The sequence below is a fragment of the Sagittula sp. NFXS13 genome, assembly GCF_040148795.1.
Taxonomy (GTDB): domain Bacteria; phylum Pseudomonadota; class Alphaproteobacteria; order Rhodobacterales; family Rhodobacteraceae; genus Sagittula; species Sagittula marina.
The window spans coordinates 1-55,620 of the sequence record NZ_JAGEMH010000006.1 but is presented as its reverse complement, the minus strand read 5'-3'; the positions used below and the strand labels follow the sequence as shown (position 1 = coordinate 55,620).

The following is a 55,620-nucleotide window of genomic DNA, read 5'->3' as shown; positions in this document are numbered from 1 at the left end:
GAATAGCTGGCGTTGGAGCCGAAGTGCGGCATCCCCACCATCACCACCTTGCCCCGGTTGGCGAGGTAGCGCGGCGCGAGATCGTAGACCGAGGCGACACCCACCGTGACCAGCACCGCATCCGCGCCGCGACCGCCAAGGAGCTTCTTCACCTCCCTGAAGGGTTTTCCCTCGCCAAGCACGCCGTGGGTGGCGCCGAACTGCTTGGCGGCTTCGAGCTTGTCGGCGTTGGTGTCGATGGCAACGATGCGGCGGGCCCCGGCGATGCGTGCGCCCTGGATCGCGTTAAGCCCTACGCCACCCGCGCCGATCACCACCACGTCCTGACCGGGGCGAATATCGGCGGTGTTGATCGCCGCGCCAAGGCCGGTGATGACCCCGCAGGAGATCAGCGCGGCGGCATCCTTGGGAATATCGTCGGGGATCTTTACCGCCTGGGATTGATCCACGACGACGCGTTCCGCGAAGGCCCCGGTAAAGAGCGCCTGCCAGATCTTTTCGCCGCTGGCGGTGGTGAGCGGGCCGTCAAAGGCATCGCCGGGGCTTTCGCACACGGTCGGGTGGCCCGCGCCACACGAGGGGCACTGGCCGCAGGCGCGGATCAGTGTGACCGCCACGGAATCGCCCTCGGCAAAGCCTTTGACACCGGGGCCGACCGCGACGACGGTGCCTGCGGCCTCGTGGCCAAAGACCGCCGGGACAGGCCCACCAAAGCCCCCCTGCCAGAGCGACACATCCGAATGGCACACCGCGACGGCGTCGATGCGGACATCGAGTTCACCCAGCTCCGGAGACCGCATGTCGATCTCTTCGATGATGAGCGGTTCACCATGGGCGTGGCAGACGGCGGCTTTGACCTTGGCCATGTGGGGTTCCTTTTGTGGCGCGGCGCAGGGGCGCATTCTATGGGGACAGTAGGGTTGGGTCGGTATCGGCGCAAACGCATTTCATGGCGGTCACGGGCTGCACGCCTGTTGCAATAAAAACATTTTACAAAGAAACAATATGCGGACATAGTTTTCGCAAAGACGTTGAGGGGGAGGATCGCACGATGGCCGATGCGCCGATCGTCAGCGATGCGGAGGCCGTGGCGCTTGGTGAGTTGGAGGACTCGCTGGGCTTTTTGTTGCGGGTGGCGCAGGTGCGCAGCTTCGAGCGGTTTTACGCGGCTTTTGACGAGTTGAAGCTGCGACCGGGCGAGTATTCGTTGCTGTGGCTGGTCAAGCTCAACCCCGGTGTCCGACAGGGGCATCTGGGCGATACGCTGCGGGTCAAACCTGCGCAAATGAGCAAGATGATCCGCCGTCTGGAGCAACAGGGGCGGCTGCGGCGTGTCATCCCGGATGGCAACCGTCGATCCGTGTTGTTGCATCTGACCGACGCGGGCGAGGCCTTTATCACGGCGCATCATGCGGCGTTCTTTGGCCACGACGATTATCACCAGCACGACCTGACCCGGGAGGAAGAGCAGCAGCTTGCGGCGCTGCTTCGAAAATACAGCGGCATTCGCAAAAGCGGGCAGGGGCCTGCGGCCTGACGCTGTGGCGGTCCGTGGGCGTAAGGCCAGGGACGGCTGAACCGCAATCGGCGCGGGCTTTGTGCCGTGACATGTAAGGAGACAGCCCCGACGAGCCCGGCTCGCGGTGGCCTGAGAGGGGGAAACGACCAGTGCCTCAAGCACCTATTGATACAGACATCACCATTCATCAGCTGACCGACGATCCATATCCGATCTACAAACGGCTGCGCGCGGAAAGCCCGGTCATCAGGGTGGAGGCGGTCAAGCGGACCTTTTTGACCAAGGCCGAGGATTGCCGCGCGGTGAAGGACAACCCGGAGCTGTTCAGCTCCAACGATCCATCCACGCCGATGGAGAAGGCCTTCGAGGCGCACACGCTGATGCGCAAGGACGGTGAAGAGCATATGCGCGAGCGCATGGCGATGACGCCGACGTTTTCGGCGCGCAATCTGAAGGGCATCTGGTCGCTCGCCTACGAGACGCACGCGCATGCCTATCTCGACAGGCTGCCGCGCGACGAGGCGGTGGACCTGTTTCCGACGCTGGCGGGGCCTTTGTCGGCGCGTATCCTGGCCGATGTTCTGGGCATTCCGGACGCCACCGACGATCAGATGCAGCACTGGTCGCAGGCGCTGATCGACGGGGCCGGGAATTTTGGCTGGTTCGACGAGCCGTTCGATCGTGTGGCCAAGGCCAACGTCGAAATGAACGAATGCATCGCGCGCAATGCCGAGCGGCTGCGCGCCGATCCCGATCAGTCTGCGCTGTCTGTCATGGTGAATGCCGACGACCCGATTGCCTGGAGTCAGATCGTGTCGAACCTGAAGATCGCCATCGGTGGCGGCATCAACGAGCCGCGCGATGCCATGCTGACGATTCTCTATGGGTTGTTGCAGAACCCCGACCAGCTGGACGCTCTCAAGGAGAGTGGAAAATGGACCGACGCGTTCGAGGAAGGGGTGCGTTGGGTCGCGCCGATCCAGGCGAGTTCTCGGCTTGTGATGGAGGATACGGAAATTCGCGGTCTTTCCATTCCGAAGGGCGAGGTGGTCATGACCATCCAGGCCTCTGCCAACCATGACGAGGATCGGTTCGAGGCCCCGGAGCAGTTCAACGCCTTCCGTGAGCGCAACATCCACCAGAGCTTTGGCAGCGGGCCGCATCACTGCATGGGCACCCATATGGCGCGCCTGATGGTCGGCAAGATCCTGCTGCCGCTGATCTTTGAACGCTTCCCCGACATGAAGCTGGTGGCGCCGGAAACCGTGGTCTGGAAGGGCTTTGGGTTCCGCGGGCCGCTGAATCTGCCGGTGCAATTGAACTGACGCCGCTCACGTGCGCGTGGGACGGTAAAGAAAGTGTTTGAGTTGTGGATATTGTTTGATATCCATCAAATAGAAGTCGGCGGGGAGGCCGGCTCACAGGGAGGAATCATGAAAAATCTTGTTGCGCTTGGCGCATTGCTTTCGGTTGTCACCGCGATCCCCGCTCAGGCGCAGGAGGTGACGTTGCGCCTGTCCCATTGGGTGCCGCCAACCATCGCCCCGGCGTCGCGTGGGATCAACCCGTGGGCTGAATCCGTGCAGGAGGCCTCTGACGGGCGGATCGCCATCCAGATCTTTCCGGCACAGCAAATGGGCAAGGCGCCCGACCACTACGATATGGCCGCGCAGGGCATCGTGGACATCGCCTATGTGAACCCCGGCTACACCGCAGGGCGCTTTCCGATCTTTTCGCTGACCGAAATCCCCTTCATGACGGACGACAGCGTCGGTGCGTCGAAGGCCATCCACAACTGGTACAGCGAGAATGGTGGACTGGAGGAGATGAGCGACGTCAAACTTTGCTTCGTTCATCCCCACGCCCCCGGTGCCTTGCACAGCAAGGAGACGATCACCAAACCCGAGGACATCGCGGGTAAGAACATTCGCCCGGCGCACGCCACGATGGCGCGGTTCGTGTCGATGCTCGGCGGTGGTCCGGTGCAGGTGCCCGCACCCGAAGCACGCGAGGCGCTGTCCAAGGGCACGGCAGAGGCCGTGACCTTTCCGTGGGGCGCGATGTATGACTTCAACCTGACGGAAGAGGTGCCCGTTCACCTGGATATGCCGTTCTACCTGTCCTCTCAGGTCATGGTGATGAACAAGAACAGCTATGACCGCCTGTCCGACGAGAACAAGGTGGTGATCGACGAGCATTGCAGCCCCGAATGGTCGGGGAAAGTGGCTCAGGGCTGGGCCGATGCGGATATGGAAGCGCGCGATCAACTGATGGCGGACGGCCAGACCTTCAACACGCCCACCGAGGAAGAGGTTGCCGCATGGCGTGAGGCGGCGATGCCGCTGATCGACGAGTGGAAAGAGACGGTCACGGCTAGAGGCGGTGACGCGGATGCCATTCTGGACGCCTACAAGGCTGCGCTCGAAGCGAACGACGCCGCCTATTGAGACTGACACAGAAGGCGTGCGGCCCTCCGTCGCGCGCCTTTTTTCTGCGGAGTCCCCATGACGATTGAATCCCCGAATTTGCGCCCGATTGATCGGGTGGTCCAGTTTGTCGAGCGTATCGCGGGCATCACGCTGGGCCTTGTGACGCTGCTGGTGGTGGCCTCTGCCATCGGGCGGTATGGTTTTGCACGGCCCTTGCCGGATGCCTTCGATTTGTCGCGCCTGATCCTTGGCGTGGCGATTGCCTGGGGGCTGGCCTCTGTCGGATGGCACGGCACCCACATCAAGGTCGACCTTCTGGCACAGGCCGTTGGCCCCAAGGCGCGCCGCTGGATCAACGTGTTTGCCTGGCTGGTGCTGCTGGCCTTCACCATCGCGCTGACGTGGAAGATCGGCAACCGGGTCGAGGCGGCCATGGGCGGCGGCGACACCACGATGGATCTGCGCCTGCCGCATTGGCCGTTCTTTGCGGCGATCTGGCTGGGGCTGGTGGCGGCGGTGTTCACCACGGCGCTGCGCCTGTGGCGCGTGCTGCGCGACGGTGTGGATCTGGGGGAATTTGACGGCATCGACGAAAGCCTGCTTGAGGATCAAAAATAATGACCAACGGATTTATCGCCTCTGGCGGGTTCGTCGTGCTGTTTGCGCTGATGGCCCTGAGGGTGCCCATCGGCATCGCCATGGGGATCGTCGGCGTGGGCGGCTTTGCCATGGTGGTGCACCCGGTGCCCGCGATGAACCTGCTGTCGCAATCGCCGATCTCGTCGATCACCGACTTTAACCTGACGCTGATCCCGTTCTTTATCCTGATGGGGGTGCTGGCGACGAATTCGGGGATGTCGGCAGAGCTGTTTCGTGCCGGGCGCGCGTGGCTTGGCGGGTTCAAAGGCGGGCTTGGCCTTGCCTCTGTCGGGGCCTGCGGCGGCTTTGCGGCGATCTGCGGGTCGTCCGTGGCCACCGCTGCCACCATGACCAAGATCGCCTATCCGGAAATGAAGAAAGCCGGCTACCCCGACGCCGCCGCCACGGGCATCATTGCGGCGGGCGGCACGCTGGGCATCCTGATCCCGCCCTCTGTGGTGCTGGCGATCTATGGCTTCATCACCGAGACGGACATCGGCATGTTGTTCATCGCCGGTGTGGTGCCGGGCATCCTTGCGGTGCTGATGTACATGCTGACCGTGCGCGTCTGGTACGGGCGGCATCTGCCCCCGGCGGACAAGTTCAGCCTGTCCGAAGGGTTGGCCGCGCTGCGCGGGGTCTGGGCCGTGGGCCTGCTGTTCATCGCCGTGATCCTGTCGATCTACTTTGGCGTCGTCACCGCGACCGAGGCCGCAGCCGTTGGGGCGCTGCTGACGGCGGTGATCGGAATGCTGCGCGGACGGCTGACGTGGTCCACCCTGCTTGACAGTCTGGTGGAGGCGCTGCGGACATCGGTTGCGATTTACACCGTACTGATCGGCGCGACGCTGTTTGGCTATTTCCTGGCCGTGACGCAGGTCCCGCAGGAGATCACCACCTTCTTGACCGAACTGGGGGCCGGACGCTACGGCACGCTGGCGCTGATCTTGCTGTTGTTCTTTGTCATGGGCTGTTTCCTCGACGCGATGGCGATGATCATCCTCATGGTGCCCATCGTGTTCCCGGTCATCACGGCACTGGGATTCGATCCGGTGTGGTTCGGAATCATCGTTGTCATGACGGTTGAGCTGGGGCTGATTACGCCACCCGTGGGCATGAACGTCTATGTCATCAACTCCATCGCGCATCGCGTGTCGCTGGTCACCATCTTCCGGGGGGTGCTGCCCTTCGTGACCATCGACGTGCTGCGGTTGATCCTGTTGATCGCCTTTCCGGCGCTCGTTCTGGCCCTGCCGGGAAGCATGGAATGACGTCAGACGACCACATCATGCGAGATGTGGCTGACATGCAGGAGCCTGACGCGCTGTCAGGCTCCGTTTCCTATCGAATCCGTCTGTTGCAGATTGCCGCGTACAAATCCTTTGAGCAGAAGGTCAGCGGTTTTGGCGCCGCGCCGCGCTACTTTGGCCTGCTGAAGCTGGTGCAGGCCAATCCCGGCATCCCGCAGACCCGGCTGGCGGAGGCGATCTTTCTCGATCGGTCCAGCCTTGTGCCGATCATCGAGACGCTCACCCGCGAAGGCTGGGTGGAGCGCAAGCGATCTGCGCAGGACAAGCGCGTGCGGCGGGTCTTTCTGACCGACGACGGGGCGGAGCGTCTGGTCGCGCTGGAGCATTGTGTTGCGGAGCATGAGGCCACGATCACCGCTGGTCTGACCAAGCGGCAAAAGGCCAGCCTTTTGAGCCTGCTCGACCATGTGGCGGGCAACCTGCGGCGGACGCATGACGAGGGCGCCTGAGCGCCCCCTTGATCACAGATCCATCGTGATCCCAAAGGGTTGCAGCGCATCGCGGGTCAGATCCGGCCACGCCTCTGCGATGCTGTCCGGGGTCCAGCCGCCGGAGCGGGTCTGTACGCGATGCTCCGACGGATGCGACCAAAGCGCCAGACGGTCGCCGCCGATCCCGATGCATTGTCCGGTGGTGGCGCGCCCGGCCTGCGAGGCGAGGTAGACCACGAGCGGCGCGATGTCCTCCGGCAGGCCGATGCCCAGATCGGCACGCAGCTTTTCGGGCAGCGGCTCGCCCCGTTCCATCGCCTGCACATAAGGGGCCAGCGGCGGGATGGTTTCGGTCATGCGGGTCAGCGCGGTGGGGATGATGGCGTTCACGGCGACCTCTGCGCGCTGCAGCTCGGCGGCCCAGGTGCGGGTCATCCCCGCGATGCCGGCCTTTGCAGCGGCATAAGCGGTCTGGCCGAAGTTGCCCAATTGCCCGGCGGGAGAGCCGACAAGCACCAAGGCGCCCCCGTGCCCTGCCTCGCGGAAGTGGCGGGCGGCGGCGCGACCACATTGGAACGTGCCGCGCAGGTGCGTGCGGATCACCAGGTCAAAGGCGTCGTCCTCGGTCTTCCACAAGACACTGTCTCGCAGCACGCCGGCGTTGGCCACCAGAACGTCGAGGCGACCGAAGTTGTCCAGCGCTGCCGCGATGCAGGTTTCTGCCGCCCCCTCGGTGCCGATTTCGGCGGCGACGGCGACGGCCTTTCCCCCGGCTTGGGTGATCTCATCCACCACGTCCTGCGCGGGTGCGGCATCAAGGTCGTTCACCACGACGCTGGCCCCGGCCTGTGCCAGATGTTGTGCGATGCTGCGGCCAATGCCGCGCCCCGCGCCTGTGACCAATGCCACCTGTCCGTTGAGGTCCATTTACTGTCCTTTGTACTGCGGGGCGCGCTTTTCCATGAAGGCGCGCGGCCCTTCGCGGGCGTCCTCGGTGGCCATGACACGGGCCTTGGCCGCGTCTTCGAGGGCAAAGCCGTCCTCAAGCGGGCGGCCCATGGCGGCCTGTACCGTGGCCTTGATCTGCTGGACGGAAACGGGGGCATGGCTGGCGATGCGGTCGGCCAGCTCGCGGGCGCTTGTCATCAGATCCTCGGCGGCGACGATGCGGTTGATCAGCCCGTGCCGCAGGGCAGTGTCCGCATCCATCGGCACGTTGGCCAGCATGATTTCCATCGCCGCCGTATAGGGGATCTGGCGCGGAAGGCGGGCGAGCGCCCCGGCAAAGGGGATCACGCCGCGCGCTGCTTCGGGCAGGGCAAAGACTGCGTCCGGCACGGCAAGGCGAATGTCGGTGGACAACAGCACCTCCATCCCGCCGGCCATGCACGGGCCGTTGACTGCGGCAATGATCGGCTTGTTCATGGCGGTGCCGCGCGCCGCGATGCAGTCATTGATGCGCGGGTCATCCAGAAAGCGGTGGTCGAATTCGGTCTGAGGCGCGCGGTCGCCAGACAGGAGCGGCAGGGTCAGCGCCAGATCCCCACCGGAGCAGAACGCCTTGTCCCCGGCACCGGTCAGGATCGCGACGCGGATGGCGTCATCGCTTGCGATTTCGTCCAGCGCATCGGCAAAGCGGCAGACGGTTTCCGGGCACATCGCGTTGCGCCGCTCTGGCCGGTTGAAGGTCAGGATGGCGGTGGCGCCGTCGCGCTCGAACAGGAAGGGCGCGCTCATCGTGGCACCGGCTGCACGTCACCGGAGGCGATGCCCTTGGTGGCCTGATCGCGGAGGGCGAATTTCTGCACCTTGCCGTTGGCGGTCAGCGGCAAAGCGTCGATCCCGATGATATATTTCGGCATCTTGTGGCGGGCCATGTGCTCTTTGCAATGGGTCTGAAGCTCTTTCGGGTCCACCGACGCGCCGGGGGCGGGCACCACGTAGGCGCAGATTTCCTCGCCCAGATCGGGGTCTGGAACGGCGATCACCTGTGCTTCGGACACGGTGTCGTGCTTGAGCAGGCAGTCCTCGATCTCCACCGGAAAGACGTTTTCGCCGCCGCGGATGATCATGTCCTTCAGGCGGCCCACGATGCGCAGGTGCCCGCTGGCGGACAGTTCGGCAAGGTCGCCCGAATGCAGCCAGCCGTCGGCATCAATGGTTTCTGCCGTCTTGTCGTCCATGTCGAAATAGCCCGCCATGGTGAGATAGCCGCGAATACAAAGCTCGCCGCTGTCCCCCCAGGCGCAGACCTCCCCCGTTTCGGGCGAGACGATGCGGATTTCGGTGTGGGGCAGGGGGGTGCCGGCGGTGGTCAGCCGGGTTTCCAGATCGTCGGCATTGCTGGTCTGGGTGATGATCGGGCTGCATTCGGTCATGCCCATGATGATCATCGGTGCGCCGCCGGTGAGGTCCTGCATCATGCGCATCAGGCTGGGTGGAATGCTGGTGCCGCCGGTGAAGGTCGTGCGCAATGTCCGGATGTCGAATTGATCGATGTCCGGATGTTCGATCATCCGCGTCATCATGGTGGGCACGGCGTTGATGATCGTGGGGCGATGGTGGTGCCAAAGTTCCAGCATCCGGCGCGGATCAAAGCTGTCCATCGTCACGAGTTTCCCGCCACTGACCAGCACGGACATGACGTTGCAGACGCAGCCCGCCGTGTGGAAAAACGGCATCGCCGAGATCAGCGTGTCGTCCGGGCCAAAGCCGCCGCGATCCGCCATCAGCCGCGCGTTGTTCAGCGTGGACCGGTGGGTCAGCATGGCGCCCTTGGGCTTTCCGGTGGTGCCGGAGGTGTATTGGATTTGCGAGATGTCGTTTGGGGCCACCTGTGCCTGACGCGCGGCAAGGTCGGCGTCGGAGGTGTCGCCGGCGGCGCTGTCCAATGCGTCGAACGGCAGGGCAAAGCCGGGGGCGTCCTCGCCCACGCCGATCAGCAGGCGCAGGTCCGGCAAGTCCTTGGGCGCTGTTCGCTTGCCCCCTTTGAGGTCGGCCAGATCCGGCATCAGCTCTTGCAGGCTGGCGGTGATGTCGTTGGAGCGCATCCGGGGGACGAAGATCATTGCCGCCACGCGCCCTTGCGTCAGGATATAGGCGACTTCATCGCGCAAAAGCGCCGGGTTCACCGTGACCAGAACCGCGCCGATCTTGGCCAGGGCATATTCCAGCAGGACCCATTCGGCGCAGTTGTAGGCCATGACGGCCACACGGTCGCCGGCGCGGATGCCATGGGTCATCAGGCCGCGCGCCACGCGGTCGGCGTGGTGCTTCAACTCGGCGTAGGTCCAGCTGGTGGAGCGCGTGCCCGCGCCTTCGTCCACCACGATCGCCGGGCTGTCCGGCATGGCTTTGGCCTGTTGGTCGAGCATGTCGCCCAGCGTTATGTCGAGCAGCGCGGGGCCGGAGCCATCCGGCCGCCACCACGCCATGCGGGTGTCGTCAATCGTCATGCCTGTCTCCTCCTCCGGGCGCGGCGTCGATCAGACGGCCCCCTCTCCTGGGTGCAGTATCGGCGGCAATAATGTTTGACGTCAATCATTATTTTCCGGTGTGAGTCGTGGTCGGATCAGCGGGGTCGGCGCTGTTTGTCGGGCGCTGATCCGGCGACGGAGCGCGGCGGAAGATGGGCTCCGAGGCTTTGAACAGTGTCGGTGCTTGCGGGGCGACAGGTGATGAGCCTTTCATTTGTGCATAGCCTTCTCCAAGTGCGAATTCACTTCGGTCATTGCAGCGGAGGGATTGTTTCCTTGGCCGTTGAACATATTGACTGGGCATTGTGGATGGTCATCGAGATTGGTCGGGGGCGCTGGTGACGACGCATGGACCTGATCCGGTCCATCAATTGCAAGGGTCATGTGGTCTTTACTTGGGGTGCATATGGCCTATATTGATGGATACGCAGGAGAGCCGTCATGCAAGTTGTCGCAAAAAAACGAGAGCCTCGACAGATCAATGCCGTTGCGCTGAAGGCCTATGCACGGGTTGTCGACGCTTGGGCCTTGAGCCTGAAGGATGCGGCTGGACTTGCGGATATGTCCGAAAGCACCTGGAAACGTGCCAAGAAGCCTGACTTTGCCGGCGAACTGACCAAGGATCAGCTGCTGCGTCTCAGCGCGGTGATCGGCATTTACAAATCTCTTGAGCTTTATTTCTCCGACACACTGGCACGGACCTGGGTCACGCGGCCAAACGAGGGGCCGTTGTTCGGCGGGCAGCGTCCGGTCGAGACCGCGATCGAAGGGGGGCTGCCCCAGATACTGGCGATACGGACCTATCTTGATGCGCTGCGTGGTGGCGCGTGAAACAAACCGAGATTTCGGACCGTGGTTTGACGCGATTGCTGCCTGCGACATATCACAAGCCGCCGACGCTGCGCGGCCTCGTCGACAGCGACGACGAACTGGACATTCTCGCCGAGATCGAGGGCATGACCAGCGGGCGTCTTTTGGCGGAACGCGGCCGCAATCCACATATCGATCCGCGTGAATTGTCCTGGCAGCGTCGCAGTCGGGATCTGCGGATCTATGGGGAAAGCCATGTGAATGCTGCGTTTAGCTACACGCGGACGGGCGGAAATCGGTTCAATGGTGACGAGCGTGGCGCCTGGTATTGCGCCTGGGACGTCATGGTTTCCGTCAGCGAGGTCGCATTCCACCGGACGCGAGAGCTGGGCTACACGGGCTGCTTCGTGGATCGCGTCCGCTATGTGGAGCTGCTGGCCGATTTCATCGGGATGTTTGACGACATCACCGATGAACCGGCGCATCCGGCGCTCAACGAGGTTCCCGAAATCGGGTATCCGGAGGGGCAGAGCCTCGCCCAGCATCTTCGGCGGGGCGGCTCGCGTGGGCTGATCTACCCATCGGTCAGGGCGCCTGCGCCCGGCGGGAATTGTTTGGTGTGCTTCGAGCCGCGCGCCATCCAGAACGTGCGCCCCGGCGCGTCCTGGGATCTCGTTTGGGACGGAACGCCTGAATACTCGATCACGGCAGTTGGCTGAGGTCTGGTGTCTGCGCTATCCGTCGAGGTGTGACGGTCAGGAGGCCGCCTGTTCATTCGGGAGCGTCCGTGCGCGGTCGTTGGGCGGTCAGGCTGATCGGTTTCAATCGTCTGGGTGCGGGGTGGGGTCCTCTGCCGGATCGCAAAATGCCGCCGCGACAGGGCGGCGGGACGCCTTGCGCAGTAAGCCACTGTGTCGCCATGCGTTCGAGATCAGTGGCCAAAGCCGCCTTCGTGGACTGGCACTAGACACTGATCGAGGCGCACCGCGCGACTGTTCCGCAGGCAGACGCAGATAGGCTGCGTTTGCTCGTCGAGGATTGGTGCTGTTTTCGGAGGCCCGAAACCCGGTCAGCCGATGCTGAGGGACTGGAATTCCCCCAAAGGTCCGAAATCCTCAAAATGGGCGCGATGCAACATCAGCGCCGCGCCGATTTCTGGCCCGGCTTCGCCTGCTTCGGGAACGAGAAGGGCCGGAGGAGGTGTTTCCGCCATCAACCGCTGTTGCAGGCAAGTGGCGATTTGCAGCTCCGCACGTTTGGCCAGTTGGGCCACGCGCCCACCGATCACGATGCGTTCCGGGTTGAGCAGCACCGTCAGGATCGCGAGACCACGCGACAGATCATTGGCCCAGACGTCCAGCACTGTTTGCGCAAGTGGATCGCCCGCATCGAGCCGGTCGAGATAGTCGCCCAGCGTGGTGCCGATGCCGCCGAGGTTGGCAAAGTGCGCAAGGACGGCTGGGCGGGAGACGTAGTTTTCAAAGGCCCCCGCGATGCCGGTGTGACTGCAATGCCCGCCATCGCCAACGGGCATGTGGCCGATTTCGCCGGCCAGCCCATTGGTCCCTTCCAGCAGTTGTCCGCCGCTTTGCACACATCCGCCCACGCCATCTTCGAGCAGGAGAAATACGGCTTCCTGGGACCGTTCAGCATCAAGGCGTTGGATTTCTGCCATGGCAAAAGCGTTCGCGTCATTCACCAAACGATGCACGCAAATGCCCGTCAGCCGCTGTTGCAGCATCTCCCGGAACGAGGTGCGCCGCCAGTTCATGGACGGGGCGCGCAAGATATCCCCCCCAAAATCAACGATGCCGGGAACGGCCACGTTTATTCCACGTACCGTGGCTGGCATCGGGAGGGTCGCCACAAAGGTCGTCACCATGTCGGCCAGGCGCTGCGCGATGTCCTCCGGGGACGGGTAGACCTTTGGCAGGCGTTCCACGAAGCTGTGGCGCACCGTTCCGGTGAAATCGACCACACAGAGCCGCAATTCCCGCGCGCCGATGTAGGCGCCGAGGAACAGCGCATGATCGGGGATAAGCCGAAGCTGGATCGCCGGACGGCCCGTGCGAATCGGATGATTTTCGCCGGGATCCAGGCCGGGCACTGCCTTTGGATCGAACTCCTCGACCTTTCCCGCCTCGATCAGGCTGGTGACTATACTGCCTGCGGTAGAGCGGGTCACATCAAGCTCGCGCGCGAGATCTGCGCGGCTCATGGGGCCCACGTTCAAAAGGCGCGCCAAAACGCGGGCTTCGTTCATCTGGCGAACGGCCAGGGGCATCGACATGACGGTGGGTCCTCCCTCTGGTCTGATGCCCCGTATGGGGCAGGTCTGCTGCCATTTCAACGTGGTTGACAGTCGCAACTGGCTATGTTTGTTTTCCGACCAAACAAACCTTGCCATGGCGGGAGGACGTCAGGCAAGGGGCCAACGAGGAGGAAATCATGGCTTTTACAAAAACATCGAAGTTGCTGGCGACAGTGGCTTTCACATCCGCGATCGGCAGCGCTGCAATGGCGCAAGAGGTCGAGGTTCTGCACTGGTGGACCGCCGGTGGCGAAGCTGCCGCGCTCAACGTGCTGAAGGAAGATCTGGCGTCCAAGAACGTCGGCTGGCAGGACATGCCTGTTGCGGGCGGCGGTGGTGAAGCCGCCTCTACCACGCTGAAGGCCCGCGTCGCCGCCGGCAACCCGCCGACCGCTGCCCAGATGCTGGGTATGCAGCTGCGCGAGTGGGCAAACGAAGGCGCCTTGGGCGACCTGTCCTCTGTCGCCGAAGAGAACAACTGGGCGGAGGTCGTGCCGGCAGCGGTTCAGGAATTTGCCGTGAACGATGGCAAATGGGTCGGCGCGCCGGTGAACATTCACCGCCCCAACTGGCTGTGGATCAATGCGGAAATCTTTGAAGCGCAGGGCCTGACCCCGCCGACCACATGGGAAGAGTTCAATGCAGCCGCCGACAAGCTGCAGGAAGCAGGCATCACGCCGCTGGCGCATGGCGGCCAGCCCTGGCAGGACGCGACCGTCTTTGACGACGTCGTTCTGGGCATCGGTGGGCCCGACTTCTACCGCAAGGCCATCATCGAGGCGGACATGGACGCGCTCGGATCAGACACGATGGTTCAGGTCTTTGACCAGATGCGCAAGCTGTCGGGCTATGTGGACGAGAACTTCTCTGGCCGTGACTGGAACCTTGCCACCGCGATGCTGCTGAACGGCGAAGCCGGGATGCAGCTGATGGGCGACTGGGCCAAGGGCGAAATCATCCGTGCCGACATGGTGCCGGGCGAAGACATCCTGTGCGTGGCGGCTCCGGGCACCGAAGGGTCCTACCTGTTCAACACCGACTTCTTTGGTGCATTTGACGTGAGCGAAGAGTCCAAGCCCGCGCAGATGGAGCTGGCGGCGTCGATCATGTCCAAGGAGTTCCAGGAAGCGTTCAACCTTGTCAAAGGCTCGATCCCCGCGCGCACCGACGTTGCGCCGGACAACTTCGACGCCTGCGGTCAGAAAGCGATGGAAGATATCGTCGAAGCCGCTGACAACAACGCGCTTCTGGGCAGCATGGCGCACGGCCACGGCCAGACCTCTTCGGTCCAGCGCGCAATGTTTGACGTGGTGACCGAGCACTTCAACTCTGACATGTCCTCCCAGGACGCGGTTGAAGAACTGCAGATCGCCGTCGAATCCGCGATGCTCTAAGCGTCACTGACGCCAACGCGGGTCGCCCATCGTCGGGCGGCCCGTTCTCCAATTCCCCCCAATGACAAGCAGGGAGGCCACCGTGGCCCAACCCATGACCGGACGCAGCTTGCGGGACTGGCTCCCCAAGCTGGTGCTGAGCCCGACTGTCGCCATGATGGCGATCTTCGTCTACGGCTTTATCTTTTTCACGACGTATCTGTCCTTTACCGACAGCCGCATGCTTCCGAGCTACGAATGGGTGGGCTTTGACAACTATGCCACTCTATTCAAGCTGCGCACCTGGGATATCGCGGTCAACAACCTGCTGATCTTTGGCGGGCTGTACATAGGTATCTGCTGCCTGCTGGGGCTGACACTGGCGATTTTGCTGGATCAGAAGATCAGGGCCGAAGGCTTCATCCGCACGATCTATCTGTACCCGATGGCGCTGTCGTTCATCGTCACGGGTGTGGCGTGGAAATGGTTCCTGGATCCGGGCATCGGGCTGGAGGCCGTGGTGCAGGGCTGGGGCTGGGAAAGCTTCGAGTTCGACTGGATCAAGGATCGCGACATGGCGATCTATACCGTCGTGATCGCTGCCGTCTGGCAGACCTCCGGTTTTGTCATGGCGACGTTTCTGGCCGGATTGCGTGGCATCGACGGCGAGATGCTGAAAGCGGCCGAAGTGGACGGTGCGTCGACCTTTGCGCTGTACCGCCGGATCGTCATTCCGCAGCTGCGCCCGGCGTTTTTGTCGGCCTTCGTGGTGCTGGCGCACATGGCGATCAAATCCTACGACCTTGTCGTGGCGCTGACCAACGGCGGCCCCGGCACGGCGACGGAGGTGCCCGCCACCTTCATGTATTCCTACACATTCACGCGCAACCAGATGGGTGTCGGCGCGGCCTCGGCAGAGATCATGCTGCTGACCATTGCCGCCGTGATCATTCCCTACCTCTGGTCCGAACTGCGGGAGAAGAAGTGATGGCCACTGCCCCCACATCCGAAGCCGTCACCGCAGGCACGGGCACACCGCCGCCGGGTGGCAAGACACGCGCGTCGGTCAATATTCCGCGGATCGTTCTGTATGTCATCCTTGGGCTGTTTTGCATTTACTACCTGCTGCCGCTGTATGTGATGCTGTCCAACTCTCTCAAGCCGCTGGACGAGATCACGTCGGGTGGGATGATGGCGCTGCCGTCAGACTGGACGCTGGCCGCCTGGCGCAGTGCATGGTCCGAGGCGCAGGTGGGCGTCGCGGCGACAGGGCTGAAGCCCTACTTTGCCAACTCGTTCTTCATGGTGATCCCGGCGGTGGCCATTGCCACGTTGCTTGGCGCGCTGAACGGCTATGTGCTGACCAAATGGCGCTTTCGCGGCGACACCATCCTGTTTGGCCTGATCCTGTTCGGCTGTTTCATCCCGTTCCAGATCGTGCTGATCCCGATGGCGCGTGCGCTGGGGTTCCTGAACATCTCCGGCACGGTGTCCGGTCTGATCTTTGTGCACGTGATCTATGGCGTCAGCTTTTCGACGCTGTATTTCCGCAACTACTACGCTGCGTTTCCCACAGAGCTGGTGCGGGCGGCGCAGATCGACGGGGCGGGTTTCTTTACCATCTTTTATCGCATCCTTCTGCCGAACTCCGGCCCGATTGCGGTGGTCTGCGTGATCTGGCTGTTCACCAACATCTGGAACGACTTCCTGTTCGGGGCGTCGTTCAGTGACTTTGACAGCCAGCCGATGACCGTTGCGCTGAACAACCTGGTGCAATCGTCGACCGGGGTGAAGGAATACAACGTCCACTTTGCCGGGGCGATCATGGCCGCTTTGCCGACGCTCTTTGTCTACATCGTCGCCGGGCGCTTCTTTGTGCGCGGTCTGATGACCGGCTCCGTGAAAGGATAATCCCCATGGGTTTTCTCGATATTGATAACGTCACGAAGTCCTACGGGGCGGTGAAAGTCCTCAACGAAACGGAAATCTCCGTTGAAGAGGGCGAATTCCTGGTGCTGGTCGGCCCGTCGGGCTGTGGCAAGTCCACCCTGTTGAACATGATCGCAGGGCTGGAGGATGTGACCTCCGGCGACATCAGCATCAACGGACGCCGGGTGAATGACGTCAAACCGGCAGAGCGCAACATCGCCATGGTGTTCCAGAGCTACGCGCTTTACCCCAACATGACGGTGCGCGGGAACATCTCGTTCGGGATGGAAATGCACGGTGTGCCCAAGGCCGAGCGCGAGGAAAAGATCGCCAAGGTCGCAGACCTGCTGCAAATCACCAACCTGCTGGACCGCAAGCCGGGGCAGTTGTCAGGGGGCCAGCGTCAGCGTGTTGCCATGGGCCGTGCCTTGACCCGTGACCCGGACGTGTTCCTGTTCGACGAGCCGCTCTCCAACCTCGACGCCAAGCTGCGCGTGGACATGCGCACAGAGATCAAGAAGCTGCACCAAAAGCTGGGCACCACAATCGTTTACGTCACCCATGACCAGATCGAAGCGCTGACCCTGTCGACGCGCATCGCGGTCATGTTCGGCGGCAACGTGCAACAGCTTGGCACCCCGCAGGAGATCTATGACAACCCCGCCAATATGTTTGTGGCCGGCTTCATGGGCAGCCCGGCGATGAACCTGCTGCCTGCGCGCCTGGAACGGGTGAGCGGCGCCATGTGTGCGGTGTTGAAGGTTGGCGACGGCAGCACCATCACCGTGCCATTCCCCCGCGCCGAAGATCTGACCGAAGGCACCGATATCGTGCTGGGCATCCGTCCCGAGGCGATGACAGACCCTGAAGGCGCCGACCGTGACAGCAACGCGTTGACCGAAACCGAACTGCCGATCGATGTTGTCGAACCGGCGGGCAGCGACACCTATGTCACCGTTGCGCTTGGCGGCAAGGACGCCATCGGCCGTTTTCGGGCGCACAACCCGGCCAAGGCAGGACAGCCCGCGCGCTTTACCTTTGATATGGCGAAAGCGGTGGCCTTTGACCCCAAAACCGAAACGCGGCTCGCCTGAGAGCAGCGGCACTCACTACGACTTGAAAGGTTTATAATGTACGCATTCGACAAGGGCCCGATCCTCGTCACCGGCGCCAGCGGCGGCATTGGCGGCGCGACCGTGCGCCAGCTCTGCGCGGCGGGGGCGGAGGTCATCGCCAACGGCCGCAACGAAGAGGCGCTGGCCGAATTGGCCAAGGAGACCGGTTGCCGCACGCTGCCGTTCGACCTGACCTCCGAGGACAGGGTGAAGGCTGCGATGGACGGTCTGGACATCTATGGTGTCGTGAACTGTGGTGGCTGGGGTGGCGAGATCGCCACGCCGATGGAGACCGACATCGAGGTTTTCGACAAGGTCATGAACATCAACGCCCGCGGTGCGCTGCTGGTCACGAAATATGCCAGCCAGACGATGATCCGTCTGGGCAAGGGCGGCGTGATCGTCAACGTCTCCAGCCAGGCATCGCTGGTGGGATTGCGCGGCCACATCTCCTACGGGTCGTCGAAGGCGGCGCTCGACAACATCACCCGCGTGTCCGCGCTGGAGCTGGGTGAGTACGGCATCCGCGTCAACGGCGTGAATCCGACCGTGGTCATGACCCCCATGTCCGCATGGTACTGGGGCAAGCCCGAGATCGAGAAGCCGTTCCTCGACACCATGCCGTTGGGCCGCTGGGCCACCGAGGACGAGATCGCGGCGCCGATCGTGTTCCTGCTGTCGGATGCGGCGTCGATGATTTCGGGTGTGTCCTTGCCGATCGACGGTGGCTTTACCGCCGTGTGATCTGACCACAGACATCGTGCGAACAGCCGTCCTGTGTGGCGGCTGTTTGCGGTTTCAGGGCGCGCGTCACTTCCGCATGGGAAAGACTCCCTCCGGAGGGAGCGCGCTGCGGGCGCGGAAATCGCGCCGATGGGCGGAGGGCGTGCGCCCCGTGGTTTCGCGAAATTTGCGAGCCAGATGAGCCGCGTCGTGAAAGCCGCAGCGCGTGGCGATTTGCGTCATCGGCAGGTCAGTGCGCACCAGCAGCGTCGCCGCGCGCCCGATGCGCAGCCGCGTGACATAGGCGCTGATCGACAGGCCGGTGCTGCGTTTGAAAATACGTTGCAGCTGGCTTTCTGTCACATGCGCCAGCTCACATAAGGGGCCGAGACGGATCGGCGCATCGAGCGTGGCGTGCAGATGGCCGAGAACCGCCTCCATCCGGCGCTGGTCGCGGGGCATGTCGTCGGGTGTGCGGGCGGTGTTGGTCAGTGGCCGCTGGACGGGATGCTGCGCCAACGCCACAAGGATTGCGGTCAGACGCAGCGCGCGCTCTGCCGGGGGCAGGTCGCACAGCGCCATGATATCAGCGCGCACCGCATCGTCGGGTCCAAACAGAACGCCGCCGCTTGCCGCTGTCAGCAGGGGGGCAATCAGATGCAATTCGGGCAGGACCGTCGGCAGGCCGCGCACCCATTCATCGGTAAACCAGCAGATGACGGCGCGATGCTCTGCCGCACCCTCGGCCAGATCGTGCGACTGCCAGGCATGCGGCAGATTTGGTCCGACCAGCGCCAGATCGCCCTCGGCATAGGGGGCGACGTCGCTGCCGACGAAACGGGTGCCGCGACTGCCCAAAGTCAGCGTCAGCTCGTATTCCGGATGGTAGTGCCAGTTGAACCCGAATTCCGGCAAGCGCCGGTCATAGACCAGACAGCTTTGCCCCTCCGGCAGGGTGACTGCTTCGAACCAAGGCTGCATCTGTCCCTCGTGATTGTGCGGGGATCGTACAAGAATGCGCGGTGTTTGGGAATGGTATCGGAGAATGGGTGCGATAGGTTGCGGGCGGAGGAGCACAATATGACCGCACAGACCCAGTCAAATCAGCTTGCGCCACAGGTCGTTGTCATCGGAAGCGGTGTCGGCGGCGGCACTGTTGCCTTGAAATTGGCGCGCGCCGGTTTGCGCGTTCTGATGCTGGAACGCGGAGAGGCGCTGCCCAATGAGCCAGAGCTGAACGATGCGGAGGCTGTCTTTGTGCAAAATCGTTATCGCACGCAGGAGCAGTGGCAGGATGATACCGGGCGGCGCTACAGGCCCGGGCAGTATTATTTCCTCGGCGGGCACACGAAGTTCTACGGCACCGCCATGTTCCGCTTTCGCGAAAGCGACTTTGCCGAAACCCGGCACGAGGACGCGGCGTCCCCCGCTTGGCCGGTCAGCTACGCGGAGCTTGAACCGCATTATGCCGAGGCCGAAGCGCTGTTTGGCGTGCGCGGTCAGGCAGGCGTGGACCCGACAGAGCCGCCGCGCCAAGCCGGTTACGACCATGCGCCCGTGCCCCATGCGCCGGTGATCAAGCGGATGGCGGAGCGCCTGACAGCGGCCGGTCTGCACCCGTTTCACATGCCCGCAGCGGTCGATTTCGGGCCTGGCGGGTCCTGTAGGTTGTGTGGCACCTGTGACGCCTTTGGCTGTCGGTTCGGTGCGAAGGGAGACGCGGAAACGCGCATCATTCGCCAGCTTCAGACGATGCCCAACGTGGAAATCCGAACCGGGGTGGAGGTCAGACGCCTGATCCCTGACGCCCAGGGGCAGCGCATCATCGCCGCCGAGATCCATTGCAATGGACGCCTGGAGCGCATTAACGCGCCGCATTTCGTGCTGAGTGCGGGGGCCGTGAATTCTGCGCTGATCTTGCTGCGCTCCGCCACGGAGGCGTGTCCAGATGGTCTTGCCAACCGGTCCGGCGTGGTCGGTCGCTACCTGATGAACCATCACCTGACGGGCTTGATGGGAGTGTTGCCTTTCGAAGTCAACGATACGGCCTTTCCCAAAACCTTGTCGCTGAACGATTTTTACCACGGCCTTCCGGGCGATGCGATGGCGCGCGGCAATATCCAGATGCTCGGCAACATCAAGGGGCCGATGATCCGCGCGACCTATCTGATGATGCCAAAGCCGCTGGCCAATTGGTTGGGGCGGCACAGCGTCGACTGGCTGGTGATGTCCGAGGACCCGCCGTTGGTTGAAAACGGGGTGCGTCTTTTGCCCGACGGCACGCCGGAGGTCAGGTGGCATCCGGCGGACCTCAAGGCCCACGGCCGTTTTGTCAGTCATGCACGTAAGCTGTTGCGCCAGATCGGTTTTCCGCTTGTGCTCAGGCACAGTTTTGGCATCGACGCGCCCTCACATCAATGCGGCACTGTCCGGATGGGTGATGACCCGGCGACGTCGGCGCTGAATTCCATGTGTCGCGCGCATGATCATCCGAACCTGTCGGTGGTGGATGCGGGATGTTTCCCGTCCTCCGCCGCTGTAAACCCGGCGTTGACCGTCGCCGCCCAAGGGCTGCGGGTCGGCGCATATCTCTCTCGCACCCTCGCGGCGCAAGTCGCTGCTTGAAAGGAGCCTCCATGCCCCATGATTTTCTGCAACCGCTCACCGGGTGCTTTGCCTGCCCTGCGGGTGAAAACCCCACTGTCGCCATGATCGAGGCCGCCTACCGCCATCATGATCTGCCGTGGCGCTACATCAATTGCGAAGTCACGCCGGACAACCTCGCCGCTGCCGTGGCTGGCGCGCGGGCGATGGGCTGGCGAGGCTTCAACTGCTCGATCCCGCATAAGGTCGCGGTGGTAGAGCACCTCGATGGGTTGGGAGAGTCGGCGCAGATCATCGGTGCGGTGAACACCATCGTGGCTCGTGACGGCAAACTGATCGGGGAGAACACCGACGGTAAAGGGTTTGTCCGCGCGTTGTCCCGGACCTGTGACCCCAAGGGTATGAAAGTCGTACTGTTGGGGGCCGGTGGGGCAGCCCGCGCTGTTGCGGTAGAACTGGCCCTTGCCGGTGTGGCGCAGATCACTGTGGTGAACCGCAGCGCCACCCGGGGAGAGGCCGTGGCGCAGCTGATCAACGAAAAGACCCCCGCAACGGCAACCTATCAGCCGTGGGACAGCACCTACAGCATTCCGCCAGAGACGGGGATCGTGGTGAATGTGACCTCGATCGGGCTTTATCCCGATGTGGACAGCACGCCGGACATCGACCACGACAGCCTGCGTCCCGGGATGGTCGTGGCCGACGGCATTCCCAATCCCCCGCGGACGAAGCTTTTGCAGGCGGCCGAGGCGCGCGGCTGCAAGACGGCGGATGGGCTGGGGATGCTCGTGGGACAGGGGGTGATCGGTCTGAAATACTGGACAGGTATCGACGTCGATGCAGAGGTCATGCGGCAGGCGCTGAACGATCTTGGTCTATGATGCGTGGCAGGGTTGGCTGGCCCGGCGGTGTGCCTGGCCGTCGAATGGCGGTGTGATCGGGCGCCGGCGAGCTGCGTTCAGCGAGAATGCAGCCGCCATATTGCGCAGCTGATCCTTTGTGTCCGGAGGGGCGCCAAGCGCGGGCGCCTGCAGCTCGTCCATGCGGCTTCGAACGTGATCTGGGTGCAATGGCAGGGCTTGGGATTCGTTCAGAAACGATTTTGGGAAAGGACAGCCGATGGTTAAAGCTTTGAACGACTGGCTGTCGACACAAACGAAAGAATTCGAACACAAAACGATAATCGCGGGCTTGCCTGACGCGTAAGAAACCTCCCGCGCCTCGGTTTTCTGGCGCTTCAAGGCGGTTTCTTGTAGCTTGGGTGCCGTTCTGCTGGTCGACGGCGGCGTCCTCTGCTGGTAACTCAGTTGCGACGCTAACATCAAGCTGCGCCGTGGTTCAAAAGGATCGTGGCGGAAGGAGAGGCTCTATGACATCTGTTCTTGAACAACTGCGGACCATGACCACCGTGGTGGCTGACACCGGCGAGGTTGCTCTGGTGAAACGGCTGCAGCCGGTGGATTGCACCACGAACCCGTCTTTGGTTCTGGCGGCGCTGTCTGACCCCGCATCGAAAGACCTGATCGAGCGCGAGATCGAGGCCGGTCAATCCGCTGGTCTGTCCGCCGAGGCGCTGGTTGCCACGTTGACCGTCGCGCTGGGGGCAGAGCTGACGCACCTTGTGCCCGGTCGCGTCTCCACCGAAGTCGACGCGCGTTTGTCCTTTGACACTGACGCTTCCGTTGCGCGTGCGCGCGAAATCGTGGCCGACTATGCGGCGCGGGGTGTCGACAAGAGCCGTATCCTGATCAAGCTCGCCGCCACATGGGAAGGGATCCGCGCAGCGGAGATCCTCCAGAAAGACGGGATCGACTGTAACCTGACGCTGCTGTTCTCGATGGTGCAGGCTGTGGCCTGTGCGGATGCGGGCGCGTTCCTGATCTCGCCCTTCGTCGGGCGCATTACGGATTGGTACAAAAAGGCCGATGGTGTGGACAGCTACACCCCGGATGAGGACCCGGGTGTCCTGTCGGTGCGTCGGATCTACGACTACTACAAGGCCAACGGCATCGACACCGTGGTGATGGGCGCGTCCTTCCGCACCACCGAGCAGGTGAAGGCCCTGGCAGGGTGTGACAACCTGACGATCTCGCCCAAGCTTCTCGATGCGCTGAAGGACGAAGAGGGCGAGCTGACGCGTGCGCTGTCCCCGGATCAGGCAGGTACTGTCGAACGTGTAAGCGTAGACGAGCAAACGTTCCGCTGGGAGATGAACGCCGACGCCATGGCGACCGAAAAGCTGGCCGAAGGCATACGCAACTTTGACGCGGACCACAAAAAGCTGATCGCGATGATCGCGGAGAAGCTGGCCTGAGCCGCTCACAAAATCAGGGATCAGGCGGTGGATCTGCCTTGGGCGGGTCTAGCGACTGATCTATGACACACACCAGACCGGGTTGCGGATCGCTGCCCGGTCGTTGTTTGTCTGAGATGCGCGGTGGGAAGGTTGCCAAGCCCCGCTGTGTCCGGCACACACTGTCGAAGGCCAGATAATCAAGGCGATCCGCTCGCAAAAAGCGACGTCGCGGGGCGACGTTCAGGTCGCAGATGTTGCTGTTTTTGCGAGAGACTCTCTGAGCCGGAGCAGCTTTTGGTTGGCGATGTCGGGTTGGGAAGCTTTGTTGTTGACGTGGGTCCGCGACTTGGAAAGCGGGATCACGCAAAGACGAGCAGGCACAGGCACAGCACGCTGATGCTGACCAATCCGTAAAGCATGTTCCAGCGAAGTCCCACCTCTGCCGGGTCCTGGTCTATCATACGTGCCGATAGACGTACCGATGCGGAGAACGGCGTGACATTCACCACGATCGACCAAGTGGCCACCATGGTCACGGCCACTGACGTGGGCGATATTTCCAGTCCTGCCAAATGCGGCAGCGTGCCCGCCAGGATGGTCACCGAGATGATCGGACTGACCCCGATCATTGAAAGCACCAGCGCCAGACAGGCCGACAGGGCCAGCACAGCGCCGCTCGACAGGCCCAGTGCGTCAATGGCCTGACCCAGCGCGTCGGTGTCGATCAATGGCAGCACCAGCACCCCGAGGAAGGCGGAACAGGCGAACAGCCCGATTTCTGACCGCATGGCGGGCAGGCCGGGCAACAGGTGGTGCCAAGTGTCGGACAAACTGGTCAGGGTCGCGCGCCTTGCGCCCGCGGGCCAGTTCTGGATCATCAACCAGCCAAGCGAGACCAGCGGTAGGCAGATCAGCAGGGCCTGGATCAGGCTCACCCCCAGCACTTGCGACACGGCCAGGGCCACCGAAGGCACCAGCACCACGATGCCCATCAAGGGAAGCAGTCCCCAAAGCGATGGCGCTTCGGGCAGTTTCGGCAGCGGACGCCGGGGATAGCTGAACCGGTCGATGCCCCAGCCCAGCAACAAGAGCACCACCGCCAGCGGTGTTGAATACAGTGCGATTTGCGGGTAGCTGACCGATGGAATGGCCGCAGTGATCAGCGCCATGGTTACGGTGATCGGCGACCACATCGGCAAAGACGAAAATCCGCGCAGCATTGCCAGCGTCATCCGTCGCTTGCGGATCGCGCCGATGCGCCGGGATTCGTCGGTGTCGCCGGGGTCGACGCCCTTGGCGATCATCGTGCCCAGCAATCCCAGCGTCGAGAAGTTCAACAGGATGCCAAAGACCGCCGCGCCAAAGGTCAGCACCACGTAGCGCCGTCCGGGGGGTTGCTGCACAAGGATCGCGCCGGACTGCAGGATCAGTGCCGATCGGGCCGCGGCAAATTGCAAGAAGCTGAGCGAGGTTAGAAAGAAGGCAAAGAACGCCGCCCTGTCCACTGCGCGTCCCACCAATGCGGGGTCCAACGTGCCTTGGCTGATCTCCCACAGGGGCAGCGCGACGCACAAGGCGGCCAGGATCAAGGCCACCTTCGACATGCCCCGCAGCTCCAGCATCATGAAGCCGACCAGCCCGACGGCCTCGGCGACACGCAAGGCTGTGGCAGTGGTGAAAATCTCGCCAATGGCGCCGAAGCAGGCAAGCAGCAGAAAGCCGCTGGACCACATGGGTCTCATGTGACGTTGAATTTCAACGGGCGCTTTTCGGCAAAACGCGTGACCGCTTCGGCGTTGTAACGGCTGGGCAGCAGGATCGCCTGCGCCTGCATTTCCAACGCCAGCATGGTCTCGGCCACATTGAACTCCTCATTGGGCCGCCTGTCGGGGCAGCCTACGTCTCAAAATTTGTAATTATCTTGCATATGATGAGCAAGCTAAATAAATTTACCGCCAAGGCGGACAGGGGCGTCCCAACCTGAGGAGGGCCGATGACCGCGATGCACGTCACTCCCCCGGTCAAGGGCGGTCCGATCTTTCAGGAAATTGCGCGGTTTCGCGGTATCCTGTTTGATGCGCTGCTGCGGCCGCATAATCTGACCATGGCGCAAGGCTGGGCGCTGTCTCTCCTGATGCGGGAGGAGGGTCTGCGCCAGGCCGATCTGGCGGACCGGTTGAACATTGCCACCGTGACCACCTCGAAGCTGATCGACCGGCTGGAGGCGCGTGGCTTTGTGCAGCGGCGTGCCGATCCTGATGATCGCCGGACCAACCGGATCTATGCAACCGACAGTGCGCGGGCGCTGTTTGATACGATCACCTCTGCCCGGCGGGAAGTCGATGCCATGGCCAACGCGGGAATCGACGCGGATCAGCTGGAGGCGGCCATGACGGTGCTGGACCAAATGCGCCGGAACCTGAAGGCGGCTCTTGGGGACCGCGATGATTGAGCCCGCAGGCCCGCTCAACCGGCCAATGCCAGCGGGCATCCCGAACAGCACGCTTTGCCAAAGTGCGCACCACGCGGTGCCGTGCCCTTTGGCGCAAGTCACATCCCCTTTCTGAAAGGACGCATTATGGCTCTTCCTGATATCATGCAGAACATGCGGCTGCCTCTTGTGGGCAGCCCGATGTTCATCGTCTCGCATCCCGAGCTGGTGATCGCCCAGTGCAAGGCGGGCATTGTCGGATCATTCCCGGCGCTGAATGCACGGGAGAAGGACGGCCAGTCGCTGGATGGTTGGCTGACGCGGATCACGGAGGAGCTCGACCGGCACAATCAGGCACACCCGGACACGCCAGCCGCGCCTTATGCGGTGAACCACATCGTCCACAAATCCAACGAGCAATTGGAACAGCATCTGGAGGTATGTGTAAAACACCGTGTGCCGATCTGGATCACCTCGCTGGGGGCGCGACCAGAGGTCAACGAGGCGGCGCATTCCGTGGGGGGCGTGGTCTTTCATGACGTGATCCACAACACATTCGCCAGGAAGGCTATCGAGAAGGGCGCAGATGGTCTGATTGCCGTTGCGGCTGGGGCGGGAGGACACGCTGGGGCGCAGTCGCCGCTGGCACTGGTGCGCGAGATCCGCGATTGGTTTGCCGGGCCGTTGCTGCTGTCCGGGGCAATTTCCGAGGGCGACTCGCTGTTGGCGGCGCTGGCGATGGGCGCGGATGGCGGCTACGCCGGATCTGCCTTTATTGCCACCGAAGAAGCCAACGCCGTCCCCGGGTACAAGCAGATGGTGACCGAAAGCACAGCCGAGGATATCCTTTATTCCAACGCCTTCACCGGGGTGCATGGCAACTATCTGCGACCTTCGATCACTGCGGCGGGTCTGGACCCGGACAAACTTGACGCTTCTGATCCGTCAAAGATGAATTTTGCTGAAAACCGCGAGCACACCCGCCCAAAGAAGTGGTCCGAGATATGGGGTGCGGGGCAGGGCATTGGCGCCGTTCAGGACATCACCACCGTCGAGGCCCGCGTGGCCAAGCTGGAGGCAGAGTTCCGCGACGCCAAGGCGCGCCTCGATGCGCAGGTGGCCTCTGTGTCCTGGCGTGCTGCGAAGTAGGCCAATTTGGTGCGATACCTGTTGACGGACAGCGTTTTGCCGGGTCGGTGAAATCAGGGGCTAGGCCGGTCGCGGCACCGGCCGGCAACTCTCATTTTTCGTGTTCCACGCCTTCCACCGCTTGATCTTGGATTGACGTGCCCGCGGTGCAGGGCAAACTATAGCAAGACCTGATAGGATATTTCATGACACTTCATCTTTATGGACACCCGGATTCAGGTCACGCCTGCAAAGTGGCCTTGGCACTTTCACTGGCAGGTCTGGACCATACGGTCACGCGCATTGATATTTGGGCGGCACCGGAATCCCGGCCAGCGGCGTTTCTGAAGGTCAGTCCTCTGGCAGAAGTGCCGGCGCTGCTGATGGACGAAGCGGCCATTTTTCAGTCGGGGGCGATCCTGATGGAGCTCGCACAGACGTTCTCGGTCCTTGATGGGGATAGTGTTGAAGGCCGCCGACGCGGGCGAGAGCTGCTCATGTGGGAGGCCAACCGTATCGGCATGTGCCTGCCGCAGCTAAAGGAGGCGCATCGTGAAGGCAGTGCTGGCTTGCCTCCCGAGGTTATTGGCTGGCTCGAAGCGCGTTATACGGTGGATTGCGTGAATTTCGGCAGGCTACTCGGCGATGGTCCCTTCTTTCACGGTGAGGCGCCCGGGGTCGGGGACTGCGCCATCTGGGGTTATACGCAATGGATCGCGGAAGCCGGCGTTGAACCGACCGATGTCATGGCCAAATGGATCGCAAACATGCGCGGGCTCGATGGGATGAAAACGCCAGAAGGCTTTTTCCCGGCATAGGGCCGGTCAATGTGAGGTGCTAGTGTGCATCGGCCGGCGGACGTGCCGATGTCTCAATGATGGATTGAGAAAATCCGGAAGTGCATTTTGGGAAGTTTGCTTCGTGCTCTCGCTGCCCAAAAACAGAGACTGAGTGCGTGTGGCGTCAAGCTGTCACTGAGTAGGTCGTCCTGTCCCTTCACGCCGGTTGTGCTGGAGTGTGCCTTTGGCGAGCAGCCGTTCTGCGGGCCCGATCCAGAGCTATCTATGGACAGGTTTTACGATTTGGCGCTGTTGTCGTTGACGCTGTTGAGGGACCGCTTGTCGATCCTCGGTGCGGTGGTCGGAACAAACGTCATCGCGCCTTTTGTGAGGTATGATGCATCACGTGGGGGCAGCGGTTGGATGGCCATCTGTTTCGCCTTGGGCGATTACGAAGGCCACGCTTCAATAGTCCTCGGTCGTATGTTTCGGATTCTGCGTGCTAGACCAAAATATATTTGTTTGCGGATGCTTGAGCGAAAAGCCACCTCTGCTTTTGCGCGGCCTCAATAGGCACCAAGATGCTGGTAATTCTGGAGGCTATCTGATGGATGCCCCTTGAATTCATCGCGACGGCGGGCAGTTTGACAGCCAAGCGCCTTGGCACTTTGAAAGGAAACTTTATGACCACCCATTCCCCCGATCCCGTTCTTCTGGGCCGTCTCGCAGACGTGGCCGTGCATGTGGGGCTTAATCTGCAGCCGGGGCAGGATCTTGTCCTGACTGCGCCGGTGGAGGCGCTGCCGCTTGTTCGTCAGATCGCGGCCAGCGCGTATCGCGCCGGGGCCGGGGTGGTGACGCCCCTGTTGTCGGATGATGAAATCGCGCGGGCACGGTTCCAGAATGCGCAGGAGGGCAGCTTTGACCGTGCCCCCGATTGGTTGTACGCGGGCATGGCGCAGGCCTTTGAAAACGGCGCGGCCCGCATGGCGATTGCCGGAGCCGACCCGATGGCGCTGGCCAAGGAAGATCCGGAAAAGGTGTCCCGCGCCAACAAGGCCAATTCCATGGCCTACAAACCCGCGTTGGAGAAGATCTCCAACTTTGCGATCAACTGGACCATCGCGGCCTATCCGACCGTCGGCTGGGCGCGCCAGGTCTTCCCTGATCTGCCCGAGGATGAGGCGGTTGCCAGGCTGGCAGATGCGATCTTTGCCGCGTCGCGGGTCAAAAACGATGATCCGGTCGCCGCTTGGGCCGAACATAATGCCGCGCTGCGCACACGGTCTGCGTGGTTGAATGACGAACGCTTTGACGCGCTGCATTTCACGGGTCCGGGCACCGATCTGATGGTAGGTCTGGCCGACGATCACGAATGGCACGGCGGGGCTTCAAGCGCGCAAAACGGCGTTACCTGCAATCCGAACATCCCCACAGAGGAGGTGTTTACCACACCGCACGCCCACCGGGTGAATGGCACGGTCCGTGCGACCAAACCGCTGTCCTACAACGGCGCGCTGATCGAAGAAATCGAGATGCGGTTCGAGAATGGCCGCGCGGTCGATGCGCGCTCCAGCTCTGGTGAGACCGTGTTGCACAGCATGGTCGACAGCGACGAGGGGGCGCGCCGTCTGGGAGAGGTCGCGCTGGTGCCGCACCGCTCGCCGATTTCGGACACCGGGCTGTTGTTCTACAATACGCTGTTCGATGAAAACGCCGCCTGTCACATCGCGATGGGCCAGTGCTATTCCAAATGTTTCCTCGACGGGGCATCGCTGAGCGCGGACGAGATCGCGGCAAAAGGCGGGAACACCTCCATGATCCACGTCGACTGGATGATCGGCGGCCCGGACACGGACATTGACGGCGTGCGCAAGGATGGCACAACGGTGCCCGTATTCCGCAAGGGTGCGTGGGCGAACTGAGGTCCCGGATACTCGGCGCGCGTCTCGTTTTCACGCGCGCCGTTTGGTCGGTGCTCCGCGCAAGCTGAACAGCACGGCGCGCTATCGATCTGGCGTCAACTTTACCAATTAGCGGCGAGAGATCTTCGCGATCAGCGGCTTTCGAGGCTTTCGACCTCGTCTGCCGGGGTGTCCGTCAGCATTTCCGGCGGCGTGTCATAGAGCGACCATCCATGCTTGCGCTGGGTTTCTGGCAGGGTGCTGCGCAGCTCACGCATGCGGATGTGGGTTTTCGCCATGAAATGCGCAGTGATCGGAGCGGTCAGGAACAAGAAGGCGGAGATCAGCAGCTCATGAAAGGTGTAGGTGTCTTCCTTGAACAGAAAATACAACATCGACGCGACCAACACACCGCCGACGCCGAGCGTCGTGGCCTTGGTCGGGGCGTGCAGGCGCTGCATGGTGTCCTGAAGCTTGATCAGGCCATACGACCCGACAATGCCGAAGATCCCGCCGACGACGAGACAGATCGAGATGATGACATCGACAATCATGGCTGGACCCTCATTCGATGATGTCGCCGCGCAGCACGAAGCGGCAGTAGGCGACGGTGGAGACAAAACCGACCATGGCGACCAGCATGGACGCCTCGTAATAGACTGCCGTGCCCTGCCAGATGCCGTACAGGATGATCAGCGCGATGCTGTTGATGACCATCGTGTCCAGCGCGAGGACGCGGTCGGCACGGCCGGGGCCGCGGATGATGCGCCAGAGGTTGGCCAGAAGACCCAACCCAAAGCACCCAAAGGCAAACATCAGGGCGTAGGTGATCATTGGAAAATCTCCTTCAGGCGCCGTTCGTAGCGGTTCTTGATCTCGTCGCGCACCGCCTCCGGGTCATCGGTGTGCAGGCAGTGCACAAGGATCGAAGTGCCGCAGGAGGACAGCATGGCAGACACGGTGCCGGGCGTCATGGTGATCGTTCCGGCCAGAACGGTGATCGCCTCTGGCGAGCGCAGGTCCAGCGGCACCGTGACCCATGCGGATTTCAGATCGCGGTTGGGTTTGAACAGGATCAGCAGCGCGACCTCGACATTGGCGACGATGATGTCCCAGATCACGACCAGCACGTATTCGATCATCTTGAACGGGCCGCGTACACTTGGACGACCCGGCCAGTAGGGGGCGGTGAGCACAGGGACCAACAGGCCAATGACCCCGCCAAGCAACAGGTTGCCCAGCGAAAACTTGTTCACCAGCATCAACCAGACAACTGTCAGGGTGAGCGACAGCAGCGGGTGAGGGATCAGTTTTTTCAGCATCACTTCGCCTCCTCCGTGGCGCGGGCGAGCACCTGATTGATGTAATCGCTGCTGTCGAACAGCTGCGCCGAGGTTGCTTCAAGATAGTTTGTCACGGGCCCGGCAAAGGCGGCAAGCGCCATCAGCAAGGCCACGGCCACCATCGCCGGCGCGGCCTGAAGCGCCGAGACGCGGGGCATGTCGGTGGCGGCTGTGTCCTCGTCCGGCGCGATGGAGGTGGACTTCCAGAAGATCTGGCTGCCCGCACGCACAAAACCGACGATGGTCATGAGCGAGCCGATCAGGATTGCCGACCACGCCCAGCCGATCACGCCGGGCCCGCTGAGGGCGTCCATCACGAACAGCTTGCCAAGGAAGCCCGACAGCGGCGGCATCCCGGTCATGGCGATTGCGGCGGCAAAGAACAGCGCGGCGAACAGGCCGTTTTGCGCGGTGGCCGTGCGGACCGTCAGCGCATCGGTGCCCCGGCGTGAGATCACCAGATCGGCCACCAGATAGAGCGCCGCCGCCGACAGCGTGGAGTGCAACAGGTAATACAGCGCCGTGGTCATGGCATATTGTTCAAACACCGACACTGCCAACAGCAGTGTGCCCATGGAGCCGATCACCGAATAGGACAGCAGCGGCATCAGGCGGCGCGCGCCCAGCACGCCGATGGCGCCGACCGCGATGGTCAGCAGCGACGCGGGGAACAGCCAGTCACCGATCAGATTGCCGGTTTCCGGGTTGCCGGGGGCAAAGGCGATGGTGTGGATGCGGATGATCGCATAGGCGCCGACCTTGGTCATGATGGCGAACAGCGCGGCGATCGGGGCAGGGGCGTTGGAGTAGGTGGCGGGCAGCCAGAAATGCATCGGCACAAGTGCCGCCTTGATCCCGAACACCACAAGCAAAAGGATGGCGGCCACGCGGATGATGGCCTCGTCGCCCTCGCCGCTTTGGACGACTTGCGCAATGTCAGCGATGTTCAGCGTGCCGGTCGCGGCATAAAGCGACCCGAGTGCAAACAGGAACAGCGTCGACCCGGCCAGGTTCATCACCACGTATTGCAGGCCCGCCTGAAGCCGTTGCTTGCCCCCTGAGTGGATCATGAGGCCGTAGGAGGCGATCAGCAGCACTTCGAAGAACACGAACAGGTTGAACGCGTCGCCGGTCAGAAAGGCCCCGCAGATGCCCATCAACTGGAACTGGAAAAGCGCGTGGAAGTGGCGGCCCTTTGCATCCCAGCCCGTGGCAATCGAATGCGTCACCACGATCAATGCAAGGATCGAAGTCAGCAGCAGCATCATGGCCGACAAGCGATCCAGCACCAGCACGATGCCAAAGGGCGCGGCCCAGTTGCCAAGGAAATAGACCTGCGTTTCGCCGCTGGCCGCCATGATCGTCAGCGCGACCGAAATGGCAAACAATGCGATTGTAGACGCCACGGAGGCGACGCGCGCCAGCACAACGTCGTGCCGCATGATAAAGGCGATGATCGGCGCGATCAGCGCAGGCAGAACGACCGGCGCGATAATCCAATGGTTCATTGCCCGCGCTCCTTGGGTTCGATCTCGATCACGAGGGTCTGTTCACCCACGTCCGCGCCGTCGTCTTCGTGCAGATCATCGGGAGCGGGCATGTCGATCTTGTCGTCGCCCGATTCCAAGTAAGCGCCGAGCGCAAACATGACCAGGACGGCAGTCATGCCAAAGCTGATGACGATCGCCGTCAGCACCAGAGCCTGCGGCAGCGGATCGGTGTAGGCGGAGAAATCCGTCACCTTGTAGCCGGTGAGGATCGGCGGTTTGTTCACCGCAAGCCGCCCGGTGGCAAAGAGAAAGATGTTCACCGCATAGGACAACAATGCCAGCCCGAGGATCACAGCAAAGGCCCGCAGGCGCAGGATCAGATAGATCCCGCCCGCGGTCAGCGCGCCAATTGCACCTGCAACCAGAAGCTCCATCAGCGCACCTCCTCAGTCACAACCGCGGCGTCGGGGCTGCGGCTTGGATCATATTCCATGGGTTCTTCATTCACGGTTTCACCCGCATGACGTGCCAGACGCGAGAGCCCGTAGAGCATCAGCATCACAGACCCAAGCACGCACAGGAACACGCCAAGGTCGAACAGCATGGCGGTGGCCAGTTCGAACTCCTCGATCGGCGGGAAGTGGAAATAGCCATAGCTTGTGGTCATGAAGGGCCGCGACGCCATCCAGGACCCGATGCCGGTCAGACCCGCGATCAGCACGCCAGCGCCGATCATGCCGTGGTATTCAATCTTTTGCCGCCGCGTGGTCCAGGCGAAACCACTGGCCATGTACTGCATCAAAAGCGCGATGGAAAAGACCAGACCGGCGACAAAGCCACCGCCCGGTTCATTGTGGCCGCGCAGGAAGATGTAGATGCCCACCATCATTGCAATCGGCAGCATCAGCCGCGTGGCAACGACCATCATCAGCGGGTGACGGTCCATGGATCGGTCCGCGCTGAGGTCGGCATTGCGCAGGCGGCGCCCGGCGGGACCGTTCAACAACGTCTCCATCAAGGCGAAGATCGCAAGACCGGCAATGCCCAGGACGATGATCTCGCCGTAGGTGTCGTAGCCGCGGAAGTCGACGAGGATCACGTTCACCACGTTCGTGCCGCCGCCACCGGATTTCGCATTTGCGAGGTGGAAGTCGGAGATCGTGCTGAAGTCGCGCGTCATGAAGGCAAAGGCCAGACCGGCGACCGCAAGCCCCGCCACGATGGCGATTGTGGCATCGCTGCCGCGCCGCAGCGGGCTGCTTTCGGCGTGGGTTTCCTTGGGCAGGAAATGCAGCGCAAGCAGCAGCAACAGGATCGTGACCGTCTCGACCGAGATCTGCGTCAGCGCAAGGTCAGGCGCGGACAGGTAGATGAACCCGCCGGAGATCATCAGGCCGATGATGCCGATAACCACCAATGCGCGAAAGCGCGTGCGGTGGAACATGACGACCATGACCACGGCCGCCATGAGCAGAACCCACCCGATGAAGACAACAGGTGGCACCGGCAGCAGCTCGCGTGTTTGCGGCCCGGCGTCACCACTGAAGTAGGCAGAGACGCCCACCGCCGTGGTCACGGCGACAAAGACCGCCAGATAGCGTGTGATGGCCCCATTGTGCAGGCCGGTTGTCAGCGACCGCATGACTGAAACGATGCCGCCCAGCACGCTGTCGAAGATGACCTTGGCCTCGGGGCGCGGGGTGGCGAGCCACGCGCGGTCCAACGGGCGGTGCAGCGCCAGCAGGATCGCCCCGCCGACGATGGCGGCGATGGACATCAGCAGCGCGGTGTTCACCCCGTGCCAGATGGCGAAATGCACCTCAAGATCCTCTCCGGTGACGGCCTGCGCGGCCATGCGCACCACGTCGTCCGCCAGGAAGGGCGCGACACCAATGGCAACGACCAGCACGCAGAGAATCGCGGGCGAGGCCCACAAACCAAGGGGCGGATCATGCGGATGCGAAGGATAGTCGTCGCGCACCTTGCCGCCGAAGGTATGAAAGATGAAGCGTAGCGAATAAGCGACGGAGAACAACGCGCCCAGCGTCGAGAGCGCGCCGACGATCCACGGATTTTCATACCACGTGGTGTGCGCGGCCTCATACAGCATCGCTTCCTTGGACAGGAAGCCGTTGAACAACGGAATCCCCGCCATGGACAGCGCGGCAATGGTGCCGATGGTGGCGGTAATGGGCATCAGCTTTGCCAGACCGCCCAGCCGTTTGATGTCGCGGGTGTGGGTCTCGTGGTCGATGATCCCGGCGGTCATGAACAGCGCGGCCTTGAACGTCAGGTGGTTGATGATGTGGAAGACAGCGGCGATGGCGGCCTCAGCGGTGCCAAAGCCCAAGAGCATGGTCAGCAAACCCAGATGCGACACGGTGGAGAACGCCAGAAGCGCCTTCAGGTCGTCCTTGAACAGCGCAATCACCGCGCCCAGAACCATGGTGATCAGGCCGACGGTGGCGACGGTGTAGAACCACAGGTCGGTGCCCGCCAGCGCGGGCCACATGCGCGCCATGAGGAAGACGCCAGCCTTCACCATGGTGGCGGAGTGCAGGTATGCCGATACGGGTGTCGGCGCGGCCATGGCGTGCGGCAGCCAGAAGTGGAAGGGGAATTGCGCCGATTTGGTAAACGCGCCCAGCAGGATCAGCAGCACGGCGGGTGTGTACCAGTCCGATGCTTTGATCTGTTCGCCAGCGGCGAGGATGTCGGTCAGGTTATAGCTTCCAACGATATTGCCGAGGATCAGCATCCCGCCGATCATCGCAAGGCCGCCCGCGCCGGTCACGGTCAGGGCCATGCGCGCGCCCTGACGGCCTTCGGGGAGGTGCTTCCAATAGCCGATGAGCAGGAAGGACGACAGCGAGGTCAGTTCCCAGAATACCAGCAAAAGCAGTATGTTGTCCGACAGGACAATGCCGAGCATCGCGCCCTGGAACAGCAGGAGATAGGTGTAGAACTGGCCCATCGGATCTTCGCCAGAGAGGTAAAACCGCGCATACAGCGTGATCAGCAGGCCAACGCCAAGGATCATGCCCGCGAACAGCAGTCCGAGGCCATCGAGGAAGAAGGCCGCCTCCAGCCCCAGCTGCGGCATCCATGTCAGCTCGGCGGTGTAGACCGTGCCGTCCATCACGCCCGGCGCGAGGCTGCCAAGCAAAACAAGGGCGAGGATCGTGGGAACAGCCGCGAAACTGGCGCAGGCCGTCCGACCGGCGCGGATCATGACGCCGGGCACAAGCGCCCCGAGAAAAGGCAAGATCGCAATGATCGGCAGAAGGCTGCTTTCAGAAAACATGCGCGTCTCCGGATGACGAAGGGTTAACGGCTTGTGTTCAATCCGGCGTCAAATTGCAACGCGAAACCGGGCCATTGCCGAAGGTTACGAGGCACTGGACGCCTTGACGCAACGGTCGAAACGACCGCAATTGTCCCTATGCGCGAGTGAGGTTATAATATGTGCAGACCGCGGTTTCAGAGCCGCCGGTAGCTTCAGAAGTTGTGCGCCGTGGTAACGAAACTGTGATCTCGGGACCGCAGGCGAACTGCGCGGCAGCGTTGCATCGGCATGGCATCAGAGGCTGCGCGCCGATCCCGAATGCGCTGTAACATATCGTAGTCGTTTGCATTTGCAGGCCGGATGTCGAGACCGTGGCGAATGTTGATTGGTTTACATAATCCACATTATTGGTTATAGGCTTTTTGCCGGGTGGAATCTAAACTGGGTTGCGACAAATCCCCTATCTTGCTGGAAAGCAAGGAGAACGGATGCCCTTTCATCCCCGTTGAAAAGCAGACTGTTTAGGGTTTGGCATTCGGAGTTGCTTATCCTACCCAAGCATCGGGGTGCAGGGAGTCGGTCATCAGGAGCAAGCCTCTGCGCAGTTCGTCGCGCGAGATGGAGCCGCCCAGGCAGACGCGGACATGCTCATCAGGCCTCCCCAGGACAGTAAACGCATCGGAGGGCATGATGCCGATTTTCCGTCCGGTCAGTCGGCCCATCAGGTTCGCGCGTCCCGCACCCTCTGGCAGTCGTAGCCAGACGTTGAAGGCGTTCGGCGCCGATTGATACTCCAGTCCAGACAGCAGCTCGGTCGCGATCTCTTGTCGCGCTGCACTTTCGGCACGGACATAGTTGACGATTTCATCAGCGGTGCCTTCCTCGATCCAGCGGGTCGCGAGCGCGGTGGAGATCGGCGCTGCCATGACGGCCGTGCTTCGCAAGGCGTGCCCCAGGCTGAGAGCGTAGCGGCTGGACGGTGCCGTGGCGTAGGCGAGCCGTAATCCGCCTCCAAGGCACTTCGACAGCCCTCCGATATACCAGGTGAGGTTCGGAGCATGAGTGGCGAGGGCCGCAGGCGCATCGGCGGGAACGAACCCGTAGGCGTCGTCCTCGATCACGTGGAGTCCGTGCGCATTTACCACCTCCGCGACCTGCCTTCTGCGCTGCGGCGGAACGGTCAGGGTGGTCGGGTTGTGCAGGGTGGGGGTGAGATAGAGAGCCCTTGGATTGTGCTCCTGGATGGCGCGGTCGAGCGCGCCCGGGTCGATCCCCTCTTTGTCCATGGGCAAGCCCTGGAGGTTCAGGCGCAGCCGCGCCGCGATAGCGCGCAGGCCGGGATAGGAAACGGCCTCGCACAGGATCGTGTCTCCGGGATCGGCCAGAATGGTCAGGATCGCAAGGATGGTCGCATGAGCCCCGGGCGTGATCGCTACGCACTCAGCACTCGGGCTCAGTCCCCGCTTGCCGAGCCAGCTCATGGCTGCGCTTTTGTCTCGATCGCTTCCCGTGGAGGACTGGTAGCGGAGCAAAGGCGTCAGGTTGTCGCCAACATACCCGAGGCCTTCCCGCATACGCCGCTGGAGCCGCTCGTCGCGCAGCTCCGGCGGCATGTTCATCGTGAGATCCTCGTCCCCAGTTCGTTCCGGATCAGGCCCCGAGGCTCGAGCCCGCTGCGCCGCTATGAACGTCCCTCTCCCGACATGGCTTTCTATCAAGCCGCGCTTCTGGGCCTCCGAATAGCCGCGGGAGACGGTCGTGAAATCCAGCCCCAAGAGTTCCGCGAGCTTTCTCTGCGGCGGCAGACGATCCCCCGCATGTAGAACGCCCCTCTCCAGATCCCGCAGGATGGCGTCAGCGATCGCGACATAGCGTGGGCTTCCGTTTTGCGAGATCTCGGGACACCAGTCGTTCATAGCCACCACTCCATGCGTTTCCGGATATATAGGGTCACCCCTCAGGATATTGAAGGTATGATTGTATGCATCTGTTCCCCAAGAGCTTCTTATCAGTGCGTATAATGTCGCATACAAATGGTGCAACATGTGCCTTCAAAAGCCGATCAATGATCCCTATATTCGAGCTGTTATAATTCGAGTCGAGAGGGATGAAATGACCACTGCCAAAACACGCGAGACGAAGCCGGCCATCCTGCGTGGCCTGCGCCATCGCTGCCCCGCTTGTGGCGAAGGTCAGCTTTTTGCGCGCTATCTCAAGGTGAAAGACACCTGCTCAGAATGCGGTGAGGAGTTGTATCATCATCGCGCAGACGACGGTCCGGCCTACCTGACCATCCTGATCGTCGGGCACGTGATGGGTTTCGCCCTCCATGGCCTCTTCGGCTACTTGCGGGATGATCCCCTGATTCTGGCGCTTGTGCTCTGCACGATCGCGACGGTGCTCGCGCTGGCGTTGCTGCCCAGGATGAAAGGGCTGGTGGTCGGCTACCAGTGGGCGAAAGAAATGCATGGCTTCAGCAAGCCGCGCGCGCGACTGCCAGAGGCCTCGGAGGCATAGAGCCCTTTTCTCCGGGCCAGTATAGCCCCCAAGAAGGGGTGCGGCGCAGGGCGCCCCCCCCCCGCATCTGATCCGCGACCGGGATCGGCTTCCAATCGATTGTGGTCTCGGTAGACGGAAGGCCAGATGCAGACTTCCGCGCCCGCACCTTGGCCTCTGGGACACGGAGGTTCCATCGCGAAATGATCTCGCCCAGATATTGCTGGAGGGACTTCCGGCCCAGACCGTGATAGAGACCAATCAGCGCACGCTGGACGGCCGCATTCAAGACCTCGACGGTATTGATCCAGACCGGGGCGGACGGAGATCCAGCGCAGAGGACGTGAACTCAGACTGCCGCAGTGCGGACCGAACCGGTCATCAACTCCACCGCTAAAGTATCTCGGATGGAAAACCCCCGCAGAGGTCTTCCAAGAAAAGATGATGGAGGAGGTTGGCCGCTACCCCTACCCTCGCAGGTATCAGGCGCCGCGCTAAGTAGCGCGCGCACCCAAGTGGGACATTTCTACGCTGCTTAACCATCCAGACCCCTGAATGTGTTTACAGGTTGTCGGTTGCGACGCCTCTGTAAACACAAAAAGTTCCCTCAGATCAGGCGATACTGCGCTGCCTTGTTGCGCAAGAACGGCAGGCCCTTGGACATGACTTCGTCTTGGTCCTTCGCGACAGGACGCCAGACCGCAAGGCCGAAGCCCACCTCGGGTGGCATGTTGATGAAGCTCTCCATCGCGAGGCCTCCCTTGAAGTCGATTGCCTTCAGCGTGGCAAATATCTCATCCCAGTCGCAGCAGCCCTCGCCCGGCGTGCCCCGGTCGCTTTCGCTCAGGTGGATGTACTTCAGATAATCGCGACAATCGAGGATGCCGTTGGCCGCGCCTTTTTCCTCAATGTTCATATGGTAGGTATCAAGGTGCACGAAGATGTTGTCCGAGCCCACGCGCTCGATCATCTCACGCGCCTGCCAGCCGGTGTTGATGAGGTGGTTTTCATAGCGGTTTACCGGCTCGATCCCGAAGAGCAGGCCGACCTCCTTGGCATAGCGCGACGCGGCGTCCAGCACCTTGGCGATGTTGTCATATTCCCCCTCGGTGGGCGAGGTGCCGGTGCGCTGGCCGATGCCGCCGAAGGTCACGCCAGACAGAGCCTCGGCGCCGCAGGCCTTCGTCTTGTCGATCGAGAGTTTCAGATAGTCGATCGCACCTTCAGGGTTCACCGAGGCCCAGTACTGTTCCGGCAGCCCCAGGGAGCAAACGGCCCGCAGATTGTTGCGCTCGAGCAGACCGGCGGTGTGCGCGGTGTCGATTTCGGAGGGGCGCAGCATCGGGATCTCGATGAAGTCGACGCCGTAATGCGTGGCACCCTGTACGGCGCGCTCTGCGCCCTCCTGGTCCCAGTTCATCGTCCACATGCTGGTGTGTACGCCAAAGCCTTCCATCTTATTTATCCTTTCCAGAAATTAGTCCGATGTATCGTTGAATTTGTCCTGACCGCAGCACCATTACGCCGATCAGGAAGAGGCCCCAGACCGCGGTCGCCAGGTGTTGGTTCGCTCCCACGAGGTTCAGGCCAGAGGACAGCACTTGCAGAATGACCAACGCGATGATGACCGGCATGACGCGCCCGTGGCCGCCGAAGGGGTCGATCCCGCCGAGGAAACAGGCCAGAACGGTGATCAGAAGCATTGCTTCGCCATGGCCAACCCTGACGGAGTTGAAACGCGCGGCCATCAGGATGCCTGCAATGGCGCAGAGCACCCCGGACAGGGTGTAGATGAGCACCAATGTCCGCTTGGCGTTCAGCCCCGCGTATTCCGCAGCCTTCAGGTTGGAGCCGGTCATGTAAACCGAGAAACCGTGCGGTGTGCGGCGCAGCAGGACATGCCAGCCGAAGGCGATCACCGCGAAGAGGATCAGCGGGACGGGCACGCTCCACAGGCTGCCGTGTCCCAGCACGCGCATGTAGTCGGGGAAGCCCGAGATGTCGCCGCCACGGGTCAGGAACTCGCCCAGGCCGCGCAGAAAGATCATCATCGCCAGCGAGACGAGGATCGGGTGCGCGCCGACATAAGCGACAACGGCCCCCATCGCCGCGCCTGCAATGGCACCGACGAACAGCGCCAGGGCGCAGCCAAGGACGAAGGCGCCGATGCCTGCCTCGGCCCCGCCAAACTGCATGATCGTCCAGGCCAGAGCCAGACCGCTGATATTCGCAGTGTATACGATGGCGAGGTTCAGGCCGCCCGACACGATGGGGGCCAGCATGGCCAGCGTCAGCAGGCCCAGAAGTGGCATCTGGAAGCCCATCGACCCGAGGTTGGCCCCCGTCAGAAAGCGCGGTGAGGCGATGGAGAACACCACCACAAGCAGCGCCAGCATGGCCAGCAGGGAGAGGTTTTCGCCCATCGGGCCGGTGGCCTTGAGGCCCTTGAATGCGGGCTGGCGCTTGGTCTCGCTCATCATGACCGTGCCTCCTTGTTGCGGAAGAATTGGCTGAGGTCGATGTTCGAGGTCGAGATCGCCACGAGGATCGCCGCACCGATGATCATCTGGAACGCGAAGGGCGAGACTCCCAGCAGGTTCAGCCCGTTCTGGGTGATCGCCACGAACATCACGCCGAGGATGCATCCAAGGATCGTGCCCTTGCCGCCGCCAAGGCGTGCGCCTCCCAGCACCACTGCCGCCAGCACGTCCAGTTCACGACCGTAAAGCGCGTTGGGCACGACCTCCTTGACGATGTTCACCTGCATCAGTCCTGCGATCCCGGCCATCAGGCCCATCCAGCCAAAGGCCACGCCTTGCATCACGGCGATGTTGACCCCTGCCCTGCGTGCGCCCTCGGGGTTGTCGCCGAATGCATAGAGCTGGCGGCCGATGTTGGTTCGGCGGATCAGTACCCAGGTTGCCACCACGCAACCGACCATCACCGCGACCGAAAGCGTGAGCTCGGACCAGATGCCTTGGGCATTCTCGTGCTCGAAGATGAAGATCCGCGCCGTCCACCAGTCCGGCAGGTTGTAGATGTTTCGCCCGCCGCTGAAGAACATCAGGAGCCCAAAGAAGGCGTTAAACGTGGCAATTGTCACCACGATGGAGATGATGCGGAAGCCATGGATGAGCCACGCGTTCAGCAGCCCCAGAAGGATGCCGAGCGAGCCGCAGAACAAAAATCCCAGCAGCCAGTTGCCGCCGCCGATGCCGATCAGCATCTTGGCCGCGACATATTGCACGACCGAGGACGCCACCGCGAAGGAGATGTCGATCCCCCCGGCGACCAGCACGACCAGCAGGCCCACGGCCCAGATCAGGTTCACTGCACTGTTGTTGAGCAGCGATGTGGCGTTGGGCAGTGTCGCGAATTGCGGTGCCGAAATGGAAAGCACCACGCAAAGCACCGCGAGGACCACCGCCAGCCGTGTTTCGATGGTATAGGACCGCAAGGTATCACGCATAGATCCGCTCCTCGAGTTGGGGCACCGAGATGGTGCGCGGGTCATAGTTTTGTACGATCCGGCCATCGGCCATGTGCAGGATGCGGTCCGAATTGTGCATGACCTCTGTGACTTCGTCGGAGATCAGCAGGATGGCGAGACCCTCCTCGGCCAGTTCCCGGACGATGCGAAAAATGCCGGCCCGCGCCCCTACGTCGACGCCCACGGTGGGGCTGTCGAGGATCAGCAGGCGCGGCTTTGTCGCCAGCCACTTGGCCAGCACCACCTTCTGCTGATTGCCCCCCGACAGCGTCGATATCGCATCCGAAGGCTGGCCGATCTTCACCCCCAGTTCGCGGATCCAGTGCCGGACCAGCTCGGCCTTGCGGGTGTCCGAGATCAGCCCGGTGGCCGCGGTCAGTTTGCCGAGGACGGAAATGACGGTGTTGTCCTCGATCGACTGTTTCTGCAACAGGCCAAGCGAGAGCCGATCCTCGGACACGTAGGCCAAGCCTTTGCGAATGGCGTGGCGGATGGAGCCGGGGTGGTAGTCCGCGCCGTTCAGAAGCATTGTCCCTGCGTCAGCCTTGCGCATGCCCATCATGACGTGCGCCAGCTCCGTGCGCCCTGCCCCGATCAGACCCGTGAGACCCAGGACCTCGCCGGCCTTGATGGTCAGGGAGACATCTTCGAATTCGCCGTGACGGCTGAGGCCTCTTGTCTCGAAGACCACGGGCGCGTCGGGCAGGTCGCGGGCAGCGACATCATTCTCGATATGGTGGCCGGTCATAAGCTCGCCGAGCCGCGCCTGCGTCATGCCGTCCGTCGGGTAGACGCCCACGAGGTTGCCGTCACGCACGATGGTCACGCGCTCCGCGATCTCGAGCACCTCGGCCAGTCGGTGCGAGACGAAGACAATGGCCACACCATCGGCAGACAGCTTGCGCACGATGTCGAGCAGACGGTCGGTCTCGGACTGGGTCAGCGAGGCCGTTGGCTCGTCCATGAAGATCAGTTTGGCGTCGTTCATCAACGCGCGTGCAATCGCTACCACCTGACGCTGCGCGATTGGAAGGTCGTTCAAAGGTGCGCTCAGCGCTATCCGGACGCCGAGACGGTCGAGCACCTCGCCTGCCCGCGTAATCATCTCGCGATAGCGCACTGACCTGGGGCGCAGCCCGACGAGATCGTCGAAGGCAATGTTCTCCGCCACGGACATGTGCGGAAATAGCGCAAGGTCCTGCCAGATGACCGAGACGCCCTTCTCGCGCGCCTGCACCGGGTTAATGCGTTCGATCTTTTCACCGAACAGCTCGATCAGCTCGGCGCTTTCGGGTTGGTGCACGCCGGTTACGGTCTTGATCAGCGTGGACTTGCCGCAGCCGTTCTCTCCGGCCAAGCAATGCACCTCGCCCGCGCGCACCTCGAAATCGACCTCGTTCAACGCCTGCACGCCGCCGAAAGCCTTCGAGACCTTGTGCAGACGCAGCGCGAACCGTTCTGCCGGGGCAGTCGTCATGGTTCACCTATGGGAATGGGGGATCTGGGGCGGGCGGGGGTGGGCCCCGCCCGCCGCGAGGCGTGGTCTTACAGGCCTTTCTCGGCCAGCTCGTCCACGGTGCTTTCGTTGATTTCCAGAAGGTTGTCCGTGATGATATCGCGGTTTTCGACATCCGGTTCGATCACGCCGAGCCCGGGAATGTCCATGCCGGCCTCGAGGGTGGTGCCCTCTGCCAGCATGTCGCCGAGCGTAACGAAAACCTCTCCGGCCTGTGCCGGGTTCCACATGTAACCACCGGTCAGCACGCCAGAGTGGATCATCTTGCGGCCCTGCCCCGGCGAGAACGGACCCATGACCTGAATGTCGCCGACCTTGCGGCGCTCCTCTACGGCGCGGCCTGCACCGATGGGCCCCTGCGAGCCAAAGGCCAGAAAGCCCTTGAGATCCGGGTTCGCCGCGATCAGGTCCAGTGCGGTGGAGCGGCTGTCGTCCACGTTTTCGGCCACGCCGTAACGGTCGCCGACGAGCTCGATATCCGGACGGTTTTCCTCCATCCAGGCGATCGCCGCATCAGCCCAAGCATTGTGCAGCGGCACGGTGAGCGAGCCGACGTAGACCGCGTACTTGCCGCCCTCGGGCGTCTTTTCGGACAACAACTTGGCATGCGCCTCGCCGAAACCCTCGGCGGATGCCAGTTCGAAGTTCCAGTCGACGTTCTCCAGCCCCGGCCCCTCGTGCGAGATGACCACGATACCTGCATCGCGGGCCTTCTTCAGCACTGGCTCCAGCGCGGCCTCGTCGTTCGGCACGACACCGATCACGTCAACGCCCTTGGCGATCAGATCCTCGATGGCCTGCACCTGCAGCGCCGGATCCGCCGACACCGGGCCGATCATCTCGGCGCTGACGCCAAGCTCCTCGGCGCGGCGTTCGATGCCGTCCTCCATGGCGTTGAACCACGGAATGCCGCCGATCTTCACCACGATACCCATCGTGGTTTCCGCGGCTGCGGATGTGGAAAGTCCAACGGTCAACGCGAGCGCGCTGACCAGTCCGGTCAAAGTCTTCATGGTTTCCTCCCTTGGCACGAAGCCGCGCCGACATTGCACAATCGGTTGTGCATCACTCTCTTAAAAAACCACGTTACCTTTTTTCAGGCTTCGTGGTTTCAACCTCTCGATGGTGCACAATCGATGTTGCATAACAAACGATTTTTAGACCACTGTGTCAACACGGCTTAGCTGTTTCTTTCATCACCCTTTGGATCGCGGTAACCAAGCTTATGACAAAGCCGCAAAAAGAGACGATCTACGACATTGCGCAAAGGGCCGGGGCCTCGGCGTCGACCGTCAGCGCGGCGTTGAACGGGTCGTGGAAGAAGCGCCGGATCGCCAAGTCGACCGCCGAACGCATCATCGCAATCGCCGCCGAGCAGGGCTATTCCGCGAATCTGCAAGCAAGGGCTTTGCGCACCTCCCGCTCCGGTCTCGTCGCGCTGCTCATCCCGGAATACAACCGCTTCTTCTCCAATATCGCGCAGACTTTCTCCGCCGAGGTCCGCGCCCGCAACCAATGCCCTGTCATCATCTCCACCGCGCGTATCCCCGAGGAAGAGCGCAAGACCGTCTCCGACCTCGCGGCCTGGAACATTGACGCGATTTTCTTCGTCGGCTCGGTCGCGCCCGAGGATCTCAGCCGCCATTGTGCGGAGGCCGAAATCCCGCATGTCTTCATCGACCAGCCCTGTGACATCGCGCCCTCTGTCGTGACCGACAACCGGACCGGGGCAAACGTCCTTACACGCGAAATCCTGTTGTCCATGGTCCGGCTCGGCGGTGTCGGCGACACCCCCCGCGAGACTATCTATTTTCTTGGCGGCGACCGCACCCTGCCGTCGACCCGCAACCGTGTCGCGGGCTTTTCCGAAGCGCTCTACGCTCATGTCGGCCGTGTAGATCCCGAACAGATCATCGCCGAGACCTACGATCTCGACGTGGCCACGCGGTCGATCAAGGCGCTTTACGAGCGGCTCGGCGGTCTGCCGCGCGGGCTTTTCATTAACTCGGATTCGGTGTTCGAAGGGGCGCTACGGTTTCTCGCGACCCTTCCCGAGGAAGAGCTCCGCGCCTGCGCCTTCGGCTGCTTTGATTACGAACCCTTTGGTCAACTCCTGCGTTTTCCGGTGCATATGATGCGACAACGCCATCGTATGCTCGTCGAACGCGCCTTCGCGCTGCTCGGCTCGGAGAACGCGCCAATCCTCGAACAGGTTAATCCCGAACTCTACCGCGCAACGTTGCGTTAATTTCTCTGGGTAACATTCAACACCTTTTGGGCTAGGAGAGGCCGAATGCACCCGCTGCAGAGGCTCCCTCCGGATGCGGCAGTTTGGGCTTAAAGCGGTCATGAGAGGCTGCGGCAGACCTAATGTGCACCTCGACGGACCATGATGACGCTCCCGACCGAGGCAGTGTGGAAATGGGTGTACTGGCCTTCAGTACGTGGAGGTGGTGATGTCGGGGTATATCGAGGACGCGGATCGGGATCAGGTCACTCTGGTTCCGGATCGGATGGAGGATTGGATCGTCGAGGATCATCCGGTTCGTGTGATTGATGTCTTTGTCGATGCCGGAACCGGGACCGCCGGTCACGACAATCATATGGTCACCCATGTGACCTTATCAAATTTTAAAATAGGGGGAATGCACAGGCTGCCCAGACGTCGTCTGGGTCCACCCCTTGCTCAGGGAAGCTTATCTGCGGGGCGCAGTCATTAAAATGGGTGCGAACCGACCACCCGCTGCTGCTGGCCTAAACGACTGGAGCGCGGGACAAAACCGATCTTCGCCCATCGACTACCCAACGCGTTGAAAGGAAGCCGTCTTTTCTGGCACTCTTCACAAGCACTTGCTGAGTTGATCACTCAAAGCCTCTCAGGACGTAGCTGCGGTTCGGCAGCTGGTCAGGAATTCCGGGAGCGCCCCGGCCCTGCGCACCAATGCGGGGGTCTGGTAGCTCCCCGCAACACTTCGCCTCCTTCCGGGGCCAAGTGTCCGAATGCGAGACAGTTGGCGCCACTTTTTCCATCGGACCGAAGCGACCTCATCCAAGACGCGCACGCCGATCGCACTGCGGACATTGTGAGTCCGGTCCAAGGCTTCCCCTCACCTACCGAATGGTTAATGGTTGGAAATACAATCAAGAGGGACCAGCGCATGACTACAATCGTCGATTTCTTAAACACCATATTATGGGGATATGTCCTCGTATACGGGCTGCTGGCCGTGGGGATCTATTTCACCTGGCGGACGGGCTTCCTGCAATTCCGGCACTTCGCCGAGTTCTTTCGCGTCGTCAAGTCATCGCGCGACACATCCGCCGCGGGCATTTCTCCGTTTCAGGCCCTGACGATCTCCCTGGCAAGCAGGGTAGGCACGGGCAATCTCGCCGGGGTTGCCGTGGCGATCTACCTTGGCGGGCCGGGTGCCGTGTTCTGGATGTGGATGGTCGCCCTGGTGGGTATGGCGACGGCCTACGCCGAATCCACGCTGGCGCAGCTTTACAAGGTGCGAAACGCGGATGCGCAATATCGCGGCGGTCCGGCCTTCTACATGGCGCGGGGCATCGGGTCGAACGCCATGGGCTACGTCTTTTCGGTCTGCCTCATCATCAGCTTCGGACTGATCTTCTCGGCGGTTCAGGCGAACTCGATCTCCGTCGCCATGGAAGAGGCTTTTTCGATCCCCAAACTTGTCACCGGACTTGTTATTGGCGGCCTCGCCGGCATCGTGATTTTCGGTGGCATCAAATCCATAGCACGGGTCGCTGAAAAAGTCGTTCCGGGCATGGCGGGGCTTTATATTCTCGTGGCGCTCGTCATCGTGCTTATCAACATCGCCGAAGTGCCCGCCATGCTGGCCCTGATCGTCAAGTCGGCCTTCGGATTCGAAGCGGCGGCGGGCGGCTTTACGGGTGGGTTCATGGCGGCCCTACTCAACGGTGTGAAACGCGGCCTGTTCTCCAACGAGGCCGGCATGGGCTCAGCCCCCAACATCGCGGCCGTCGCGGTCCCCGATCCGCACCACCCGTCCAGCCAGGGGCTTGTGCAGGGACTTGGCGTCTTTATCGATACCCTGGTCATCTGCACGGCCACGGCTCTGATGATCCTGTTGTCGGGCGTGGTCGACTATTCCGAAGGCGCCCCCACCGGCATGGCGCTGACACAGATCGCGCTGGAGCAGCATATCGGGGCGTTCGGTCCGATCTTCGTCGGGGTCGCGATCCTATTCTTTGCCTTCACCTCGATCATCGGAAATTATTCCTACGCAGAGAGCGCGATGGAATTCCTCGGGTTGGGCAAGCGTATCCCGCTTCTGGTGCTGAAGGTGCTGGTGGTCGCGATGGTGGTTTGGGGGTCCTTGCAGGCGGTCACGACCGTGTTCAATTTCGCCGATGCGTCCATGGCGCTGATGGCGACGGTGAACCTGGTTGCAATTCTGATCCTGTCCAAGACCGTTGCGAAACTCACGCGGGACTATTTCGCGCAACGTCGCGCCGGGAAAGAGCCTATCTTCAAGGTCTCTGAATATCCCGAACTTGGCGACGGGGTGGATCGGTCAATCTGGAACAGTGACGTCGAGCGTGAGACGAAGGCCGCCAATCCCGAGTGAAGTTTGCGAGGCAAGGGTCGCCACCCTTGCCTCCTGCCTTGATCGCTTGTCTGGGCTCACAGGCTCGCGCACTCTATCGGAGATTTCACCTGACTTCATTCAGTAAGATGAAGGATGCATGGCCGCGGCCACCGCGAATGCATTGCGGATGCGCCGATCCCCGGTGTGGCCCGCAGTGCCGGACGAGACTGAACCGCGCCGAGTTTGCCGGAGGCTGATTTGTCTTAGTTCCGCGGCCACGTCTGATCTTTCCAGAGCTGCATAGAAGTTCGCCTCGGCTTCGGCTGGCGGGATATTCCAAACAGGCTCCCGCAGGCGGTGGTTGTTGAACCAATCGACCCATTCCAAGGTTGCGTATTCGACCGCTTCAAAGCTGCGCCATGGGACACGCCGGTAAATAACCTCGGCCTTGAACAGGCAGTTGATTGTTTCGGCCATCGCGCTGTCATACGAGTCCCCGACACGACCGACAGACGGTGCAATCTTTGCCTCAGCCAACCGCTCAGTGTACTTGATCGACACGTATGGGGCGGATTCAACCGGTCATCGCCACACCCCATTTTGGGAGGTGTAGATGACGAAAACAGGCAGACGAAACTCCGTACGTTCGATACAGGGCAAATTATATTCTCCAGGAAGGCCGCCAGTCTGGCAACGTGAGAATCTTTGCCGGTTCTGAGGGGCGTGGCCGCAGGTCATTCCAGTTAAGTGTCAGCCTTTGAAGCGGGTGTTTCCGGTCCTGTCGGAATCCGGTGGTTTACGAGTTCTGGCGGAATGCCCCCGACACACCTTGCACCATCAGCGACGCCATTGATGAGGCGCAATCTGACATTTTCTGAGCGAGAAGAGATTGCTTTGGAATGTGCGCGAAGGACAGGTATCCGCGCTATCGCACGCAAACTGTCGCGGTCACCCAGCACGGGATCGCGAGAGATCAGGCGCAGTTCCGCGACGCTGTCGCAGGGACAATCATGAGGCTTCCTGCAGATTTTCGTCGATCCTTAACTTGGGATCAGGGTGCGGAGATGGCCCAACATGCGCAGCTCCAAATCGACACGGGTTTGGAAATCTATCTTTGCAACCCTCAAAGCCCTTGGCAGCGCGGGAGGAACGAAAACACCAATGGCTTGCTGCGGCCATACTTTCCCAAACGCACGGATCTCAGCCGGCACGGTGTCAATGAGCTGAGCGCAGTCGCACATGCTTTGAACACAAGACCCCGCAAAATCCTCGGATAGCGCACATTTGCAGAGGCTCTCGACCGACTGCTCCAACGGGATATAATCGAAAGTGTTGCGACGACCGGTTGAATCCGCCTTGCGGTCCGCGGTCTGAGCGATGCACCAGTTGGTCTTGCGCTGGCCTACGTTGATGACTTGCCTGTTCCAAAGCATCAAGAACAAAGCCTGCATTGGCTGTGCGGCTTGCGCGCCAGCCAACAATGCGCCGTGCAAAAACGTTAATGACAAAAGCCACATAGACAAAAGCCTGCCACTTGGCGGCATAGGTGAAGTCGCTGACCCACAGCACGTTAGGTGCAGGTGCTTAGAATTGCCGTTCCACCCTATCCAGTGGACAAGGTAACGCTTTGTCAGGAAACGTCGTTCGAGGCTTCTTGCCCCGAATGACGCCTTCAATACCGATGTCTTTCATCAGGCGGCCGACCGTGCATCGCGCGGCATTCTTCGTGGGTGAAGGTCCGCAATGCGGACGGAGTGGTAATTCGTGCAGTTGCGTCTAGGTGTTCAGTCCCGACATTTGGTGGATCGGATCGATGACGAATCTATCGGGCTCTGATGTCCAGATTCTGCAGATGTATTCGTAGGGCGTGAGCCTGCGTGCGAAGTTGTAGGCTGCCATGAAGTCTGGACCTGTCGCGGTTTGGTGCCGCTCCTTTGATAGCATAATGTGCAGCAAAGGAGACGAACTATGGGCACGGGCAGAACGGATGAATTCCGCAAGGATGCAGTGCGAATTGCGTTGACCAGCGAGCTGACACGGCGGCAGGTTGCGGATGATTTGGGCGTTGGGCTTTCGACGCTGAACAAGTGGGTGACAGCGCACCGCGACACGGATGTGGTATCATCCGAGGACCGCGAATTGGCACAGGAGAAAGAGCGGCTTCGGCGCGAGATCCGTATTCTCAAGGAAGAGAGGGACATTTTAAAAAACCGTTCCGGGCCGCTGCCCGCCTGTGCGCGGTATAAACAGCCTGTGCTGTGCTGCGCCTGAAGGGCAGTTGCCGATGGCTTGTTGGTGGGCTGGACCCCGTCAAAAAACGTGGCACATGGGCCGTTGCGCACTTGAGAATGGTGGCGCCGCCATCGCGGCGATCCCGGTTAGAAAGATGACGAACTAGCAAGGCCCACGCCCTTCGCCCCGAACGGAGGAGATGTCATGACGAAGCGCAAATCCGGTGACCACCCGGACCTGAAGATGGTCAATGCCAATGCAGCCGCGACCGACATGGGCTCGACGATGCACATCGCGCTGTGAACCCGACACCGAAATCATGCCAGTGCGAGCCTTCGGGACATTTACCCAGGATCTGCACAATCTCGCCGTCTGGTTCCACTCGTGCGGTGTCACCAGCGTGGCCATGGAATCCACCGACGTTTACTGGATACCGGCCTTCGAGATCTTGGAGGCGCATGGGTCCGAGGTCATTCTGGTGAATGCGCGCTATGCCAAGAATGTGCCGGGTCGCAAAACCGATGAGAGTGATGCCGCATGGCTGCGCCAGTTGCATTCCTATGGCTTGGCTCACGTGGGAGCTTCCGCCCCGAAGCTGAGATGGCCACTCTGCGCGCCTATGTTCGCCAACGGGAACGGCTCACTGAGTATGCCGCTGCCCATATCCAGCACATGCGAGACAGGCACTGATGGAGATGAACCTCCAACTGCATCATGTCGTCTCTGACATCACTGGTGCGACCGGCATGCGGATCATCCGTGCCATTGTCGGCGGCGAGCGCGATCCGGAGGTTCTTGCCGCGTTCCGGGATGTCCGCTGCAAATCTTCTGTGGATACGATCAAGGCTGCGCTGGTCGGCAACGACCGCGTGGAGCATGTTTTTGCCCTCACACAGTCGCTGGAGCGTTACGACTTCTACAAGGCACAGATCGAGACGTGCGACCAGCGGTTGCAGACCTGACGGTCCAGGAGGACGATGATCTGGCCCCACTGCCCAAGGCGCGGATCAAGGGCAAGCGGCACAATGCGCCGTCCTTCAACGTTCGGGCCGCACTCTACGGTGTGTTGGGCACAGACATAACGCAGATCCATGGCCTTGGACCATCGTTGGCCTGAAGCTGGTGGCCGAATGCGGCACAGACCTGCGCGCCTGGAAGAGTGCCAAGCACTTCACGTCCTGGCTCTGTTCGGCCCCGGGCAATAAAATCTCCGGGGGCAAGTTGCTATCCTCGCGGACACGTCGGTCCTCCAGTCGTGCGGCTGCTCTCTTGCGCTTGGCTGCCGTAACGATTGGCAAAAGCGACACGGCCTTGGGTGCGCTTTACCGTCGACTGTCATCGAGCATAGGCAAGCAAAAGGCGGTAACGGCCACGGCGCGCAAGATCGCAGTCTTCTTCTACAACGCCATCCGCCATGGCATGGCCTATCAGGATCAGGGGGCCGCAGCCTGTGACGAACGACATAGGCAACGTGTGCTGTCAAACTTCCAGCGGCGGGCCAAAACTATGTGTTACGCATTGGCGCCCATCTCAGAGACCGTGGGTGTTTCTTAGGAAGCCACCCAGTTCAAAAGCCACGAGGTTCAGGTTCGTCCACTGCCCTCTCGTGCATGTTTACATGCACGAGAGGGGAAGAACAGCGCGGTGCCTTCCCGATCGACCGGCTGTGTCAGGTCATGAACGTCAGCGCGCGCGGGTTGCGGGCTTTCCGTAGCCGGCCTGCCAGCCGCAGGCAGCGCACGGATATGGTTGTGCTGGCGCATATCCACGGCCCGGCAGGGCATTGCGACGCAATGTCCCGAGAGGGGGCCTCGACATCCGGCAGACGCGATACCCCATGCCGCTGCAGGCACCGGCGCAGCGCTAACCGGGTCAGGTGCGGGTTCGAGGGCTGAAGGGCATGGAGACAGTCATCCAGCGGCAGCAATGTGTGGCGTCGAAACGCGACAATCATAGCTTCCCCCGCCTCGGTCAGAACGGTTGAGCGCGGCTCTCTCGGACCGGTCTTCAAATCCTTGACAGTCGCACGGTTCCGCCACTTCGCGACCATCTTGGGATTGATGCCCAGCTCTTGGCGCAGCTGCGCGAGCGAAGCTTGCCATCGCTGTATTTCTGCTCTGACGGCGGGCGTGCCCTACCGGCAGATTTGCCACGCAAATCGCCTGCCGGGTCACAGTACGTGGCGCTCCCGTGACGAACTTGTCCCATAATGCTTCCTTCCAAGCTTGAGAAAGGATCACACCATCAAACCGTGGGATCAAACACCTAGGACCATCTCTATTTCCAGAACACCCCGCCTGACAGGTTGTCCGAACAGCCGCTGCCGTTCCAAAATCAAAGGGGGCGCGAAGGTAGTCTTGTGGTACGGGCGGAAAAAACACTAGAGTTCTTAATATTAAAGACGAATTCCAAAAGGGAGAGCTTTCGATGAAACATCTGACACTTCTGGCAGGTATGGCCGTCGCTGCCACGCTGACGGCTGGGTCCGCCAGTGCGCAGGACATGTCCTTCTTCCGCATCGGTACCGGCGGCACCGCTGGCACCTATTACCCCATCGGCGGGCTGCTTGCGAACGCGATCTCCAGCCCTCCCGGATCACGCGCCTGCGATGAAGGCGGCTCCTGCGGCGTTCCAGGTCTGGTGGCCTCGGCGCTGTCGGCCAACGGCTCGGTCGCGAACATCAACGCGATTGCAGGCGGGAGCCTGGAATCGGGCTTTTCGCAGTCCGACGTGGCGACCTGGGCTTATACCGGAACCGGCATCTGGGAAGGCAAGGAGCCGGTCGAAAGCCTGCGCGCCATCGCCAACCTCTATCCTGAGTCGATCCACCTGATCGCCCGTGCCGATGCCGGTATCGCCGGCGTCGCAGACCTGAAGGGCAAGCGCGTTTCGATGGACGAACCCGGATCGGGCACGCTGGTTGACGCCCGCATCATCCTTGATGGCTACGGCCTGACCGAAGACGACATCGAAGCCGAATTTCTCAAGCCCGATCAGGCGGCGGACCGGATGCGCGACGGCGCCATGGACGCTTTCTTCTTCGTCGGTGGCTATCCGGCCGGCGCGATTGCCGAACTGGCCAGCCAGCATGACGTAACCGTAGTACCGATTTCCTGCGACGAAGCCCCGATGATCTGCGAGAACTTCGCTTACTTCTCGAACGATACGATCCCGGGCGGCACCTATGAAGGCGTGGCAGACGACACCGAGACCCTGTCGGTCGGCGCGCAGTGGATCACCTCGGCCGATCAACCCGAAGAGCTGATCTATGGCATCACCAAGGCATTGTGGAACGAGAACACCCGCAAGCAGCTGGACGCGGGCCATTCCAAGGGCAAGATGATCACCGCCGATACGGCGCTGGACGGTGTCGGCATCCCGCTGCACCCGGGTGCCGAGCGTTTCTACAGGGAAGCCGGATTGCTGTCAGAGTAATCTGGCCTGCCCCAACCTGATACCAACCGGGGGGGCGTCGCCGTGCGCCCCCGACCGCCCCCGCAGCAAGCGGACCTTACACGACCTTTCCCCTTATTTGTTTGCCTTTCACTGCCCTCAGCCAGTCCGGACGCCAGATGCCCCAAGACCGCCAGAAATCGCCGGAAGGCGAGGATATCCATACCCTCAGCGCTGAAGAGCTTCAGGCTCTGGAAGAGAAATTCGACCCCGAACTGCGGTTCAGGGTGCTGGCCTCGCCACTGGCGCTGGCTGCCAGCGCTCTGCTGTTCCTGCTGGCCTGCTATCATTTCTACACCGCCGGCTTCGGCATTCCGCAGGCGACCACGCACCGCGGCTTGCATTTGGGCGCCACGCTGGCACTGGTGTTCCTGAGCTTCTCGGCCTTTGGCAGCAAGGAGATATCCCCTTCGGTCACTGCGCCACTTGGCCTGCCGTTGTCCGATTGGGTCCTGATGATCGCAGGGGCGGTCGCCGCCTTCTATGTGCCTTGGATCTATGCCGACCTGGCGTTCCGCGTTGGCAACCCGCTGCCCATAGATGTGGCTATGGGAACTGTGCTGATCGTCGTGCTGCTGGAGGCGGTGCGCCGCTCCATGGGCTGGCCGCTGCCAGTGATCGCGATCATTTTCATCAGCTATGCCTATTTCGGACAGCACATGCCTGGCATCTTCGTCCACCCCGGCGCAAGCTGGTCCAACATCGTCAATCATCTCTACCTGACTTCGCAGGGGATCTACGGCACTGCTCTGGGCGTGATCGCGACCTATGTGTTCCACTTCGTGCTGTTCGGCGTTATGGCGACGCGCATCGGCTTGGGTCAATTGTTCATCGATATCGCCTCCGCGCTTGCAGGGCGGTATGCGGGCGGGCCGGCAAAGGTCTCGGTCGTATCCTCGGCGATGCTCGGGTCGATTTCGGGCTCGTCCATCGCCAACACGGTCACCACCGGGTCGCTGACCATTCCGGCAATGATCCGCATCGGCTATCCCCGCCACTTCGCCGCCGCGGTCGAGGCCGCCTCGTCGACCGGCGGACAAATCACGCCGCCGGTGATGGGCGCCGTGGCTTTCCTGATGATCGAATACCTCGGCGTACCGCTGACCACCATTCTGACCGCCGCGTTGGTGCCGGCCTTCATGCACTTCTTCGGCGTGCTGGTCCAGGTACACTTGGAAGCCCGCCGCCTTGGCCTGCGCGGCCTGTCCGCCGAGGAACTGCCCAATGCCTGGAAAGTCTTCAAGGCTGGCTGGCTGTCGGTCTTGCCGCTGGTGATCCTGGTCGCCATTCTCCTGTCGGGTCGCACGCCATTCTTCGCAGCCTTCTGGTCGATCTCGGCCTGTATCGCGGTGATGGGGATCCAGCAAGTCATGGCCTCGGGCCTGATGGGCGGGATCAAAGGCACCGTCCAAGGCGTCTGGGACGGTTTCATCCTTGGCGCGCGCCAGTCGCTGGCTGTGACCGCCGCCGCCGCGTTGGTCGGCGTGGTGATCGGCGTGGTGACGCTGACCGGGGTCGGGTTCAAGATCGCCTACATGGTCACTGGCGTCGCCGCAGACTGGGCCACGAACGTCTCCGGCTGGCTGGCTGTCCTGCCGTTCGAGATCATGGGAGTGCAAACGCTGACGCTTTTGTTCACGCTGATGCTGACGGCCGTCGTGTGCATCCTGATGGGCTGCGGCATCCCGACCACGGCGAACTATATCATCATGGTCGCCGTGGCCGCCCCGGTGCTGGGCTTGTTGCAGGTCGAGCCGCTGGTCGCGCATTTCTTCGTCTTCTACTACGGTGTGCTGGCGGATGTGACGCCGCCTGTCGCCATGGCCGCCTATGCCGGCGCCGGCATCGCTGGATCGAACGCCTTCAAGACCGGCAACACGGCCTTCCGCTTGAGCATGGGCAAGGCGCTTGTCCCCTTTATCTTCGTGTTCCAGCCCGCGCTGCTGCTGGTCACTGAAGGCTTCACATGGTCGGCCTTCGCGCTGGCCTTCGGGGGCGCAGTACTGGGCATCTGGGCGTTGTCGGCGGCGGTCACGAACTGGCTTTTCGCCCCGCTGCACTGGGTCGAACGTCTGGTTCTGACACTGGCGGCGGTGCTGCTGGTCGCGCCGGACCTGACGGCTACGGTGATCGGGGTGGTGCTGATCCTGCCGACGGCGATCCGCCAGCTGATCGGGAACAGGCAGGCGGCCTCCACCTGAATAATCGGCTCTAGGGGGTTCTCCGCCCCCCTGAAATCCGAAAAATTTGAAGCTGGCGTTTTCAGCGAAGTTTTCTCCGTAAGAAGAGGCGCGGTGCCAATGAAGCATAAGCTTGCACGTTTTGGCAGTTTTCATGCCCCCCCCCTGTCAAGAGGCTTGGGGTGCCGTGTCGAAGGTTTCTTCTAGCACACTGAGATAGAACGGTATTTCAGCATAAGCCGTGACTAACGGTCACTTTCCTCCCTGAGATTTCAGGAGTGCCACAACCGGCTCAACAGCGTTGCGAAGATAGAGCGGTCCAACATCCAAGCCGTTTGGGCGGAACGGCTGGA

The 55,620-nt window shown here is 61.9% G+C and carries 51 protein-coding genes and 8 pseudogenes (1 of these 59 only partly in view); 34 read left to right on the top strand and 25 right to left on the bottom strand.

The genetic code is table 11. The features are described 5' to 3' along the window. Positions 1–866 carry the 5' portion of a Zn-dependent alcohol dehydrogenase gene (locus J4E08_RS13620; RefSeq protein WP_349538965.1) on the bottom strand. 226 nt of this gene lie to the left of the window's left edge, so only the first 866 of its 1,092 coding nucleotides appear in the window; it begins with the start codon at positions 864–866; its stop codon lies off the left edge, out of view. A 185-nt stretch (positions 867–1,051) separates the two neighbouring features. Here J4E08_RS13620 and J4E08_RS13615 point away from each other — a divergent pair, with 185 nt between their 5' ends. From J4E08_RS13615 to J4E08_RS13590, 6 genes are all read left to right on the top strand, one after another. After that, positions 1,052–1,537 carry a MarR family winged helix-turn-helix transcriptional regulator gene (locus tag J4E08_RS13615; RefSeq protein WP_349538964.1) on the top strand — a complete coding sequence of 162 codons (486 nt, stop codon included), beginning with the start codon at positions 1,052–1,054 and terminating at the stop codon, positions 1,535–1,537. Positions 1,538–1,668: 131 nt separating this feature from the next. Beyond that, positions 1,669–2,844: a cytochrome P450 gene (locus J4E08_RS13610; RefSeq protein ID WP_349538962.1), complete on the top strand. Its 1,176-nt coding sequence runs from the start codon at positions 1,669–1,671 to the stop codon at positions 2,842–2,844. Positions 2,845–2,952: 108 nt separating this feature from the next. Further along, positions 2,953–3,966 carry a TRAP transporter substrate-binding protein gene (locus J4E08_RS13605; protein WP_349538961.1) on the top strand — a complete coding sequence of 338 codons (1,014 nt, stop codon included), beginning with the start codon at positions 2,953–2,955 and terminating at the stop codon, positions 3,964–3,966. A 57-nt stretch (positions 3,967–4,023) separates the two neighbouring features. Continuing rightward, positions 4,024–4,566, top strand: a complete 543-nt coding sequence (locus tag J4E08_RS13600) for a TRAP transporter small permease (RefSeq protein ID WP_349538960.1) — start codon at positions 4,024–4,026, stop codon at positions 4,564–4,566. After that, positions 4,566–5,858, top strand: coding sequence for a TRAP transporter large permease (locus J4E08_RS13595; RefSeq protein ID WP_183968443.1), 1,293 nt, complete (start codon positions 4,566–4,568; stop codon positions 5,856–5,858). Before J4E08_RS13600 ends, J4E08_RS13595 begins: the two co-directional genes overlap by 1 nt. Further along, positions 5,855–6,346: a MarR family winged helix-turn-helix transcriptional regulator gene (locus tag J4E08_RS13590; RefSeq protein WP_349538959.1), complete on the top strand. Its 492-nt coding sequence runs from the start codon at positions 5,855–5,857 to the stop codon at positions 6,344–6,346. The genes J4E08_RS13595 and J4E08_RS13590 overlap by 4 nt, the downstream gene beginning before the upstream one ends. Positions 6,347–6,358: 12 nt before the next feature. Here J4E08_RS13590 and J4E08_RS13585 read toward each other — a convergent pair whose 3' ends face one another. The 3 genes from J4E08_RS13585 to J4E08_RS13575 are packed head-to-tail and all read right to left on the bottom strand — an operon-like array spanning position 6,359 to position 9,783. Beyond that, positions 6,359–7,255 (bottom strand): SDR family NAD(P)-dependent oxidoreductase, encoded by an 897-nt coding sequence (locus J4E08_RS13585; protein WP_349538958.1) that lies wholly within the window; start codon positions 7,253–7,255, stop codon positions 6,359–6,361. Beyond that, positions 7,256–8,065 (bottom strand): enoyl-CoA hydratase/isomerase family protein, encoded by an 810-nt coding sequence (locus J4E08_RS13580; protein ID WP_349538956.1) that lies wholly within the window; start codon positions 8,063–8,065, stop codon positions 7,256–7,258. Further along, positions 8,062–9,783, bottom strand: a complete 1,722-nt coding sequence (locus tag J4E08_RS13575) for an AMP-binding protein (RefSeq protein WP_349538955.1) — start codon at positions 9,781–9,783, stop codon at positions 8,062–8,064. Before J4E08_RS13575 ends, J4E08_RS13580 begins: the two co-directional genes overlap by 4 nt. Positions 9,784–10,245: 462 nt before the next feature. On the opposite strand from J4E08_RS13575, the gene J4E08_RS13570 reads away from it, so the two are divergent. Continuing rightward, positions 10,246–10,635, top strand: a complete 390-nt coding sequence (locus J4E08_RS13570) for an MbcA/ParS/Xre antitoxin family protein (RefSeq protein WP_183968435.1) — start codon at positions 10,246–10,248, stop codon at positions 10,633–10,635. Then, a complete protein-coding gene (locus tag J4E08_RS13565; RefSeq protein WP_349538954.1) occupies positions 10,632–11,333 on the top strand; it encodes an RES family NAD+ phosphorylase in 702 nt (233 codons plus the stop codon). The genes J4E08_RS13570 and J4E08_RS13565 overlap by 4 nt, the downstream gene beginning before the upstream one ends. Before the next feature lie 350 nt (positions 11,334–11,683). Here the strand turns inward: J4E08_RS13565 and J4E08_RS13560 are convergent, their stop codons facing one another. Continuing rightward, complete coding sequence (locus J4E08_RS13560) at positions 11,684–12,904, bottom strand: ROK family transcriptional regulator (RefSeq protein ID WP_349538953.1); 1,221 nt, start codon at positions 12,902–12,904, stop codon at positions 11,684–11,686. 158 nt (positions 12,905–13,062) lie between these two features. On the opposite strand from J4E08_RS13560, the gene J4E08_RS13555 reads away from it, so the two are divergent. The 5 genes from J4E08_RS13555 (at position 13,063) to J4E08_RS13535 (ending at position 18,086) form a co-directional block, all read left to right on the top strand. Continuing rightward, positions 13,063–14,319, top strand: coding sequence for an ABC transporter substrate-binding protein (locus J4E08_RS13555; protein ID WP_349538952.1), 1,257 nt, complete (start codon positions 13,063–13,065; stop codon positions 14,317–14,319). 94 nt (positions 14,320–14,413) lie between these two features. Next, on the top strand, positions 14,414–15,286 hold the full coding sequence (locus J4E08_RS13550; protein ID WP_183968730.1) for a carbohydrate ABC transporter permease: 873 nt from the start codon (positions 14,414–14,416) through the stop codon (positions 15,284–15,286). After that, the gene (locus J4E08_RS13545; protein ID WP_349538951.1) at positions 15,286–16,209 is read left to right on the top strand and encodes a carbohydrate ABC transporter permease; all 924 of its coding nucleotides are present in this window, start codon (positions 15,286–15,288) and stop codon (positions 16,207–16,209) included. Before J4E08_RS13550 ends, J4E08_RS13545 begins: the two co-directional genes overlap by 1 nt. A gap of 5 nt (positions 16,210–16,214) precedes the next feature. After that, positions 16,215–17,321 (top strand): ABC transporter ATP-binding protein, encoded by a 1,107-nt coding sequence (locus J4E08_RS13540; protein ID WP_349538950.1) that lies wholly within the window; start codon positions 16,215–16,217, stop codon positions 17,319–17,321. 36 nt (positions 17,322–17,357) lie between these two features. After that, the gene (locus J4E08_RS13535; protein ID WP_349538949.1) at positions 17,358–18,086 is read left to right on the top strand and encodes an SDR family oxidoreductase; all 729 of its coding nucleotides are present in this window, start codon (positions 17,358–17,360) and stop codon (positions 18,084–18,086) included. 66 nt (positions 18,087–18,152) lie between these two features. On the opposite strand, the gene J4E08_RS13530 is transcribed toward J4E08_RS13535, so the two are convergent. After that, positions 18,153–19,046, bottom strand: a complete 894-nt coding sequence (locus J4E08_RS13530) for a helix-turn-helix domain-containing protein (protein ID WP_349538948.1) — start codon at positions 19,044–19,046, stop codon at positions 18,153–18,155. Between the two features lie 99 nt (positions 19,047–19,145). Between J4E08_RS13530 and J4E08_RS13525 the strand changes: the two genes are divergently transcribed. From J4E08_RS13525 to tal, 3 genes are all read left to right on the top strand, one after another. Beyond that, positions 19,146–20,690, top strand: a complete 1,545-nt coding sequence (locus J4E08_RS13525; RefSeq protein WP_349538947.1) for a GMC oxidoreductase — start codon at positions 19,146–19,148, stop codon at positions 20,688–20,690. 11 nt (positions 20,691–20,701) lie between these two features. Beyond that, positions 20,702–21,550, top strand: a complete 849-nt coding sequence (aroE, locus tag J4E08_RS13520; protein WP_349538946.1) for a shikimate dehydrogenase — start codon at positions 20,702–20,704, stop codon at positions 21,548–21,550. A gap of 488 nt (positions 21,551–22,038) precedes the next feature. Continuing rightward, complete coding sequence (tal, locus tag J4E08_RS13515; protein WP_349538945.1) at positions 22,039–22,983, top strand: transaldolase; 945 nt, start codon at positions 22,039–22,041, stop codon at positions 22,981–22,983. A 341-nt stretch (positions 22,984–23,324) separates the two neighbouring features. On the opposite strand, the gene J4E08_RS13510 is transcribed toward tal, so the two are convergent. Together J4E08_RS13510 and J4E08_RS13505 are read right to left on the bottom strand one after the other, a co-directional pair. Next, positions 23,325–24,707 (bottom strand): hypothetical protein, encoded by a 1,383-nt coding sequence (locus tag J4E08_RS13510; protein ID WP_349538944.1) that lies wholly within the window; start codon positions 24,705–24,707, stop codon positions 23,325–23,327. Further along, a complete protein-coding gene (locus J4E08_RS13505) occupies positions 24,704–24,826 on the bottom strand; it encodes a hypothetical protein (RefSeq protein ID WP_349538943.1) in 123 nt (40 codons plus the stop codon). Before J4E08_RS13505 ends, J4E08_RS13510 begins: the two co-directional genes overlap by 4 nt. 132 nt (positions 24,827–24,958) lie before the next feature. On the opposite strand from J4E08_RS13505, the gene J4E08_RS13500 reads away from it, so the two are divergent. The 4 genes from J4E08_RS13500 (at position 24,959) to J4E08_RS13485 (ending at position 29,228) form a co-directional block, all read left to right on the top strand. Beyond that, a complete protein-coding gene (locus J4E08_RS13500) occupies positions 24,959–25,417 on the top strand; it encodes a MarR family winged helix-turn-helix transcriptional regulator (protein WP_349538942.1) in 459 nt (152 codons plus the stop codon). Positions 25,418–25,543: 126 nt separating this feature from the next. Further along, entirely contained in the window at positions 25,544–26,545 is a 1,002-nt protein-coding gene (locus J4E08_RS13495; RefSeq protein ID WP_349538941.1) for an NAD(P)H-dependent flavin oxidoreductase, read from the top strand. A gap of 185 nt (positions 26,546–26,730) precedes the next feature. After that, positions 26,731–27,342, top strand: a complete 612-nt coding sequence (locus J4E08_RS13490) for a glutathione S-transferase family protein (RefSeq protein ID WP_349538940.1) — start codon at positions 26,731–26,733, stop codon at positions 27,340–27,342. A 644-nt stretch (positions 27,343–27,986) separates the two neighbouring features. Next, a complete protein-coding gene (locus J4E08_RS13485) occupies positions 27,987–29,228 on the top strand; it encodes an aminopeptidase (protein ID WP_349538939.1) in 1,242 nt (413 codons plus the stop codon). 131 nt (positions 29,229–29,359) lie between these two features. Here J4E08_RS13485 and J4E08_RS13480 read toward each other — a convergent pair whose 3' ends face one another. The 7 genes from J4E08_RS13480 to J4E08_RS13450 form a co-directional block, all read right to left on the bottom strand. After that, positions 29,360–29,761 (bottom strand): Na+/H+ antiporter subunit G, encoded by a 402-nt coding sequence (locus tag J4E08_RS13480; protein WP_349538938.1) that lies wholly within the window; start codon positions 29,759–29,761, stop codon positions 29,360–29,362. 10 nt (positions 29,762–29,771) lie between these two features. After that, a complete protein-coding gene (locus J4E08_RS13475) occupies positions 29,772–30,041 on the bottom strand; it encodes a K+/H+ antiporter subunit F (protein ID WP_349538937.1) in 270 nt (89 codons plus the stop codon). Next, positions 30,038–30,529, bottom strand: coding sequence for a Na+/H+ antiporter subunit E (locus J4E08_RS13470; protein ID WP_349538936.1), 492 nt, complete (start codon positions 30,527–30,529; stop codon positions 30,038–30,040). Before J4E08_RS13470 ends, J4E08_RS13475 begins: the two co-directional genes overlap by 4 nt. Further along, the gene (locus J4E08_RS13465; protein ID WP_349538935.1) at positions 30,529–32,058 is read right to left on the bottom strand and encodes a monovalent cation/H+ antiporter subunit D; all 1,530 of its coding nucleotides are present in this window, start codon (positions 32,056–32,058) and stop codon (positions 30,529–30,531) included. The genes J4E08_RS13470 and J4E08_RS13465 overlap by 1 nt, the downstream gene beginning before the upstream one ends. Next, positions 32,055–32,474 (bottom strand): Na+/H+ antiporter subunit C, encoded by a 420-nt coding sequence (locus J4E08_RS13460; RefSeq protein ID WP_183968403.1) that lies wholly within the window; start codon positions 32,472–32,474, stop codon positions 32,055–32,057. Before J4E08_RS13460 ends, J4E08_RS13465 begins: the two co-directional genes overlap by 4 nt. Continuing rightward, positions 32,474–35,344 carry a monovalent cation/H+ antiporter subunit A gene (locus J4E08_RS13455; RefSeq protein ID WP_349538934.1) on the bottom strand — a complete coding sequence of 957 codons (2,871 nt, stop codon included), beginning with the start codon at positions 35,342–35,344 and terminating at the stop codon, positions 32,474–32,476. The genes J4E08_RS13460 and J4E08_RS13455 overlap by 1 nt, the downstream gene beginning before the upstream one ends. Before the next feature lie 527 nt (positions 35,345–35,871). Next, positions 35,872–37,242: an aminotransferase-like domain-containing protein gene (locus J4E08_RS13450; RefSeq protein WP_349538933.1), complete on the bottom strand. Its 1,371-nt coding sequence runs from the start codon at positions 37,240–37,242 to the stop codon at positions 35,872–35,874. A 196-nt stretch (positions 37,243–37,438) separates the two neighbouring features. Here J4E08_RS13450 and J4E08_RS13445 point away from each other — a divergent pair, with 196 nt between their 5' ends. Beyond that, entirely contained in the window at positions 37,439–37,843 is a 405-nt protein-coding gene (locus J4E08_RS13445; RefSeq protein ID WP_349538932.1) for a DUF983 domain-containing protein, read from the top strand. Positions 37,844–38,429: 586 nt separating this feature from the next. On the opposite strand, the gene J4E08_RS13435 is transcribed toward J4E08_RS13445, so the two are convergent. The 5 genes from J4E08_RS13435 to J4E08_RS13415 form a co-directional block, all read right to left on the bottom strand. After that, positions 38,430–39,278 (bottom strand): sugar phosphate isomerase/epimerase family protein, encoded by an 849-nt coding sequence (locus J4E08_RS13435; protein WP_349538931.1) that lies wholly within the window; start codon positions 39,276–39,278, stop codon positions 38,430–38,432. 1 nt (position 39,279) lies between these two features. Further along, positions 39,280–40,302 (bottom strand): ABC transporter permease, encoded by a 1,023-nt coding sequence (locus J4E08_RS13430; RefSeq protein WP_349538930.1) that lies wholly within the window; start codon positions 40,300–40,302, stop codon positions 39,280–39,282. Beyond that, positions 40,299–41,291, bottom strand: a complete 993-nt coding sequence (locus tag J4E08_RS13425) for an ABC transporter permease (RefSeq protein WP_349538929.1) — start codon at positions 41,289–41,291, stop codon at positions 40,299–40,301. The genes J4E08_RS13430 and J4E08_RS13425 overlap by 4 nt, the downstream gene beginning before the upstream one ends. Further along, positions 41,284–42,789, bottom strand: a complete 1,506-nt coding sequence (locus J4E08_RS13420) for a sugar ABC transporter ATP-binding protein (RefSeq protein WP_349538928.1) — start codon at positions 42,787–42,789, stop codon at positions 41,284–41,286. Before J4E08_RS13420 ends, J4E08_RS13425 begins: the two co-directional genes overlap by 8 nt. A gap of 68 nt (positions 42,790–42,857) precedes the next feature. Then, positions 42,858–43,841: a substrate-binding domain-containing protein gene (locus J4E08_RS13415; protein ID WP_349538927.1), complete on the bottom strand. Its 984-nt coding sequence runs from the start codon at positions 43,839–43,841 to the stop codon at positions 42,858–42,860. 212 nt (positions 43,842–44,053) lie between these two features. Between J4E08_RS13415 and J4E08_RS13410 the strand changes: the two genes are divergently transcribed. From J4E08_RS13410 to J4E08_RS13400, 3 genes are all read left to right on the top strand, one after another. Beyond that, entirely contained in the window at positions 44,054–45,076 is a 1,023-nt protein-coding gene (locus J4E08_RS13410) for a LacI family DNA-binding transcriptional regulator (protein WP_349538926.1), read from the top strand. A gap of 208 nt (positions 45,077–45,284) precedes the next feature. Next, positions 45,285–45,548 carry a hypothetical protein gene (locus J4E08_RS13405; RefSeq protein WP_349539103.1) on the top strand — a complete coding sequence of 88 codons (264 nt, stop codon included), beginning with the start codon at positions 45,285–45,287 and terminating at the stop codon, positions 45,546–45,548. Positions 45,549–45,986: 438 nt separating this feature from the next. Further along, positions 45,987–47,441, top strand: a complete 1,455-nt coding sequence (locus tag J4E08_RS13400) for an alanine/glycine:cation symporter family protein (RefSeq protein WP_349538925.1) — start codon at positions 45,987–45,989, stop codon at positions 47,439–47,441. 99 nt (positions 47,442–47,540) lie between these two features. Here the strand turns inward: J4E08_RS13400 and J4E08_RS13395 are convergent. Continuing rightward, a pseudogene (locus tag J4E08_RS13395) lies at positions 47,541–47,966 on the bottom strand (integrase core domain-containing protein); the annotation flags it as partial. Positions 47,967–48,215: 249 nt separating this feature from the next. On the opposite strand from J4E08_RS13395, the gene J4E08_RS13390 reads away from it, so the two are divergent. Further along, positions 48,216–48,416 (top strand): helix-turn-helix domain-containing protein, encoded by a 201-nt coding sequence (locus J4E08_RS13390; RefSeq protein WP_349538924.1) that lies wholly within the window; start codon positions 48,216–48,218, stop codon positions 48,414–48,416. Beyond that, positions 48,389–48,751: pseudogene (locus J4E08_RS13385) on the top strand (IS30 family transposase); the annotation flags it as partial. The gene J4E08_RS13390 and the pseudogene J4E08_RS13385, both read left to right, overlap by 28 nt. A 7-nt stretch (positions 48,752–48,758) precedes the next feature. On the opposite strand, the pseudogene J4E08_RS13380 reads toward J4E08_RS13385, so the two are convergent. Together J4E08_RS13380 and J4E08_RS13375 are read right to left on the bottom strand one after the other, a co-directional pair. Continuing rightward, a pseudogene (locus tag J4E08_RS13380) lies at positions 48,759–49,118 on the bottom strand (DDE-type integrase/transposase/recombinase); the annotation flags it as partial. A gap of 60 nt (positions 49,119–49,178) precedes the next feature. Next, positions 49,179–49,307: pseudogene (locus J4E08_RS13375) on the bottom strand (IS481 family transposase); the annotation flags it as partial. Positions 49,308–49,370: 63 nt separating this feature from the next. On the opposite strand from J4E08_RS13375, the pseudogene J4E08_RS13370 reads away from it, so the two are divergent. The 5 genes and pseudogenes from J4E08_RS13370 to J4E08_RS13350 form a co-directional block, all read left to right on the top strand. Further along, a pseudogene (locus tag J4E08_RS13370) lies at positions 49,371–49,649 on the top strand (transposase); the annotation flags it as partial. A gap of 241 nt (positions 49,650–49,890) precedes the next feature. Beyond that, positions 49,891–50,361 (top strand): IS110 family transposase, encoded by a 471-nt coding sequence (locus J4E08_RS13365; RefSeq protein WP_349538922.1) that lies wholly within the window; start codon positions 49,891–49,893, stop codon positions 50,359–50,361. After that, the gene (locus J4E08_RS13360) at positions 50,324–50,596 is read left to right on the top strand and encodes a hypothetical protein (protein ID WP_349538921.1); all 273 of its coding nucleotides are present in this window, start codon (positions 50,324–50,326) and stop codon (positions 50,594–50,596) included. Before J4E08_RS13365 ends, J4E08_RS13360 begins: the two co-directional genes overlap by 38 nt. After that, a complete protein-coding gene (locus tag J4E08_RS13355; RefSeq protein WP_349538920.1) occupies positions 50,572–50,751 on the top strand; it encodes a hypothetical protein in 180 nt (59 codons plus the stop codon). The genes J4E08_RS13360 and J4E08_RS13355 overlap by 25 nt, the downstream gene beginning before the upstream one ends. Before the next feature lie 5 nt (positions 50,752–50,756). Further along, a pseudogene (locus J4E08_RS13350) lies at positions 50,757–50,879 on the top strand (transposase); the annotation flags it as partial. 90 nt (positions 50,880–50,969) lie between these two features. Here J4E08_RS13350 and J4E08_RS13345 read toward each other — a convergent pair. Next, positions 50,970–51,098, bottom strand: coding sequence for a hypothetical protein (locus J4E08_RS13345; protein WP_349539102.1), 129 nt, complete (start codon positions 51,096–51,098; stop codon positions 50,970–50,972). Positions 51,099–51,265: 167 nt separating this feature from the next. Here J4E08_RS13345 and J4E08_RS13340 point away from each other — a divergent pair. Next, positions 51,266–51,400, top strand: a pseudogene (locus J4E08_RS13340) (IS3 family transposase); the annotation flags it as partial. Between the two features lie 47 nt (positions 51,401–51,447). Here J4E08_RS13340 and J4E08_RS13335 read toward each other — a convergent pair. Next, a pseudogene (locus tag J4E08_RS13335) lies at positions 51,448–51,842 on the bottom strand (transposase family protein); the annotation flags it as partial. A gap of 219 nt (positions 51,843–52,061) precedes the next feature. On the opposite strand from J4E08_RS13335, the gene J4E08_RS13330 reads away from it, so the two are divergent. Both J4E08_RS13330 and J4E08_RS13325 read left to right on the top strand, forming a co-directional pair. Further along, positions 52,062–53,069: a TAXI family TRAP transporter solute-binding subunit gene (locus J4E08_RS13330; protein WP_349538919.1), complete on the top strand. Its 1,008-nt coding sequence runs from the start codon at positions 52,062–52,064 to the stop codon at positions 53,067–53,069. A gap of 137 nt (positions 53,070–53,206) precedes the next feature. Next, positions 53,207–55,288, top strand: coding sequence for a TRAP transporter permease (locus J4E08_RS13325; protein ID WP_183968386.1), 2,082 nt, complete (start codon positions 53,207–53,209; stop codon positions 55,286–55,288). Positions 55,289–55,620: the final 332 nt, after the last annotated feature.

Excerpts from the sequence above, each read along its gene's own strand:
- J4E08_RS13360 (WP_349538921.1), top strand. The coding sequence starts at position 50,324 with ATGGAGATGAACCTCCAACTGCATCATGTCGTCTCTGACATCACTGGT.
- J4E08_RS13530 (WP_349538948.1), bottom strand. The coding sequence starts at position 19,046 with ATGCAGCCTTGGTTCGAAGCAGTCACCCTGCCGGAGGGGCAAAGCTGT.
- J4E08_RS13420 (WP_349538928.1), bottom strand. The coding sequence starts at position 42,789 with ATGACGACTGCCCCGGCAGAACGGTTCGCGCTGCGTCTGCACAAGGTC.
- J4E08_RS13535 (WP_349538949.1), top strand. The coding sequence starts at position 17,358 with ATGTACGCATTCGACAAGGGCCCGATCCTCGTCACCGGCGCCAGCGGC.
- J4E08_RS13405 (WP_349539103.1), top strand. The coding sequence starts at position 45,285 with ATGTCGGGGTATATCGAGGACGCGGATCGGGATCAGGTCACTCTGGTT.
- J4E08_RS13475 (WP_349538937.1), bottom strand. The coding sequence starts at position 30,041 with ATGATCACCTACGCCCTGATGTTTGCCTTTGGGTGCTTTGGGTTGGGT.
- J4E08_RS13425 (WP_349538929.1), bottom strand. The coding sequence starts at position 41,291 with ATGCGTGATACCTTGCGGTCCTATACCATCGAAACACGGCTGGCGGTG.
- J4E08_RS13595 (WP_183968443.1), top strand. The coding sequence starts at position 4,566 with ATGACCAACGGATTTATCGCCTCTGGCGGGTTCGTCGTGCTGTTTGCG.
- J4E08_RS13615 (WP_349538964.1), top strand. The coding sequence starts at position 1,052 with ATGGCCGATGCGCCGATCGTCAGCGATGCGGAGGCCGTGGCGCTTGGT.
- J4E08_RS13510 (WP_349538944.1), bottom strand. The coding sequence starts at position 24,707 with ATGAGACCCATGTGGTCCAGCGGCTTTCTGCTGCTTGCCTGCTTCGGC.
- J4E08_RS13495 (WP_349538941.1), top strand. The coding sequence starts at position 25,544 with ATGGCTCTTCCTGATATCATGCAGAACATGCGGCTGCCTCTTGTGGGC.
- J4E08_RS13400 (WP_349538925.1), top strand. The coding sequence starts at position 45,987 with ATGACTACAATCGTCGATTTCTTAAACACCATATTATGGGGATATGTC.
- J4E08_RS13570 (WP_183968435.1), top strand. The coding sequence starts at position 10,246 with ATGCAAGTTGTCGCAAAAAAACGAGAGCCTCGACAGATCAATGCCGTT.
- J4E08_RS13585 (WP_349538958.1), bottom strand. The coding sequence starts at position 7,255 with ATGGACCTCAACGGACAGGTGGCATTGGTCACAGGCGCGGGGCGCGGC.
- J4E08_RS13465 (WP_349538935.1), bottom strand. The coding sequence starts at position 32,058 with ATGAACCATTGGATTATCGCGCCGGTCGTTCTGCCTGCGCTGATCGCG.
- J4E08_RS13470 (WP_349538936.1), bottom strand. The coding sequence starts at position 30,529 with ATGCTGAAAAAACTGATCCCTCACCCGCTGCTGTCGCTCACCCTGACA.
- J4E08_RS13500 (WP_349538942.1), top strand. The coding sequence starts at position 24,959 with ATGACCGCGATGCACGTCACTCCCCCGGTCAAGGGCGGTCCGATCTTT.
- J4E08_RS13555 (WP_349538952.1), top strand. The coding sequence starts at position 13,063 with ATGGCTTTTACAAAAACATCGAAGTTGCTGGCGACAGTGGCTTTCACA.
- J4E08_RS13455 (WP_349538934.1), bottom strand. The coding sequence starts at position 35,344 with ATGTTTTCTGAAAGCAGCCTTCTGCCGATCATTGCGATCTTGCCTTTT.
- J4E08_RS13525 (WP_349538947.1), top strand. The coding sequence starts at position 19,146 with ATGACCGCACAGACCCAGTCAAATCAGCTTGCGCCACAGGTCGTTGTC.
- J4E08_RS13325 (WP_183968386.1), top strand. The coding sequence starts at position 53,207 with ATGCCCCAAGACCGCCAGAAATCGCCGGAAGGCGAGGATATCCATACC.
- J4E08_RS13445 (WP_349538932.1), top strand. The coding sequence starts at position 37,439 with ATGACCACTGCCAAAACACGCGAGACGAAGCCGGCCATCCTGCGTGGC.
- J4E08_RS13590 (WP_349538959.1), top strand. The coding sequence starts at position 5,855 with ATGACGTCAGACGACCACATCATGCGAGATGTGGCTGACATGCAGGAG.
- J4E08_RS13550 (WP_183968730.1), top strand. The coding sequence starts at position 14,414 with ATGACCGGACGCAGCTTGCGGGACTGGCTCCCCAAGCTGGTGCTGAGC.
- tal (WP_349538945.1), top strand. The coding sequence starts at position 22,039 with ATGACATCTGTTCTTGAACAACTGCGGACCATGACCACCGTGGTGGCT.
- J4E08_RS13560 (WP_349538953.1), bottom strand. The coding sequence starts at position 12,904 with ATGTCGATGCCCCTGGCCGTTCGCCAGATGAACGAAGCCCGCGTTTTG.
- J4E08_RS13345 (WP_349539102.1), bottom strand. The coding sequence starts at position 51,098 with ATGTCGTTCGTCACAGGCTGCGGCCCCCTGATCCTGATAGGCCATGCC.
- J4E08_RS13580 (WP_349538956.1), bottom strand. The coding sequence starts at position 8,065 with ATGAGCGCGCCCTTCCTGTTCGAGCGCGACGGCGCCACCGCCATCCTG.
- aroE (WP_349538946.1), top strand. The coding sequence starts at position 20,702 with ATGCCCCATGATTTTCTGCAACCGCTCACCGGGTGCTTTGCCTGCCCT.
- J4E08_RS13430 (WP_349538930.1), bottom strand. The coding sequence starts at position 40,302 with ATGATGAGCGAGACCAAGCGCCAGCCCGCATTCAAGGGCCTCAAGGCC.
- J4E08_RS13600 (WP_349538960.1), top strand. The coding sequence starts at position 4,024 with ATGACGATTGAATCCCCGAATTTGCGCCCGATTGATCGGGTGGTCCAG.
- J4E08_RS13415 (WP_349538927.1), bottom strand. The coding sequence starts at position 43,841 with ATGAAGACTTTGACCGGACTGGTCAGCGCGCTCGCGTTGACCGTTGGA.
- J4E08_RS13365 (WP_349538922.1), top strand. The coding sequence starts at position 49,891 with ATGCAGCCGCGACCGACATGGGCTCGACGATGCACATCGCGCTGTGAA.
- J4E08_RS13450 (WP_349538933.1), bottom strand. The coding sequence starts at position 37,242 with ATGAACGACTGGTGTCCCGAGATCTCGCAAAACGGAAGCCCACGCTAT.
- J4E08_RS13545 (WP_349538951.1), top strand. The coding sequence starts at position 15,286 with ATGGCCACTGCCCCCACATCCGAAGCCGTCACCGCAGGCACGGGCACA.
- J4E08_RS13490 (WP_349538940.1), top strand. The coding sequence starts at position 26,731 with ATGACACTTCATCTTTATGGACACCCGGATTCAGGTCACGCCTGCAAA.
- J4E08_RS13390 (WP_349538924.1), top strand. The coding sequence starts at position 48,216 with ATGCCCCCGACACACCTTGCACCATCAGCGACGCCATTGATGAGGCGC.
- J4E08_RS13540 (WP_349538950.1), top strand. The coding sequence starts at position 16,215 with ATGGGTTTTCTCGATATTGATAACGTCACGAAGTCCTACGGGGCGGTG.
- J4E08_RS13480 (WP_349538938.1), bottom strand. The coding sequence starts at position 29,761 with ATGATTGTCGATGTCATCATCTCGATCTGTCTCGTCGTCGGCGGGATC.
- J4E08_RS13410 (WP_349538926.1), top strand. The coding sequence starts at position 44,054 with ATGACAAAGCCGCAAAAAGAGACGATCTACGACATTGCGCAAAGGGCC.
- J4E08_RS13605 (WP_349538961.1), top strand. The coding sequence starts at position 2,953 with ATGAAAAATCTTGTTGCGCTTGGCGCATTGCTTTCGGTTGTCACCGCG.
- J4E08_RS13460 (WP_183968403.1), bottom strand. The coding sequence starts at position 32,474 with ATGGAGCTTCTGGTTGCAGGTGCAATTGGCGCGCTGACCGCGGGCGGG.
- J4E08_RS13485 (WP_349538939.1), top strand. The coding sequence starts at position 27,987 with ATGACCACCCATTCCCCCGATCCCGTTCTTCTGGGCCGTCTCGCAGAC.
- J4E08_RS13330 (WP_349538919.1), top strand. The coding sequence starts at position 52,062 with ATGAAACATCTGACACTTCTGGCAGGTATGGCCGTCGCTGCCACGCTG.
- J4E08_RS13575 (WP_349538955.1), bottom strand. The coding sequence starts at position 9,783 with ATGACGATTGACGACACCCGCATGGCGTGGTGGCGGCCGGATGGCTCC.
- J4E08_RS13435 (WP_349538931.1), bottom strand. The coding sequence starts at position 39,278 with ATGGAAGGCTTTGGCGTACACACCAGCATGTGGACGATGAACTGGGAC.